This window comes from Flavobacterium salilacus subsp. salilacus (assembly GCF_004634195.1).
GTDB lineage: Bacteria > Bacteroidota > Bacteroidia > Flavobacteriales > Flavobacteriaceae > Flavobacterium > Flavobacterium salilacus.
This window is the reverse complement of sequence record NZ_SKBP01000005.1, coordinates 1-57,671: the sequence shown is the minus strand read 5'-3', so window position 1 is coordinate 57,671 and position 57,671 is coordinate 1. Positions and strand designations below refer to the sequence as shown.

The window sequence follows — 57,671 nt, the reverse complement described above, 5'->3', positions numbered from 1 at the left end:
CATGGACGGGTGGCGACGGCTCTTCACTTAAAGTATATGACACCGAGATTGGCCCGATTGGTACGTTGGCCTGTGGCGAAAATACTAACACACTGGCACGTTATACATTGCTTACACAAGGCGAACTGATACACGTAGCAAACTATATTTCGTTACCTGTTGCCCCGCCTGATTATAACATGGCGGAAGCGATAAAAATACGTGCTGCTGCACACTCTTTTGAAGGTAAACTATTCACAATAGTGTCGTGCTCTACCATCTCAAAAGAGATTATTGATATCATGAAAGAAGATGTACCGAATGCAGAGGAACTTCTTACCCGAAAAGACAGTGCCTTTACAGGTTTTATAGGTCCTAACGGAGCTGTTATTGGCGAACCGCTTATTGATGATGAAGGTATTGTATATGCTGATATCGACCTATCGAAGTGCATACAGCCCAAGCAGATGCACGACATACTTGGGCATTATAATCGCTTTGATATCTTCGACTTACGTGTAAATACCGCCCCAAAGAAAAATATTACCTTTACGGATGGTGATACATCTGAAAATGAAAAATAAATTTTGCTAACTACTAAAAACTACATTAGTATGGAAACAAAACATGACGATACTGTAATAGGTCGTGCCAGAGTGCAAAACACTCCGGAACTGGAAGCCTATTATAAAGAACTGGAAAGTCTTGGTGCAGGCGCACTATGGACGGTTGCTAACGATATTGAGCCTTGGGAACCGCGCCCATCATCTGTACCGATGTTATGGAAGTATGATGATTTACGCGACCTTGTAATTAAATCATCTGAACTCGTTACGCCTGAACAAGCAGGTCGCCGTGTGGTATATCTGGTAAACGATAAACGTAAAGACGTGAGTGCTGCTGTGGGTTGGTTATATACCGGCATACAAGTTACCAAACCGGGAGAAAGTACTCCGGCACATAAGCACAAAGCTGCTGCACTCCGTTTTATTATGGAGGGCGAAGGTGGTTATACTGTGGTGGATGGTAACAGAATAACGCTGGAAGTAAACGACTTTGTAATTACACCCAATAGCACCTGGCACGAACACGGTGTGGAAGAAGGGGGTAAAACCTGCATCTGGCAGGACGGGCTGGATATTCCACTTGTAAATGCGCTTGAAGCTAATGATTATGCGGTGTTGGATGGGAAACAGGAACTTACTGCTCCTGTTAACTTTTCTCCGTTAGCGTATGGCGGTGTAGGTCTTGTACCTGCCGACCACGTATGGGATAAGCCCTACTCTCCCCTGTTTAAATATTCTTGGAAAAAAGTATATCCTGCACTATTGGAAGCTGCCCAAGTACATGAAGGTTCTCCTTATGATGGTGTCTTAATGCATTATACTAACCCCGTTACAGGAGGTCATGTGATGCAAACTATGGGGGCATCTATGCAGTTACTACGCGCAGGCGAACATACCAAGGCGCACAAACATACAGGTTCATTTGTATATCAGTGTGCCAAAGGTAAAGGTTACTCTGTTATTGGTGGTAAGCGTTATGACTGGAAAGAACGTGATATTTTCTGTGTGCCATCATGGGTATATCATGAGCATGTAAACTTATCGAAAACAGAGGATGCTTGTTTGTTCTCGTTTAACGATTTACCCGTTATTACTTCATTAGGATTGTATCAGGAAAAAGCGCATCCCGATGGTCATCAAACTATCGAGTAAACTAGTTTACAATTATCAATTCAAATAAAACAAACAACATAATTACATATAATGAAATTAGTTACTTACAAAATAAACGATACTACGCATCAACTGGGCTTTATTAAAGATGAAACTATCATCAATGCCGAGCAATTAGGACAACTAAAAAACAGCGCATTGCCTAACAACATGCTCGATTTTATCGATATGGGTAAAGAGGGGATTGAAAAAGCTACACAACTTATTAATGAAGCTACCAAAGAGGAGTTAGAAAAATGTTCTGTTTTGCTCGCAAATGCTAAACTTATGGCTCCCATACCAAAACCCCGAAAAAATATTATAGGTATAGGATTGAATTATACAGAACATGTAGCCGAATCGGCACGTACGTTAGATACTTCTAAAGATTTACCGCAACAACCTGTTATTTTCTCAAAACCGCCTACGGCTGTTACAGGCACCAATGAAAATATTATACACAACCAAAAAATAACCCAACAACTGGATTATGAGGTAGAGCTTGCCGTAATTATTGGTAAAAGAGGTAAAAATGTACCTAAAGAACAGGCTATGGAGTATGTGTATGGCTATACAGTTATTAATGACATTAGTGCCAGAGATTGCCGCCGTTCAGGGCAATGGATTGTATCTAAAGGGCAGGATACGTTTGCCCCTATGGGACCTGTGCTTGTTACGGCTGATGAAATAGCCGATCCTCATAATTTAAATCTTTCATTAAAATTAAATGGTGAAGAACGACAAAACTCGAATACTAAATTTATGTTATTCAATATCAACGACTTGATTAACGATATCAGTACAGTGTTTACTATAGAATCGGGTGATATTATAGCTACAGGCACTCCTGCCGGTGTAGGTGCGGGTATGACGCCTCAGTCATTCATGTGGCCGGGCGATGTGGTAGAAGCTACTGTAGAAGGCATTGGTACAATAACAAACACTATAGTAGATTCTGAGAGTTTATAGTTGTCAGTCGCAGTATCAGTAACAAAATTTACAAAAAACAAATTATCAAATAAGCATTATAATGTCAATTAAAAAATACCGTATCGGTCAGATAGTACCCAGTTCTAATATAACAATGGAAACCGAAATTCCTGCTTTGTTTCGCTCACGCGAAACGATTGCACCGGAGCGTTTTACATTCCATTCGAGCCGTATGCGCATGAAAAAAGTTACTAAGGAAGAACTGGAAGCTATGGACGCCCAAAGCCTAAAATGTGCGCAGGAATTGAGCGATGCCCGTGTAGATGTTATGGGCTACGCCTGCCTTGTAGCAATTATGAGTATGGGGCATGGTTATCATTGCGTGTCTGAAACCAATCTGTATGAAGAAACAGTAAAAAATGATGCGCCTGCCCCTATTGTAACCAGTGCCGGAGCTTTGATTAACGGACTGAAAGTGTTGGGTGCAAAAAAGGTAGCTGTAATTACACCTTACATGAAACCGCTTACTAAAATGGTGGTAGATTATATAGAACATCAGGGATTTGAAGTAGTAGATTCTATTGCGCTTGAAATACCTGATAACTTAGAGGTTGCTGCACAAAACCCTATGAATCTTTTAGAAATATATAAAAGATTGAATCTTGAAGGTGTGGATGTACTGGTGGTTTCGGCTTGTGTGCAAATGCCTTCGCTTGAAGCTATTGATGCTATTGAGAAAGAAATCGGCATCCCCGTAACCTCTGCTGCTGTATGCACTACCTATGAAATGCTTAAAAAATTAGGGCTTGATACCAAAGTTCCTATGGGCGGTGCTTTGTTAAGCGGTAGGTATTAGGGAAGTAAATATCTTTTAAAAAAATAAAAAAGGTTACAAGGCATTAAATGTTTTGTAACCTTTCTGGCTTTTATTTACTGTGAAAGCAAATAATCATTTTTACTAAAACAATAGTACACTGCTTATATCATTCAGTTTAAGTAGTCTTAAATTTGTTTTTAAAAGGTTTTTAATCAGTTGATTGCAGGAAAGCACTTCTTCCTTCTTGGTTTCCTTTTCTAATTCAGTCGCAGCTTTCTCAAAAGATACTGCATCTCTTGCATTAATACCTGTTTCATAGTGCGTTAAACGTTCCATGGCAATATTATTTAATTGTTGTTTATGTTAGGCTAAATCTACAAACAAAAAATGGTTTATTATGCTAATTATTCTATAACAGATTATTAAATAATCAACAAATTTAAATAACCATTCCTACTTACTGTTTATTAAAAATAGTAATGATTATAACCTACAAATAGTTGTGATTTTAGCTTTACTAAATTTACGACAATATGTTATAAGAAACAATATAGTTATGTTAAAGAATATTAGTTTAACATTTATAAATTTACTTGCCAGGCCAACCCCGAATTATAATGCAATGTACCGTTGACAACTTCAAGAGGTGCTTCAAAATTATTAGTATATAAGCCTCCGGTACCTAAACCTTGAGGCATTGGATTGTTTTGTAAAAATGTCCATTGAGCGATAGCATTTAACCCCACGTTGCTTTCTAATGCCGAGGTTACCCACCAGCCAATTCCTAATGCTTCGGCTATGGTTATCCACTCTTGTGTACCTCGAAAACCGCCCACTAAACTGGGCTTTAAAATGATGTATTGCGGCTTTATTTTTTGCAATAATGCTTTCTTTTTTTCACTACCAAATACCCCTATCAACTCTTCATCCAAAGCAATGGGTATTGGAGTGTTTAAACATAGCTCTGCCATACTGTCATGTTGTTTTTTTTTAATAGGCTGTTCAATGCTATGTATTTTAAATTCAGATAATTGTATAATATTATATAAAGCTTTATTTGTACTGAATGCACCATTCGCATCAACACGAATTTCGATGGTATCAGCTCTGATATAAGCTCTGATATAAGCTAATAAGTCGAGTTCTTTTTGAAAATCAATGGCACCAATTTTCAATTTTATACAGTTAAAACCCTGTTGTAACTTCTCCTCTATTTGTTGCTTCATAAACTGCTCATCGCCCATCCACACCAAACCATTTATCGGAATATTTTTGTCTCCTTTTGTAAATGCTGATGGAAATAAAAGGTAGGGTGACTCGCCCTCCAACGAACGAAAAGCCATCTCAACTCCAAACTGTATTGAGGGAAATTCTATTAATTCCTGCCATAATTTTTCTTCTCCCAAATGGATGTTATCGCAAACCCATTTTAGTTTCTCTTCATAATCAGGTCGGTCATCAACACTAAGGGTTCGTAAAATACCACACTCCCCTATCCCGCGTTTACCATTTTCTTGGAGAATAATGAACCAGGTTTCTTTTTCAGTTAAAACGCCCCGCGATGTTCCGCTGGGGCGTTTAAAATTGAGTATGTATTTTTTATAATCAGCCTTCATAGAATTATGAATTAGAAATTAGAAATTACGAATTATGAATTGTCTTTTGGATACTGCCCATTATTTTAAGTAGTTCTTCGGCATTAGCAATAAGACTATTGAATTGACTCTCGTTTAAATAACCTGTATGCAACAGTCGCAACCAATAATGTGTTTCTCTTCCCTCTTTATATGCTATTGCCAATTTCGAAGCAAAATCTTTCCTGCTTTGCCCACCAATAGCCTCTTCTACATTTGCTCCTATAGAAGTACCGCTTCTTAAAAGCTGTTTTGATAAGACGAATTCTTTATGGTCTTCAACTAAGTATTTATATAATTTTACAATACGAATAGCAAACACATAACTTTTTTGTTGAATAACGTTATCTGTCTTCATTTACAAATCGTAATTTGTAATTGATAATTTCTAATTGTTAGAGTTCTATAGATTCTCCTATTTCTAAAAGCATTAAATCTTTATCCTTATCATAAAACTTCCTTTTGGCTTCTTCATGGTTTATTTTGATATAACCGAAAGTATCATAATGGTAGCCCAATATTTTATCGCATTCCAAAAAGTCTGAAGCTATAATGGCATCATCCACATCCATAGTAAAATTACTACCTATAGGCAGTATAGCAAGGTCGAGTTTGGTGCGTAATGGTATCAGTTTCATATCATAGGTAAGTGCCGTATCGCCGGCGATATAAATATTTTTATGCTCTCCTTCTATTACAAAACCTCCCTGATTACCACCATAAGTACCGTCAGGAAAAGAACTGGAGTGTATCGCATTTACATATTTTACTTTGCCAAAGTCAAATTGCCAGCTACCGCCATGATTCATCGGGTGTACCTTAAAGCCTTTATTTTCATAATATCCTGCTATTTCAGCATTAGATACTATAACAGCACCTGTATTTTTAGCTATTGCCTCTACATCCAGTATATGGTCGCCATGCGCATGAGTTACTAAAATATAATCAGCTTCAAGCTCGTTAATATCAATATGTTTAGCTAACTCATTAGCCGTAATATAAGGATCTACTATAATTTTCTTTCCGCCCACTGTTATTCCGAGGCTGGCGTGTCCGTAAAATGTAATTTTCATAATCTAGATATTTTTTGGTTTTTGTTATTTCTAAAACTGAAGCACCACACATAGCAGTACCGAGAGTAAAAACGTACCCAATGCCACTTTTTTCAGTTCAGGGTCTAATGCTTTTGGTTCTTTATTTTTAGCTACTGTTTTAATATGTATCAAAAATGGTACATAAGCTATTAAAAACAAGTATTGCAATGGCTTAAAGCCATACAAGATAGCAAATAAGAGCGTTAAAAACAACGCCATACTAATGATACAATAATGGTATAATTTTGCCTTTTCAGCTCCCAGTTTTACTACCAACGTGTTTTTGCCCGACATAGCATCGGATATTTGGTCGCGCATATTATTCAGGTTCAATACTGCCACACTAAGCAATCCTATACTTATAGCAGGTAATATAATTAGGGTATCTATTGCTTTAGCAAACAAAAAGTAGCACCCCAACACACTCACCAGTCCAAAGAAAATGAACACAAATAAATCCCCTAACCCTCTGTATCCGTAGGCTGAATTGCCTACCGTATATTTTATTGCTGCTGCTATGGCAGCCAAACCTAAAAAGAAAAAGAGTAACGAATACCCAAAATCATCTTTACCAAAAGCAAGATAAATTAATATAACAGCACTCGCCAAAGTGAGTAATGACGTTAGTATAATACCCTGTTTCATTGCCGAAACGGTTATTGCTCCGCTTTGTATAGCGCGTTGCGGACCTATCCTGTTTTCGTCATCAGTGCCTTTTATCCCATCGCCATAATCATTAGCAAAGTTAGAAAGTACCTGTAATCCTAATGTTGTTAGTAAAGCAAATGATAGTATCCACCAGTTTACCATGCCTTGCGAAAAGGCATAAAAACTACCTATCAAAATACCGGAAACCGATAACGGCAATGTTCGTAATCGTGCAGCACTTAACCATGCTTTTATATTTGCCATACTGTTATTTTAATATATCACTACATCCAGTTTTTATCGGTAGTTTCTACCTGATATAACCAATAGTTTACTAATTGTTTAAGTCGTGTGTAATCGGCAAGTCCAAAAGTAAGCGTACCGCCCGCAGTATATAGTGTTACTTTCCCGATATCGGCTTTTTTGTGCCAAAAATACTGTTTCAGGCTTACTGCCTGTATTTTGTGCGGGGCAAGAAAATCGTTATCAATATCCCAAGCTCCGCTTTGCTTTATGATAAATTCGCTGTTTACAAAAAGACGGCTGTTTCTGTAAGCAAAGTAAATCATTGTAGCGACAAACACAAAATATAGGGGCAGGAACACCGCATAATCATACAACTCAGTAAATCTGACAGATGCAAACAAAAAGAAAATAACGAAAGGCACTATCAAAAATTTAACAACCTGTACAATTACTTTTCTTATACTGGGTTTAAGCATTACGCCACGTTCGGGCATTTTTTCTAACAGAAATTTAATCAATACATCTTTTTCCTTTTCATTACAGCCTGGAATTTCTATTGCCTGTTTTCGATGTTCTTTATTGTTTGTATCTAAATTAGATGCCTGTCGGATTTTTATATCCTGAATATCCATTTTTTTTTGGAAGTAATTCCTACCCACAGTAACCATTTGTACTCTTTCGGGGCGAATTATCGTATTACGGGTAGTCAGTAATCCGTACGAAAGCAATAACGAATTTTGCTGCTGTGTTATCCTGTAATTAAAATACTTGAGTATCGTACGCAAAAGATTAACCAAAAGTGTAAGCACTATAATAGCAAGAATAATAAAACCAACGAATTGAAGCAGTACGGTAGGATTTATATATTCTTGAAGAGGGTCACTCTCATAACCTGTGGCATCAATATAATCTTCTATATTTTGATATACTGTTATTACAAAAGCAAACAGCAGGGCAAAACTCCTTGCATAGTTAGAGGTTATCCCTGTTTTCAGTAAGCTTAGTAAACTTATTTGTATAAAAGGATATTCTTTTTTTGTAGTAGTACCTTCTTCATTAAAACTATTTGTCTCAGTATTTTTTCCCGATTCCAGTAATCGCTCTTTAAGTGCTGTGGCAAGGTCGTGTGTAATGGCTTTTATAGTAACCTCTTTTTTACTGCTCCCTGCGGTATCTACTTCCAGGGCATGAACGCCTATCAGTTTTTGAATAACCGACTGGTTAATATTTACCTGTTGTATTTTATCCAGAGGGATAGCAATACGGCTTTTATTTAATATGCCCTTACGGATAACAAACTCTTCATTTTCCTCATCCAGAAAAAAGGTAAAATTATAGTATTTAAGATAAGCAATAACCCCCAAGAGCAGTATAACGCCTGCGGTGCCTAAACCCAAATAGAGTTTATTGACTTCGTCAATACGAAAAACCCAAACTAACAATATAGGCCAAAGGGAACGCACCGTACCCTGAAGCGTGTCGGTAAACATTACCACGACACCTACAAGCGATTGCCGTTGCGGTTGGCTAAAATCAATCTTCATTGGTTTCCTTGTCTTGATTTAATACTTTACCTACAAGCAATTTTTTTATTTTCTCGGCGTGTTCTTTTTCCAATCCCGGAATTTTAACATCGCTGCTGTCGCCTCCTGCTGTAAATATCTCTATGGTGGCAAGCCCCAGTTTTCGCGAAAGAAAGCCCTCATGCAGTGCTACGTGTTGCACTCTGTTATAGGGTATAATAATAGTGGTAATGGCAATAGCACCACTGCGGTACATTACATCGTGTGTGCGAAAAGCAAAGCCTTTATTTTTAAAACTTATTCTCGATATAAAAAGCGAAATACACAATGTAAATACAATAAAGGCAACAGGCACATACCAATACGATTGTATCTCGCTTATAAAGTAAATACCACAACCTGCACCTATAGCCAATAATAAATAGACAATACCTATATTAAAGAGTACTATTTTATAGTATGCCGGTTGTAATGGCGAAAGCTGTACCTCCTCAAACTGAGGTAGAGCAAGGGTATCAATAGGGTTGTTAATATAATTATTGCGCTCTGAATTATTAGATTCGTCTTTTACGGTATCCATTTGATATCTTTAAAGTTAGGCTTCCTCTTTTCAAGAAAAGCATCACGTCCTTCTTTTGCCTCATCAGTCATATAAGTCAATCGGGTAGCCTCTCCTGCAAATACCTGTTGCCCTACCATACCATCGTCCGTAAGGTTAAAAGCAAACTTGAGCATTTTTATAGAGGTAGGCGATTTTGCTAATATTTCCTGCGCCCATTCATAAGCAGTATCTTCAAGCTCGGCATGAGGAATAACAGCATTTACCATGCCCATTTCATAAGCATCCTGTGCTGAATAATTTCTGCCTAAAAAGAATATTTCACGAGCACGCTTCTGCCCTACCATCTTGGCAAGATAAGCCGAACCGTAACCACCGTCAAAACTGGTTACATCAGCATCGGTTTGTTTAAATATGGCGTGCTCTTTACTGGCAAGGGTAAGGTCGCACACTACGTGCAGGCTATGCCCGCCACCTACTGCCCAACCCGGCACTACGGCAATAACTACCTTCGGCATAAAACGAATGAGGCGTTGTACTTCCAGTATATTGAGCCTGTGCATACCGTCATCGCCCACATAACCCTGCTGCCCGCGTGCTTTTTGGTCGCCACCGCTACAAAATGAATAAATACCGTCTTTAGACGATGGCCCTTCGGCAGACAGTAGTACCACGCCTATCGAGGTATCTTCTCTCGCATCAAGAAATGCCTCAAAAAGTTCGCCGGTCGTTTTAGGGCGAAAAGCGTTGCGTACATCAGGGCGGTTAAAGGCGATACGGGCTACGCCATCACATTTTTTATAGGTTATATCTTCAAATTCTTTTACGGTTTTCCAGTCAATATTGCTCATACGTATTATTTATTTACCGTAAAAATAAGCCATTTTTTGCATACCCCAATAAAAATAAATACAATGAAAACAAGGCATTGATAACCTTCTTTTATTCAAAACATTACTTTACTGTAACACAATAATCAGTGTTTATAAATGTAAAAAACCAAAAAAAAATCATTGTAAAAAGATTGTGTTAGTTATATTTGCGTTTTCACGTGCTATATTATAATGAAGTTTTTAAAGATATCCCCCTACATATTTATACTAACGCTACTGCTATCTTGTAAAGAGGAAACACCACTTCTTGCCGAGCATATACCGACAACAAAAGTTGAAGACAGCTTACTAAAAGTAAATCCGTTTTTTCCGAAACTGAATAAGTTAAGCCCCATTTATAAAGATTTGAAAGCCAATGAAATTGACAATTTTTATAAAAAGATATGGAAAAAGGATGACCTGAGCGGAGGGTTTTTGGTTGCAAAAAACGGAGAAGTTTTATACGAAAACTACGGTGGACTTGCTAATCGAACGACTAAAGAGGAGATAAGCTCACATACTGCATTGCATATAGCATCGGTAAGTAAAGTGCTTACTGCTACCGTAATACTCAAACTTATTGATGCCGGAAAACTGGAACTCGACCAGAAAATAAATACCATACTTCCTGAATTTCCATACGAAAAATTAACTGTAAAAATGCTGCTTACGCACCGAAGCGGATTGCCTAAGTATGAATATTTTTGTTCTGATACTAAAATATGGAATCGTGGTGTAGTTACCAATCAGGATGTTTTAGACGTGATGGTTAAGCACAAACTAAAATTGTACTTTACCCCTGACAGGAAATTTAGTTATTGTAATACCAATTACGCTATGTTGGCTCTTGTTATAGAGAAGTTGACGAACATGAACTATAGGGATGCCATGAAAGAGTTGGTTTTTGATCCGCTGGGTATGAACGATACCTATGTGTTTGATTACGATAAGCATAAAGATAGTGCCAGCCTGTCCTATAAAGGAAACAATGTGTTGTGTGACTTTGAATTTCTGGATAATGTATATGGTGATAAAAACATCTACTCTACCCCTCGCGATTTGCTGAAATTTGATATTGCTACCTACTCTGATAACTTTTTAAGTTCTGAAATAAAAGAGCTGATTTATAAAGGATATAGTAACGAAACCAAAGGTGTTAAAAATTACGGATTGGGTATTCGGCTTAATGAATGGAAAACAGGCGAAAAAATGGCGTACCATAACGGTTGGTGGCATGGCAGTACCTCATCCTACGTAACATTGAAAAAGGATACGGTTACCATTATAGCGCTGTCTAACAAATTTTCTTACAACCCGTATCGAGTATATAAACTGGCTACTGAATTTGGTTCTTATCCGATAAAGAAAATCAAGTAAAATTTGATTTTACTTTACTAAATAAATCCCATCCTCTTTAATTTCAATGAGTTTTTGTTTATACAGGCTTCCAATAGCTTTTTTAAACGTTTTCTTACTCATTTTCAATACCGTCTTGATATCTTCGGGATGGCTGGCATCATTCAGACGCAGAAAGCCACGACTGGCGCGTAACTCGTCCAATATTTTCTCTGCATTGGGTTCTACTCCTTCATAGCCTTGTTTTTGCAGGCTCACATCTATTTTATTATCAGGACGAATAAGTTTTATATAACCTTTCATTCGGTCGCCCGTACGCAGGTCTTCATATACTTCGTCTTTGTACATCAAGCCCTTATGCTGCTCGTTAATAATCACATTAATACCCATATCGGTAATGTGCGAAATAATAAGATCAACCTCTTCGCCTTCTTCTACCGTCAATTCCTCATTATTGAGAAATCTGTTTATTTTGCTTGTACCTACTAATCTGTTGGTTTTCTCATCAAGATACATATACACAAGATATCGCTTGCCTTCTTCCATAGGGCGTGCCTGCTCGCGGAAGGGTACAAACAAATCTTTTTCCAAGCCAATATTAAGGAATGCACCAAAATTATTGACGAAGCTTACACGCAACAGTGCAAACTCATTCAGGTAAATATACGGTTCTAATGTGGTGGCAACAGGGCGTTCTTCCTGATCGAGATAGACAAAAACAATAAGCTCATCGCCTATTTCAAATTCTTTGGGTACGTATTTATTAGGTAACAGTATGTCTTCGTTACCATCCGTAAGGTAAAGTCCTACTTGGGTATCGCGCGCTATTTTTAGTGTGTTGTATTTTCCTATTTCAATCATGGGTATCGTTTGTGGTGGTAAAGGTACGAAGAATGCTTTGCATAATTAAAATTATACCAACTCCTTAAAATACTGCAATAATATCCTGTCGTTTTCCAGCATTGGGGTAAACACTTCCAGTAGTTGCGGCTTATTGTTAGTTTGCATTATATGTGGCAATGCGTTTTTTAATGTAGCTTCATCCGTTGCGGTATGATACTCAAACCCATACATTTTAGCCAGATGCTGTGCGGTAAGGTTATGGCTGGTCTCAAAATAGGTATTGAATACCGGCGTTTCGTCATGTCCGGGTAATATCCTGAAAATACCGCCGCCACCATTATTAATCAATATAATTTTAAAGTTTTGAGGGATGTAATTATTCCACAATGCATTACTATCGTATAAAAAGCTGATATCGCCGGTAAGCATTATGGTTTGTTTACCACTTGCTACGGCTGCACCTATGGCTGTTGAGGTACTGCCATCGATACCGCTTGTACCGCGATTGCAAAACACCTCTATACTTGGGTTGATATCAAAAAGCTGTGCATAGCGTATTGCTGAACTGTTACTTACCTGCAACTGCGAATTATCGGGTAAAGCGGATAGTGTTATTTCAAATGCCTTAAAGTCAGAGAAAGGAATTTTTGCCAGGTAATCATCATGCTTCTGTTTCCTAAAAGCTTTTAAGTCCTGTGCTATTGCATTATAATTGCTTTCTACCGTAACTGTTTGTGATAATAACCTATCCAGCAATTCGTTAGGATTCGCCCTCAAATGTTTTGTCAATGCCCCAAAAGTATCATACGCCCGTAGCTTGTCGATATGCCAATGTTCTTGCGGTTTATATTTACGCAGCCATGCTTTTACCCTTTTCGACACTACCATTCCGCCAAAAGTAATCAGTATTTCGGGGCGGTATGCCTCAAAATCTGCTTCCGTAAACGGGGTAATAATCGTATCAATAGTATTCAAGAAACTATCGTGGTGCAGGTTTGATGTTGTTTCGGTCATTACCACTACTGAGGGGTCGGCAGCAAGTTGTTGTATAATTGCTTCGTCAATGGTATCAGGGTCATTTACGCCTACCAGTAGTAATTTCTTTTTGGCTCTGTTCCATAAAAAAACAGAGGTTGCCAAATCTTCTTTAAATTGTCTTTTCGGAGTTATTGCATCAGTTATAACAGGCTGTACCGTTAACTGTCCAACTGTTTCATATAATGGTTCTTCAAAAGGTGCATTAATATGTACGGGGCCTTTATGGCGAATAGAGGCTATAATAGCCTCGCTTATTTTTTTGTCATTCTCAGACGAAGTTTCTTCGGTAAGATTGGCACTATACAGTATATGGTTGGCATATACATTTTCCTGACGGATGGTTTGCCCATCGCCAATATCTATTTTATCATGCGGTCGGTCAGCAGAAATTACAATAAGTGGTATCTGGCTGTAAAAAGCCTCCGCTACAGCAGGATAATAGTTAAGTAATGCCGAACCTGATGTACAGACTACTGCAACAGGCTTTTTGAGCTGCTGCGCCATACCCAAGGCAAAAAAGGCGGCACAACGCTCGTCAGCTATACTGTAGCACGTAAAAGCGGGATTGTTGGCAAAGCCAATAGTGAGGGGCGCATTGCGCGAACCCGGCGATATTACTATGGTAGTGACTCCTTTAGCTAAGCAAATTTCGATAATGCTTTGCGCCAAAGGTATTTTAGGGTAAATCATACTAAGTGTCCCAAAAACCCGGAAGGGTTAACTATTTATTCATTAATCCAGCTTACAATTTCAGGGTCAGTAGGTAATGTTTTAGGGCTTATCACTTTTGTCAATTCACCGTTCTCATTTATCAGGTATTTCTGAAAATTCCACTCTACCTCGCTATCCTGCAAACCGTTTTTATCTTTTTGTGTCAAAAACTGGTATATCGGTGCCATATCATCTCCTTTTACCGATATTTTGTCCATCATTGGGAAAGTTACACCATAATTTTTCTCGCAAAAAGCAGCTATTTCCTCATTAGTACCCGGCTCCTGCTCTGCAAAGTTGTTGGCAGGGAAACCTACAATTACAAAACCATTATCTTTATATTGTTTGTATATCGCTTCTAAGCCTTCGTACTGTGGCGTAAGCCCGCATTTTGAAGCAGTATTTACAATCATTATTTTTTTACCTTTCAGGGCAGCAAAGTCAAAATCTTTACCGGAAAGGTCTTTTACTTTAAATTGATATACAGTTGGTTTTGCCATAGGTTGGGTAGTTTCGGTTTCGGTAACAGTATTGTTAGCCTCTTCATTTTTTTGCTTGTCCTGGCAGCTTGCTAAAAGTGCCAAACCTGATATAAGAAACAGTATTTTTTTCATCTTGTTATTTTGTGATAAATTTACATATTATTTCCGAAAGCCTTTATATTTAGCTTATATTTAACCTTTATCAATATCACGTTTTTACTATGTTATTTTTTAAAACTATACTTACTTTCTTGAGAAATAAAGAGTATCGTGACTTGCTCTACACTACTGCTATTGTATTGTTTATAGGTACCATAGCCTACCATTTTATAGAGGGTTGGGGCTTTATTGATTCGCTTTACTTTTCGGTGGTTACACTTACCACCATAGGCTTTGGCGATTTTGCTCCTCAAACTGATGCCGGTAAGCTTTTTACCGTTTTATATATTGTGATGGGTATAGGCGTTATACTTACCTTTATTAATACATTAAAAAATCATTATAACGAATCGAGAGAATCGAAAAAGAAAAAATAAGCCTCACAAAATGCAAGGCTATAGTATTATTTTTTCAAATGTTTCCTGTATTGTATAAACGAGAATAGCCCCAGTATAAACACAACCAGTGCCATCCAGAAAAAGTACATGGGTGTTCTTACCTCTCCACTGGCATACGAGTGCAACCCCGTAAGGTAAAAGTTTACTCCAAAATAAGTCATCAATATAGAAGCAAATGCCAACACACTAAAAAAGTTATATACCCATGTACCGCGCAATTTGGGTACAAAACGCATGTGTATTACAAAAGCATATACCATGATGCTCACTAATGCCCAGGTTTCTTTCGGATCCCAACCCCAGTAACGACCCCAACTCTCGTTAGCCCATTGCCCGCCAAGAAAGTTACCTATGGTAAGCATTACAAGCCCTACCGTTAGTGCCATTTCGTTGATATAGGTAAGCTCTTTTATATTTAAGTCCATTATTTGCTTGTTCTTTTCGTTGGTAAACAACATCAGTATTAAAGCTACTAAACCGAGTATCATACCTAAGGTAAACGGACCGTAACTGCCTACAATTACGGCAACGTGTATCATTAACCAATACGAATTCAATACCGGAACAAGGTTCCCAATCTCAGGATCAGTCCAGTTCCAGTGTGCTACCATGAGTACCATCGCAGCAACAAATGCCGTAGCAGCTACGGTAAGCTCTGATTTTCGACCAAAGGCAAGACCGAAAAACATAGTTGCCCAACCTACATAAATAACTGATTCATAAGCATTACTCCAGGGCGCATGACCTGAAATATACCAGCGTGCAGCAAGCCCTAATGTATGGAGCACAAATAAAATTCCGATTATAATATGGAAGGTTTTTACGCCTGTATTTACCCATTTTTTGGTATTAAATATTTTTACTATCACAAAAAAGAACATCAACAGCCCTGCATACATATACCACGAAAACAGCTTTTTGAAGATATCGTATTTGTTATATAATATCTCTGCTTCAACTATATTATCAAATTTAAATCTAATTTCATATTCCCATGAAAATATTTTTATCAAGTATATCCTATCTTTTAATACATCTGCCCCGTATTTATGCTGATAATTCTTAAGTCCTTCCAACAAACTGTCAGAAAATTTATAGTCATTATCCGCTGTTGCTTTTGTAAGCGATTGTAAATAAACAGGCAGAACATTTTTGATCGTATCGAGTGCTGTTCCGGTAGGCTCGTTTATTTCAAGATATGAAACCCATTTATTATTTTTATCATTTGGCACAGGGAAAATTTTTAATATTTGTCCCGTTATTGCTGAATATAAAAGGTTTACTTTTCTGTCGATATCCATAAAATCTTTTTGGAACTGGTTAGGAACCGGCTCACGGTATGCCTTATCCAGAATTGCTGATAGTTTGTAATTGCCCTGAGCATCAAAAAAATCAGCTAATGCGGCATATTTAGCAGCTTTATCTACACCTGCAACAGCACGAAGACTGTCGTTACCACGCTTCAGGTAAATAATAGGCACATTGTACCATGCTTGGTCAAACATAGCCATAGAAAGGAATACCTGGTCGGCATTCATATCTTTATACGTATCACTTTTACTTACTTTACGCAACAATTCTGACGAAAAGGTATTAACAGGCTTCATTCTACCGCCTGCATCCTGAATAATAACACGACCAAATTTAGCAGCATGTTTCTCACTCACTTTATACTTTTGTATAAGCGAATCCAGTTGTTTTATTGATGGTTGCGTGTGAATATGATCTTGTGAATAACCTGTAAACCCCAAGAAAAATAATATCGCTGTAAGCGTAGCTTTTTTAGCTGTAAGTGCATTTTTTTTCTCTTTAACCTTGTCTAATTTCTTTTTCAGGTCATTAAAGCGGGTGTTTTTATCAAATAATATTGCCATTAAACCAAAGTATAAAAGGAAATAACCGATATAGGTAATCCATGTACCCCAAAAATCGTGATTTACAGAAAGTACAGTACCTAACTCATCAGGATCAAAAGAGGATTGAAAAAAACGATAGCCTTTATAGTCCAATACATGGTTCATATAAATATGAGCATCAAAAGTCTTATTATCTGCATTGTCTATAACGGTAGTTTTACTCTCGAAAGAAGCATAACTCGACTCTGTACCCGGATATTTTTTAGCAATAAAATCATTCAGTTTTATAGCAAAAGGCAGTTCGTGTATTTTGCTGCCATACATAAGGGTATATTCCAAATTCCCCATTTTAAAGGATTGTGGCACGCCCATTTTTCCTTTATTCCCCAATAGGGTAACTTCTTTTTCCTGACCTTCTGCTTTTACTGTAACAGTTAAAGCCCCGTCTTCCTTAGTTTTATAATCGTTGTTAGACTCATATACTATTTTACCTTTTATAGCCGGTTCCGGAAATACAAAGCGTGAACCTCCCAAATTATACAACGAACGCATCATTAACGGTTGTACGGAATCTTTTACAACCTGTCCTGTAAATTGGTCTGCCATTCGCATAAAGTCACCTTCAAAAGGAGCACTTATGGTATATTGTTCGCCATCGGTAGTAATATTTATAGCGCCTTCTGTAGGTTTATTAAGCGCATATAGCAAGTTGTGTATGTTTTGTACCTCTCCTTCTTTAAGGTAATGTTCGTGCCTGCCGCCATCGCCTGCCTCTACCAATTTTAAGTAAAATTTCCCTGTGGCATCTTCTTTAACTACTTCTTTTGCTCCCAGTTTAAAGTCTTTATATTCTATTTCAAACGGGGTACCGCTAAACTCATCAGCTACAGTAAAATCGTTATCAGCAACAGGAGAAAGTAATAATCGCTTTTCAAAAGTCTTACGGCGCATTTCGCCCTCATACTCCCCATCTACAAATACAGTAAGGTAGGTTCTGTCAGAGTAAAAAACATTCTCGGTAGCTCCTTCCCTAATGGGCATCATACCTTCAAAACTAATATAGCGGGTTATAAATGCTCCTGTAATAATAAGTATAAACGAAAGGTGCAGTAACAACGTAGCCCACTTTTCTCTTTTATGGAGTTGGTAACGCTTCATATTACCGATAAAGTTAATGACAAATAGCAGCATAATAGCCTCGAACCACCAGGCATTATAAATAAATATTCGGGCTGTATCAGTATTATAAGCATCTTCTATAAACGTACCTATACCCATTGCCACTGCAAAAACAATAAAAAGGGTAGCCATTAAACGTGTAGAAGAAAAGAAAGATATTATTTTATCCATGAGTAATTAGGATCGATAGTTATAAATTCCTGCAAAAGTACTCAAAACTTCATTTTTATGGACTATCAAGCGACTTAAAAATTGACTATTACAGTTGTTAAAGTATGTTTGTACAACTGTAAAGGAAATTGTACCGAAAAAACAGTTGATAATTTTTCTTTTTTATGAATATCCGATATTGTAACATATATTTGAATTTTAATTTTCAGGAAATGAGATTTTTCATTTATTTACTTATATCCTTATTCACCACAGCAACGGCAAATTGCCAGATAGAAGCCAAAACCAAAGACGGCAGAGAGGTTATACTCAACAAAAACGGAACCTGGATTTATGCTGACAGTCTTTGTAACTTTTTTACCCACACTAAGACATATACCAACGGTAAGAGCGTTATATATGCCAATAACACCATTAAGGTTACAGGCGAAGAAGGTAAAACCGGACTGGAAATTATGTTGCTGAAAACATCACAATCCATAGTCATGAATATTACCATACTGGATAAAGATATATGGTGTGTAAACAAAGAAACAAAAGCTAATATAACCTTTACCGACGGCAGGAAAATAGAATTACAAAACATGGGCGAAGATAATTGCAGTGGCAACTTTTCCTGTTTTTTAAGCGATGTAATGGGAAACAAAAAGGAACTGGAAAAACTAGGTGAAAAAATGATAAAAAGTATTTCCATATCCTATGCAATAAACAGTAGCGAAACATCCGTTACCAATACAGTAGAAACCATTTTTAATACAGGAGAGGCATACAGGGTAAAAACGATTACCGAATGCCTTTCGGACAAATAATAATGACCAATGAGATTACAAAAATTAAAAGTAGTATTCCTTTTTAGCCTTTTAGGCTATATAAGCTTTGCCCAGGAGGTTGTACCCAATAATCAATCTAAATTTGACGATATAGGCTACAGGCGGGGCAATGTATATCGTTCGGCATCAGGAGTACCCGGACCGCAATATTGGCAAAATAATGCCGATTATGCTATTGAAGCGGAGCTTGACGATAAAAACAATACCTTGAAAGGTAAGCTGACTATGACGTACTACAACAACAGCCCCGAAGACCTTAACTTCATTTGGATGTATGTAGAGCAAAACCGCTTTACCGAAGATTCGCGCGGAACGCTTACCACCCCTATGGGAGGCAACCGCTACGATGGCGATACCAACGGTGGTATAACCATTACTAACCTTTCGGCTAAAACAAGTGGCGATGCTTCATCAAAACATTTAATATCCGATACCCGTATGCAGGTTTTCTTTAATGAGCCATTAAAATCGAAAAAGAAAGCTACAGTTTCTATGAATTTTGAATTTAAAATACCTGCCGAAGGTATGGACAGGATGGGTCAGCTTGATACTAAAAAAGGTACTATATATTCTATGGCACAATGGTATCCGCGTGTAGCTGTTTTTGATGATGTGGTAGGCTGGAATACTGAACCGTATTTGGGCGCGGGCGAATTTTACCTTGAATATGGTAATTTTGACTACAAAATAACGGTGCCTTATGACCATATTGTAGTAGGTTCAGGCGAATTGGTGAATGCTAAAGAAGTACTCTCTAAAGAATTACAAAAACGCTGGGATAAAGTAGCCCAAAGCGATAAAACGGTTTACCTGATAGCACCCGAAGAAGTAGGCAACACTAAACTTACCCGACCGGCGCAAAGCGGAAAAGTAACATGGCATTTTAAAATGAATAATACCCGTGATGTGGCATTTGCATCATCAAAAGCCTTTATTTGGGATGCAGCACGCATTAACCTGCCCAACGGTAAAAAAGCAATGGCACAATCGGTTTACCCTATAGAAGCTGACGGAAACGAGGCTTGGGGTCGCTCTACTGAATATACTAAAGCCTCTATAGAACATTACTCCAACATGTGGTTTGAATATCCTTACCCTGCTGCGGTTAATGTAGCGTCAAATGTTGGCGGTATGGAATATCCCGGAGTTTCTTTTTGTGGTTCGCGCAGCGTGGGTGCTGACCTTTGGGATGTTACCGATCATGAGTTTGGGCACAACTGGTTTCCAATGATAGTAGGCTCTAACGAACGCCGTTATGCCTGGATGGACGAAGGTTTTAATACATTTATTAATTACTACAGCACCGTTGCTTTTAATAATGGCGAATATACATCGGATGTAGCAAAAAGCCTTAACCGTGTTATGTGGTTTAAATGGCGCAACAGAGAGAGCATAGATACTTATCCTGATGTTGCTAAGAGTATGAACCTTGCTTTTACAGCATATTACAAACCTGCAACAGGAATGATACTACTCCGCGAATATATACTGGGACATGATCGTTTTGATAATGCTTTTAGAGCCTACATAAAAGCATGGGCATACAAACACCCGCAACCATCGGACTTTTTTAACTGTATGGAAAATGTAGCAGGCGAAAACCTGAACTGGTTTTGGAGAGGCTGGTTTACAGGTACGGGCAACATAAATATTGGTATAAATAAAGTAACTGATAACTCAGGTTATACCACAGTTAACTTTGTCAACAAAGGTGATATCCCCATGCCCGTAACCTTCAAAATAGTATATGAAGATAATTCGTCAGAAACAAAAACTTTGCCTGTAGAAGTATGGCAACGCCAAAACTACTGGGATTATATTATAGATTCTCCTAAAAAAGTACAATCGATAGATATAGACCCACAACGTTTTCTGCCGGATATTGATATGACTGATAACTCCTGGATAAGAGAGAAATAAAAACCAAAGTATTACAACCCGGCATTATTTTATAAGCCGGGTTTATTTTATAAATTAGCATCCATGTTAAAAGTAGTGGTTATCGGCTCCGGCAATGTAGCACAACACCTGATTACCGTTCTTGGTAAATCAGGCAGTATAAACCTTGTGCAAGCCTATGCCCGCAATGCGGCAGCATTAACCCATTTACTCCCCGACGAAAAAATAACTGACAATTTTGCAACTCTTGCAGCAGCCGATATCTATATCATATCAGTAACCGATGATGCCATTGCTGAGGTATCCTCACTCCTGCCCTTTTCTGACAGACTGGTAGTACATACATCGGGAAGTGTGGCTTTACAACAAATTGATGCGAAAAACAGGCGTGGTGTGTTTTACCCGTTACAAACATTTTCTAAAAATAAAGCAGTCGATTTTAAACAAGTACCGCTTTGCCTGGAGAGTGAAAACGAAACTGATTACCACACACTGCAAACATTAGCAAAATCTGTTTCTGACAGTGTGTATAATATAAACTCCGTACAACGTCAATCGCTGCACGTTGCTGCTGTTTTTGTGAGTAATTTTACCAATCACATGTACAATATCGGTCATGATATTTGTGAAGAGAACAATGTACCTTTTGATATACTGAAACCTCTTATAAAAGAAACAGCCGACAAAGTACAGATATTGTCACCCAAGCAGGCACAAACAGGACCTGCAAAACGTAATGATGTTACTACTATGGAGAAGCATTTGGCATTTTTGAAAGACGAAAAAATAAAAACAATATACACCCTATTATCACAATCGATACAAAACAACAATGAGTAAATCCTATAAAGAAATAATGAACGACATTACCACATTTATTTTTGATGTGGATGGTGTGCTTACCGATGGCAGCATACACATAACCCCTACGGGCGAAATGCTGCGTAATATGAATATACGCGATGGCTATGCCATGAAAGCCGCGGTAGAAAACGGCTATACCGTATGCATTATTTCGGGCGGTTCTAATGAGGGAGTTCGTGTGCGATTAAGAAACTTAGGCATTACCGATATTTATCTTGGGGTAGCTGATAAAGTAGCCACTTTTGAGGAATTTACGGATATTTACAATATTAAATCGGAGCAGGTATTATATATGGGCGACGATTTGCCGGATTACTGGGTTATGCAACGTGTAGGGTTGCCTACCTGCCCGCAGGATTCCGCTCCCGAAATTAAAGCCATAAGCAAGTATGTTTCGCATAAAAACGGCGGTACGGGCTGCGTGCGCGATGTTATAGAACAGGTAATGAAAGTACAGGGAAAATGGATGGAACATTTTAATGCCAAATATGATTAATTTAATACTTAAAAAAATACATTCTTTATACATATGGAATTTTTAAAACGCATCAGCTTCAATAATTTATTATTACTTGCCTTTGGGCTACTGGTATTTCGTTACGGTTTTTTAGATCTGCAACCGGGACTGCCACTGGCACTCAACCATTGGCAATATGCGCTTATGGTGCTGGCTACGCTTCTGGTAGCTGCAGGAGGTTTTTTAGTTTATAATTATCATGCTCGCGACGAACAGACGAGTGAGGGAAAAACATATAACATCTACGCAATATTAACGCTGGCAGGCATTGGCATAGGTTACTACCTTAGCGACTATATAGGAAAACCTCTTGTGGTAACAATATTAATTATTGCAGCCGCTATAATTTACCTGTATGCTACCAGCCTGAAACAAATGCTGATTGTAAGTAACTTTATAGTAGCTACGGCAGTAGCTATGAGTATTATTGTTATCGGGGTGTATAATCTGTATCCGCTTATAATGCCCGGCAACAAAACCTATCTTGCTACTATATTTGAAGTAATGCTCGATTATACATTGTTTATATTCATCATTACCTTTATACTTACATTGGTTTACAACCTGCGTGATACTGACAGGGATTATAATTCGGGCAATACTACATTACCTATTGTTATAGGTAAAGACCGTGCCGTTAAGGTTGTATTTTTTGCTGCATTTATACCGCTTGCGTTCTTGTTTTACTATGTTAATAAATATTTACTAAATCTTACTTTAGCATTAGGCTACGGCTTGCTTTTTGTGATAACTCCTATGATTTACTTTTTAGTAAAGCTATGGACTGCAAAAACAACAAAAGATTTTAATCATCTGGTATTTATTCTAAAAATGGTATTATTTTTTACCATTCTGTCTATTGCGGTTATAACCTATAACATTCAGAACAATGCTTAAAGAGAAACTAAAAGGATATACTATTATACTGGCTTCGGGTTCACCCCGCAGGCAGCAGTTTATGAAGGATTTGGATATTGATTTTGAAATCCGCCTGAAAGACGTTGAAGAAGTTTATCCCGAAAGCTTGAAAGGAACTGAAATTACAGATTATTTAGCTGTTTTAAAAGCTGACTCTTTAAAAGATTCGCTTGCAGACGATGAAATCGTTATTACCAGCGACACTATTGTGTGGCATGAAGATAAAGCACTGGGCAAACCAAAAGATTATGACGATGCTGTAACGATGCTGCAATCATTATCGGGCAAAACACATCAGGTAATCACATCGGTATGCGTTATGGATAATAAACATACCGAAACGTTTAATGATACTACCCACGTTACATTTCATTCTTTAACAGACGAAGAAATAAAGTATTATATTGACAATTACAGTCCTTTTGATAAAGCAGGAGCTTATGGCATACAGGAATGGATAGGACTTGTGGCCATTGCCAAAATAGAAGGCTCTTACGCTAATGTTGTAGGTATGCCTGTGGATAAAGTATATCGACACCTGATTAATTTTATTTAAAAAAAACAGTTAATGTTAAATAGCGAATATTTACAGCAAGGAATATTTACGGCTATAGCCTTATTGATTTTTATTGCATTGCGAATAATAATCCGTAAGGTTACTAATAAATATGCCTCCCAGTCACACTTGAGTGAATACCGCGCACATTTGGTAGGCAAAAGCATTGATATTTTTTTATTCATTTTTTTGTTACTTGCTGTGTTTACCATTTGGGGTGTAAACTCTAAAGACTTTTTTGTAGTCCTGTCGTCGGTATTTGCCATTATTGGTATAGGGCTTTTTGCCCAGTGGTCTATACTTAGTAATATAACAGCAGGAGTAATACTGTTTTTTTCCTTTCCGTTTAAAATTGGCGATTTTATAAAAATACACGATAAAGATTTTCCTATAGAAGCACAGATTGAAGATATAAAGGCTTTCCATACCCTGTTGCGCACCAGAGATGGCGAATTACTTACCTATCCTAACAATATGCTTTTACAAAAAGGAATATCAATAGTAACAGTTGAAAAAGAACAAGAAAAAGAATTTCACGATTAAAACATAGATAGATTTAAATATAAGCCATGCAAAAAAATATATTCCTCCTCCTACTACTTTCAATCTACTCTGTAGGCATAGCGCAACCTGAGTTACCTGAAAAACCTACTTCGGCAGAAATTTATGCTAAAATAGAAAAGCTGAACTTTCTCGGCTCCGCACTATATATCGCCGCACACCCTGATGACGAAAACACAAGGCTTATATCGTTTTTGTCAAATAATGTAAAGGCAAGAACAGGCTACCTGTCTCTTACACGAGGCGATGGCGGGCAAAACCTTATAGGGCTTGAGCTTAGGGAACTGCTGGGCGTAATAAGAACACAGGAACTTATAGAAGCCCGAAAAGTTGATGGCGGAGAGCAATTTTTTAGCCGAGCCAATGATTTTGGCTACTCAAAAGTGCCGAACGAAACACTGGAAATATGGGATAAAGAGAAGGTGCTGCACGATATGGTATGGATAATCCGTAAGTTTCAACCGGATATTATTATTAACCGTTTCGACCACCGCTCGCCCGGCACCACACACGGGCATCACACCTCATCAGCAATATTAACGCAGGATGCTTACACATTGGCTAACGACCCAAAGTATGAACCCAATCAACTGAAATATGTAAACACCTGGCAGCCTAAACGCATACTTTTCAATACATCGTGGTGGTTTTTTGGAGGAAGAGAAAATTTTGAAAAAGCTGATAAATCAAAATATGTAAACCTTTCTACAGGAGTATATTATCCGTTATTGGGGAAATCCAATCAGGAAATAGCAGCAATTAGCCGTAGCAAGCACAAATCGCAGGGTTTTGGCTCTACAGGAGCGCGTGGTGAGGATATGGAGTATATGGAACTGATAAAAGGCAGTGATATGGAAGACAAACAAAACCTTTTTGAAGGGATTGATACTTCCTGGAATCGTGTACAAGGTGGCAAACCCATAGGCGAAGCTATAACGGCTATTATAAAAAACTATGATTTTAAAAAGCCTTCAAAATCAGTACCCGCGCTTATAGAAGTCTATAATCAAATAAGTCAACTTAAAGACAACCACTGGAAAACAATAAAATTACAGGAAATAAAAGAAATTATAGCTTGCAGTAGCGGATTGTATCTTGAGGCTTACTCCGAAAGCCAATCGGTAACACCAGGTGATGCTGTAACCCTGCACTGGGAAGCCATCAACAGGTGTAGTGTGCCTATGACGTTAAAAAACATTACACTACTTCCAGAAAATAAGAGTATCCCGCAAAACATACAACTATTAAACAATATAGATCAAAGCAATAGTATAACGGTACAGATTCCGGAAGATGCCAATTATACCTCGCCTTACTGGCTTACCGAAAAAGGTACATCAGGAATGTATAAGGTAGATGATTTGCAAAAAATTGGTAAACCGGATATTATACGCGAAATGAAAGTTATTTTTGAAGTAGAAATTAACGGTGTGCCTATTACTTTTGAAAAGAATATAGTACATAAGTTTAATGATCCTGTTAAAGGCGAAGTGTGCCAACCACTGGATATTGTGCCTGCGGTTACGACACAAATACTGAATAAAGTACAGTTGTTTAAAGATAATAAGCAACAAACGGTAACAGTTAAAATAAAAGCAGGTAAAGATAACTGCAAAGGAATAGCAAAGTTAGAACTACCTAAAGACTGGAAAGTATCGCCTGCTGCAATTCCTTTTGATATAAAAACAAAAAGCAGCGAGGTGTTTGTTAATTTTGAAGTTACACCGCCTTCCTACCCTACCGAAGCTACCGCCAAGAGCATCGCTGTTATTGACAATACAGCGTATGACCGAGAGCAGATTATAATAGACTATCCGCATATTGCCACACAACAGGTCCTCCTGCCTTCTACTGCTAAATTCACGAAAGCTGACTTGAAAATTAAAGGTGAAAAAATAGCCTATATCATGGGAGCGGGCGACAATGTGCCCGAAAGCCTTAAACAAATGGGATATGAGTTAGCATTGCTAACGCCACAGGCTATTTCTGCCGAAACTTTAAAAGACTTTGATGCCGTTATTATGGGCATACGTGCTTATAATGTGCTGGAAGAACTGGAATTGAAACAAAATATATTATTTGACTTTGTAGCAAACGGCGGCAATATGATAGTACAGTACAACACCACAGGTCATTTAACTATAAAAGATATAGCCCCTTACCCACTTCGTCTATCGCGTGACAGGGTAACAGAGGAAGACGCAAAAGTTACTTTTCTTGACGCAACCCATCCGGTTTTAAATCATCCTAATAAAATAACGGATAATGACTTTAAAGGCTGGGTACAGGAACAAGGTTTATACTACCCTGATGAGTGGGCGAAAGAATTTGTCCCCGTGCTGTCCGCACATGATACAGGCGAAAGTCCAAAAAAAGGAGCTTTGCTGGTAGCCCAATATGGTAAAGGTTACTATATTTATACCGGACTAAGTTTTTTCAGAGAATTACCCGAAGGTGTTTCGGGAGCATACAGGCTGCTGGCAAACATAATTGCTATAGGCAAATAAAGTAACAAAATAACCGTAAAGCAGTCTTATTATATAACAAACCCTCCATAACAAAAAGGTATGAAAAACAGCCCCGCATCCTGGAAAAAGAGCTACTCACTGGTACTACTGCTCAATATAATCTATATAATAGTGTTTTATTTTTTAATGCAAATATATTCCTGATATGCATTTAATTGACTGGATAATTCTTTGTGTTACGCTGCTGTTTATTGTTGCCTATGGTTCGTTAAAAACACTTGGAAGTAAAAACGTAGAAGAATACATATTGGGTGGTAACAATACTCCCTGGTGGACGGTAGGGCTTTCGGTTATGGCTACTCAAGCCAGTGCCATTACATTTTTATCTACACCCGGACAGGCATATCATGATGGTATGGGATTCGTGCAGTTCTATTTCGGGTTGCCATTGGCTATGGTGGTCATCTGCATCACCTTCATTCCTATTTATCACAGGTTAAAAGTGTTTACTGCCTACGAATTTTTAGAGCAACGTTTTGATATAAAAACCCGCACACTGGCCTCACTCCTTTTCCTTATACAGCGTGGGTTGGGTACAGGGCTTACCATATATGCACCGGCAATTATTATGTCGTCATTATTAGGTTGGAATCTTAACCTGATGAATTTCCTAATAGGAATTATGGTAATTATTTATACCGTATCCGGCGGAACAAGGGCGGTAAATGTAACCCAGAAACAACAGATGTTTGTGATAATAAGCGGGCTGTTTATTACTTTTTTTATTATTCTGAGTTATTTGCCCGATGAACTTAGCTTTAATAATATTTTGCACATAGCCGGAGCTAATGACAAAATGGATATTGTCGATTTCTCGTTCGATCCTGAAAAGCGTTACACAATATGGAGCGGGATAGCGGGTGGTTTTTTCCTTATGCTTTCCTATTTCGGTACCGACCAGTCTCAGGTACAGCGTTACCTTTCGGGAAAATCAGTACGCGAAAGCCAGATGGGATTGATTATGAATGGTTTGCTGAAAGTACCCATGCAGTTTTTTATATTGCTTATAGGGGTTATGGTATTTATATTTTTCCAATTTCACTCTGCACCACTGCACTTTAATCCTAACAACGTAGAAATTGTTAATAACTCAATATATAAAGCTGATTATAAAGCGTTAGAGAATCAGCTTGAAAAAGTAGCTGATGAGAAAAAAGAAATCAGTATGCTGTATGTAAATCAGTTACATCAGGACTACGACAATAAGGAACTGCATAACCGCATGATAGCGCTAAACAGCAGGGAAAAAGACCTTCGGGATAAAGCAAAAACACTTATAAACAATGTAAACAAAACCGCAGAAACTAATGATAAAGATTATGTTTTTCTGTACTTTATTCTCAACTTTCTGCCTAAAGGTTTGGTAGGGTTATTACTCGCTGTAATATTCTCTGCAGCTATGTCATCGTCAGCATCAGGACTTAATGCTTTGGCTTCCACTACTACTATCGACTTGTATAAGCGTAATGTATCTGCCGACAAATCAGAAAAACATTTTGTAAATGCTACTAAGCTATTCACGCTCTTATGGGGAGTTATTGCTATATTATTTGCCTGTATAGGTACTTTATTTGAAAACCTGATACAGCTTGTTAATATAATAGGCTCTATATTTTATGGTACTGTATTAGGAATATTCCTCGTGGCATTCTATATCAAATACATTAAAGCAGAAGCTATATTTTTTGGCGCGGTAATAAGCCAGCTTGCCATATTTTATATTTATTATATTGATGTGGTTAGCTTTCTTTGGCTTAACATAATCGGGGCTGTACTCACAATTATTACATCGGCAATCATTCAGGTATTTATAAACAATGCCGGAGGAAGTAGCATTGTAGAGACAGAATAGAAAGTGAAAATTCATATAACAAAAAAGCGGACTAAAATTTAGTCCGCTTTTTTAGTACTATATATAATAATACCATTATTTTTTACTCCACTCCTGTATAGAATCTTTATTCATCTTTACATAATCGGCATTATTAGCTTTTTCAGCAGCGGCAAGCGACTGTTTTGCTGTTTCTACAGCTCCTTTTTTATCGCCAAGTTTAGCTTGTATAAGAGCCTTTTGTCTTAAATAGTAAAAAGGCACATCTTTTCCTTCAGGCGTTTTCTCTATGGCTTGGTTCATCCAAGATAAAGCTTTGTCAAGCTCTGTGTTAGATTGGTAATAGTATTGCGCAGCAGAAAACATATCACCGGCTGATGGTCCTGCCATAGCAGTTTCTATACTTTTCATTGCTGTTTTTTGCGTAGGAACTTCAATCTTAACCGAAACCATTGTTTTTTCCCAGGCAATTTCAAGGAAACCATAGTTATTATCAAGATTATTCATACCGATAGTAAGCGTTTCAATGTTTCTTGTTAAAAACTCAGGTTTAACAGTAACACGCAAAGCCTCTTTTTTAGAATCCCACTCCTCAGGAAGTCCCCAGTTATTAGTATCTGTATAAAATATAATATCCCAGTTATCCGCCTTTGGCTGTGTAAACAATGCATACTTTCCTGCTGCAAGTGTTTTACCGCCTATAACAACATCATCTGTAAATGAAATTGTAGTATTAGCATTTGCACCCGTTCTCCACATACGGCCAAAGGGCACTAACTCTCCATATACCGACCTGCCTTTTGCGCTTGGACGCGAATATTCAATTTTAACATCTGTTAATCCTACTGTTTGTTCAACAACAGTTTTAGGACTCGCCTGTGGCGTTTTTACTTGCGCCGAACCTATTGTAAACGCCAATAATAATGCACTCGTAATAAATAATTTTTTCATATCTGACTTTGTTTGTTGTTATATAAATTTACTTCGCGAAATTAATAATTAAAGGTTTTACAAGTGTTAAATGTATCAAAAAATCTTACATTTAAAGTTATTGTTATGTTCTTGTTGTATAACTTCACAACTTATAACTACCATATATGAAACTCTATTCTGTACATAAAAAACAACATCTGCCCATAACGCTGCAAGAGGCTTGGGACTTTATATCTGACCCCAAAAACCTTGCCGTTATAACTCCTGATTCGATGGGATTTAAAACATTATCAGGTGACGACCGTAAAATGTTTGCAGGGCAAATAATACATTATACTATATCGCCCCTGCTCGGGCTCAGGATGCAATGGGTAACCGAAATTACGCATGTGAAAGACCTTGAATTTTTTGTAGATGAGCAACGCTACGGTCCTTATAAGTTTTGGCACCATAAACATTTCATCAAAGAAATTCCGGGAGGTGTAGAAATGGAAGATATTGTCCATTATAAATTACCTATGGGAGTATTAGGCGATATGATGCACCCCGTTATGGTGAAACCCAAGCTGAAAGAAATTTTTGATTACAGAGAAAAGAAGCTCATAGATTTATTTGGTGAAATGAAATAGAAAGTTTATGACGATATTTTGGTTTAGGCGCGATTTGCGTTTGGAAGATAATGCAGGCTTATATAACGCTCTGACATCAGGGGATGATGTACTGCCCATCTTTATTTTTGATAAAAATATACTTAGCGAGCTACCCGAAGATGACGCACGGATAAGTTTTATACACAGCTTGTTACAGGAGCTACAAGAAAAACTTGCAAAGCACAACAGTTCATTAGCAGTGTTTTATGACACGCCCAAAAATGTATTTACAAAACTTGCTAAAGAACATGATATTAAAGCAGTATATACTAACCACGATTATGAACCCTATGCAATACAGCGCGATAAAGCTATAGCGGAACAACTGCAAAAGCAGAATATTACCTTCCGTACCTTTAAAGATCAGGTTACTTTTGAAAAAAATGAAGTGGTTAAAGATGATGGAAGCCCCTATGTGGTATATACTCCTTACATGAAAAAATGGAGAGAACATTTTAGTAAAACTGCCTTACCACACTATAATGTTGAAAGTAAAGCGACAACTTTGGCAAAGCACTCCCACCCTTTTTTGAGCCTGAAAGATATCGGATTTAAAGAAGCTGATATAAAGCCTGTTCCTTATACTATTTCTGATAAGCTAATTACTAATTATGAAGATACCCGCAATTTCCCTGCGATAGAAGGCACATCAAACATAAGTCCCTACCTGCGCTTTGGTGCCGTCAGTATTAGGGAAGTTATTAAAAAAGCGCTGCAAAGTGATAATCCTGTATTTATGAATGAGCTGATATGGCGCGAATTTTTTATGCAAATACTGTGGCATTATCCCGAAACCATAACCAAGAGCTTCCGCCCGAAATATGATACTATAAAATGGCGTAATAACGAAGAGGAATTTAAGGCATGGTGCATGGGCAAAACAGGCTACCCAATGGTAGATGCCGGCATGCGCGAGCTTAACGCAACAGGGCATATGCACAACAGGGTACGTATGGTAGTTGCCAGTTTTTTGTGTAAACACCTGCTTATAGACTGGCGATGGGGCGAAGCGTATTTTGCCAAGAAACTATTTGATTATGAGCAGTCCAGTAATGTGGGCAACTGGCAGTGGGCGGCAGGCAGCGGCGTAGATGCCGCACCTTATTTCAGGGTTTTTAATCCTACAGAACAGGCTAAAAAATTTGATAAGGACTTAAAGTATATCAAAAAATGGGTGCCTGAGTTTGAAGAACTCAGCTACCGCCCTATGGTTGACCATAAAGAAGCACGCGAACGCGCCCTTAAAGTATATAAAGAAGCTGTAGGATAAATTATAAAGCCGTTACCGATAATGATTTGATTTTGCTACTATTTAGCTGGGAAAAATCAGTAATTATATAATCTGCTTCACAGGTATCTTGTTGTATCGATAGCCCACTTGCATAACCTATACAGTATATCCCTGCTGCTTTGGCTGCCTTAATACCATTCGTACTATCCTCAATTACAATACATTCTTCTTTTGCAAAACCCGATTGCGCCACTGCTTCAATATAAATAGCGGGATGCGGTTTGGAAAACTCAAAATCTTCTCCGCTTAGTTTCCCATCAAAATAAGGGTGTAGCCCAAAACGGGTAAATACTTTTTCTATCTTTATATTAGATGCTGATGATGCCAATATGAGTTTAACACCATTGGCATGCAAATCGATAATCAGGTCTTTTACGCCCGGTAATAATGCAACATCATAACCGGTATCAAAGGCTTTAAAGTAATACTCATATTGCTTTTCCAGTAATTCTTCGTGTGTTAATGGTATATCATATAAGTCTTTTAGCTTAGCAACTATATTTTTATCCGAATTGCCTATAAAAGTATTATATACACTATCAGGCACAGTAATACCTAATGCCTTATACATTTCCTGATTGGCTTTATACCCCACAGGCTCTGTATTCACAATAACCCCGTCCATATCAAAAAGCACACACTTTATCATACAACAAGGTTTTTTACTTTTTCAAAATCCAGTTCATTAAAGTCGCTTATAACGATATCAGCCTCGGCAAGTTCCTGCATTTTTGAGTGTACACTGTTGTAACCAATACAGTAAAGCCCTGCTGCTTTAGCTGCCCTGATACCATTTGTACTGTCTTCTATCACTATACATTCCTGTTTAGGCATACCCGATAGTTCGGCAGCTTTCTCAAAAATGGCAGGATCCGGTTTCGATTTCGGAAAATCTTCACCACTCACTATATGCGAAAAATATTGGTGCAGGTTAAAACGGTTAAAAACCCGGTTTATAGTAACCTTAGAGGCAGAGGATGCCAGTATTAACTGCGCTCCATTTGCATGAAGATTCTCTATTAACTGTCGTACTCCGGGTAAAAGGTCTAAATCTTCTTTAGTATCAAAAGCATTATTAAACAGTTCTCGCTTGTGGTTTACAAGGTCTTCTATTTCATGCTCTAATCGAAAGGCTTCTTTCAGCTTTTGATATACATTTTTGGTAGAGTTTCCTGTAAAAGAGGCATATACGATATCGGAAACTTCTATTTCTAAATATTCAAAATGTTGCTGGTAAGCATAATAATGAACGGGCTCTGTATCTACAATTACCCCGTCCATATCAAATATAACGGTCTTTATCATAATAGGATTTAAAGTCGCAAATGTACAATTTACCTACATAACTCAAAAAGACTACTATATTAAGTTAATCTTAATAAGCCATACAAATTTCAGCACATTTACGACAGGTTTCGGCACACTCTCGGCAATGGTCATGATCATCACTAAATTTTTCGCACTCATCAGCACAGGCATTGCATATATCAGCGCATAACTTCATCAATTGTTGCTTAAATTCAGAATTTCGTTGTTCAAATTTTACACACAAGGCGCAAATCTCCGCACAATCCCTGCAAAGGGAAATACAGCGTAAGTGGTTTTCATCTAACATATTTATACACTCTGTTGCGCAATTTTCGCATGCCGAAAAACAGTCAAGGCAGGCATCTATCATCGATTGATTTTTCATGATATATTTTATTTAATGATTAGTATATTGTAAATATAAAACACTAATTATCAATAAATTACAATAACACGTTAAACATTTCTAAATACAATTATAAAATAACGGCTATTAAACCTTTTAGTGTAACTTTAGTCATAGTTATATACCGTATCAAAAACTTGGAGGACGAAAAGGCTTTTATATCAGAATTACTAAACCCGGCAACACAGAATGCTGCGTTTCGGCAACTTATGGCGCAATATGGCAGACCATTGTACAGTCATATTCGTAATATAGTAATAGATCACGACGATACTGATGATGTGTTACAGAATACTTTTATTAAAGTTTTTAAAAATCTGCCTGATTTTAAAGGTGAAAGCAAACTTTTTTCGTGGATGTACCGAATAGCGACTAATGAGGCAATAACGTTTATAAACCAACGGGCAAAAAAATCAGGTATTACTAATGAGGAAGTCCGGCAAAAGGCTGTACAAAACCTGCAAGCCGATACATATTTTGAAGGGGATGCATTGCAAATACAGCTACAACAAGCCGTAGCAACATTACCCGAAAAGCAGCAACTTGTTTTTAAGATGAAATATTTTGAAGATTTAAAGTATGAAGAAATATCGGAAATAGTGGGTACATCGGTAGGAGCATTAAAAGCATCGTACCATCATGCAGTAAAAAAAATAGAAGAATATATTAACGCGCTTTAAACCATTTATGTAGCATTAAGTCATACTATTATGAAAAATTTTAAATTGGATAATGAGCCTAAAATAAATTCGGGATTTAAAGCCCCCGACGATTATTTTAGTACCCTTACCGATATCGTATTGCAAAAATTACCACAACAGGAAACAAAAGTAATACCGTTATACAGAAAAAAACCGGTGTGGCTATCGGCTGCTGCAATATTTATGATACTCATAGGGGGTAGCCTCTTTTTCAAATTAAACACAACAACTGCGCAGCCGGATTCTACCGCTATAGAAAACTATCTGGTATATCAATCCAGTATTAGCGAATATGACTTATACCAAAAACTTGATGCCGATGATATAGCGGAACTTGAACAATCTATAGGTGTAAGTAATGAGGCTATTGAAGATTACATCAGCACTCAAAATAATTATGATATTTATTTAACAGAATAACATTATGAAAACAAAGTTTTTACTCGCCTTACTGCTACTCTTTTCTTATAACATGCAAAGCCAGGGTTATAAAGAGAGAAGAGAGCAAATAAAAGCGTTAAAAGTATCATTCATTACCACAGAGTTAAGCCTTACCAGTGATGAAGCCGCTAAGTTTTGGCCTGTTTATAATACTTTTGAAGAAAAAGAGTTTGAAATAAAACATAACAAAATACGAAAACTGGTAAAGCAGCTTGATGAGAAGGGTATTGATAAAATGTCGGATAAAGAAGCAATGACTTGTTTAAACCAACTTGAAACTGCTGACGAAGAACTGTTTTTGCTGAAACAAAAATTAGTTAATGACCTTAAAACAATAATAAGCCCTGTGAAAATTTTGAAGCTGAAAAAAGCTGAAAAAGATTTTGACAGGAAACTACTTGAAAAATACAGGCAACGGAAAAGAAATTAATAAAAAAGAGGCGGTATAACCGCCTCTTTTTTATTTATATTTTACCGTAATACATTGCTTTCACGATACCGTCTGCCAGTCCTATTTTAGGCACATATATATTGCGGGCGCCACTCCACTTCATAGCGTTAAGGTATATTCTGGTGGCATAAATAATAACATCTGCACGGTCAGGATTAAGCTCCAGCTCCGATATGCGCTGCTCATAAGTCAAACTGTTAAGAAACTGATATTGCGAGTTTATATAGAAATAGGATAAGGGTAAGTCCTGCTTTTTACCCGACATTTTAAATAACTTATTAATATTACCGCCCGAACCTACCAAAATAACATTATCATACGGCTCAGTAACGGCTTTAATCCATTTTTCTATCTCCTGCCACACAACCTCATTTACCATATTGTTAAGCAAGCGCACTGTACCATTTTTAAACGATCGTGAGGCTACTATCTTACCATTGGAAAATAACGAAAACTCGGTACTGCCACCACCCACATCTACAAAAAGATAGATTTGGTCGGGCTTTATAAACTGTTTCAGGTCTGTCGATGCTATTATGGCAGCTTCCCTTTTACCATCTATAATCTCTATATTTATGTCTGTTTCACGCGCTATCAGGTCAGCCACTTCTTTACCGTTATAAGCCTCGCGCATAGCCGATGTTGCACATGCCATATAGCGTTCCACCCTGTGTACTTTCATCAACAATTTATAGGCCTTCATAGCATCTATCATACGCTCGATGCTTTCTTCAGCTATCTCACCTACGGTAAAAGCGTCCTGACCTAAACGTATGGGTACACGAACCAATGAACTTTTATTAAACTGGGTTTCTTTTCCTTCCTGCTCTACAATATTGGTTACCAAAAGCCGCATGGCGTTAGAACCTATATCAATAGCAGCATATTTTTTTATATTAATCATGTTTGTAAATATGAGGAAAATTTCGGTTATCTACAATCAAAGTAAAATAACCCAATTATTTACCTCAGTTATAATTGTTCATAAATAACTTCCAGCTTGTTGCGGTAGTAATTGTAGGTTTCAAGCTGTGCCCTGAATACTTTGGCATTGTTTCTCCTACGGTACTCGTTATCTAATGATTCCGAATGCAATCTGGCTTTAACATTCCCCTTCCATCCTATCTCAAAGGTATCTATCAGCTCCTGCTTAATTTCCTCGTCATAGATAGGGCAGGTTACCTCTACCCTCGCATCAAGATTTCGCGTCATAAAATCGGCTGACGAAATATATACTTCAGGATCTCCTGAATTAGCAAAAATGTATATTCTGGAATGCTCCAAATAATTATCTACAATACTTATAGCCTCTATATTTTCACTCATACCCTCAATACCGGGTATCAGGCAACATATACCTCTGATGATAAGTTGTATCCTTACCCCTTCTCTACTGGCTTCATATAGCTTATCTATCATTCTAAAATCAGTAAGGCTATTCATTTTCAGCTTAATATAAGCTTCTTTACCTGCAATGGCATTGAGTATCTCCTTATCTATCAGTTTATAAAACTTTGTTCGGGCATACTGTGGCGATACCAAAAGGTGTTTGTAACGGTTAATGCGGTAATTAACATCAAAGAAATCGAATATTTTACTTACCTCTTTCATTATCTGCTGATGGCTTGTAAGCAAAGTAACATCAGTATATATCTTGGCGGTAGATTCGTTAAAATTACCTGTAGATATAAAACCGTAGCGTTTTACTTTTTTCTCCTCAACCCGTTCTACTACGCATACTTTACTGTGTACTTTTAATCCTTTTACTCCAAATATAAGGTTGATGCCTTCGGATTGCATTACCTCGGCATACGATATGTTACTTGCCTCGTCAAAACGCGCCTGTAGTTCTATCTGTACTGTAACTTTTTTACCATTTTTAGCGGCATTAATGAGCGAGCTTATTATCTGCGAATTTTTTGCCAGCCTGTACAATGTTATTTTTATAGAAATAACCTTCGGGTCTAATGCTGCCTCGCGCAAAAACTTAATAACGTAGGCAAAGGACTGGTATGGCGCATAGATAAGGTAGTCTTTCTTTTTCATCTTCTGTACAATGCTTCCTTCAAGACTTAATCCGTTAACCGGTAAAGGATAGTTTTGTTTGTATGTCAAATTATCCATACCCAGTGTAGGAAAGCTCATATAATCCCTACGATTATGATACCTGCCTCCGGGAATAATACTATCCGTAGAGTCAATACCCATGCGCTTCAGGAAAAAAGCCAATGTATCATCTTCTATAGACTGGTCGTAAACAAAACGAACCGGCTCGCCCACGCGGCGGTCTAAAATTCCTTTGGATATTTTTTCCATAAGGCTTTTACTCTGGTCGCTGTCTATCTCCAATTCTGCATCACGTGTTATTTTAATCATGTGTGCAGAGACTGTTTCATATTTAAAAATATTAAATATATTATGCAGATTATAGCGTATAACATCATCCAAAAGGATAATGTACTTGTTTTCGTTATCCGAAGGTAATACCAAAAAACGGTTTATTGTTTTTGGCATTTCGATTACAGCATAGCGTACTTCTTTTTTACTGTCAGGTTTATCTGTAAGTGCATTGGGTTTCATTACCAGCTTTACAGCCAGATAACCCGAAGCATCTTTGAGCAACGGAAATTCATCAAGGTCGTTAAGTATAATAGTAACCAGTTCGGGGCTTACTTTTTGTATAAAAAAATCTTTTATAAAAGCTCCCTGCTCTTTAGATACCTCTGATTCGTTGAGGATATAAACATTCTCTTTTTGGAGTTCTTTTTCTATAATACTAAGTATGCGAAGGCTTTCCGATTGTTGCTCGATAACAATTTCGGTAATTTCTTTCAATAATTTATCTGCCGTAATACCTCCTAAAATCTTCTCTCCTGTGTTTCCTTCCAGGCTCAGTCTTCGGATAGCGGCATAACGCACTCTGAAAAATTCATCTAAATTATTAGAAAATATACCCAAAAAACGAAGTCTGTCTAAAAGCGGTACATTTTCATCGGCAGCCTCTTGTAATACTCTGGCGTTAAATGCCAGCCAGCTTTTCTCTCTGTCAATATACCTGTTTACCGGTGAATGGTGAATCATATTTCTTTAAATCTCGTGGAAATAATAGCTTTTCTGTTTTTCCTTTTTTTAAGTCTTTCCATTCGGTTTCGTTGAATGTAAGATATACAAAGCCGGATGTAGGAACATTCGCTACATCTTGGCTTCCAAAGGTATTAACAAAATTAGTAATTGCATCATTATGTCCAAAAAGAATTAAGTTATCATATTGGTTATCGCAACTTTTTATTATCCTTTCAAGTACCTTTTCATCAAATGTATAAAGCTCATCTTTAAAAATAATAGTGTCCTGAGGTATCGAAAGGGTTTCGGCAAATATATAGGCTGTATTTTTAGCACGCTGTGCGGTGCTGCTCCATACTATATAAGACTCCGGGAGATAATGTTCTATGTTGGCAGCCATAAGGTGCGCATCGTTAATCCCTCGTGTAGATAGTGGTCTGTCCTTATCGATTAAAGGAGCATCCCAACTGGACTTTGCATGGCGTATTAGGATTAATTTTTTCATTATCTTACTTTATTTACATTAATAATCAAAAACTTAAATATCCTAAAAAAACTAATACAAATAACATTATCAGCCGTTAATTTGGTATTAAAATTTTAAGGAGCGAGCCTTTTTATCTTCCAAATAAAATCTTCCTGTGCTGCATAGAGTATTCTGTCGTGCAGTCTGTTTGCCCTGCCTTGCCAAAACTCTACCGAAACAGGCTTTACAATATAACCGCCCCAATATTCCGGTCGGGGTACATCTTTGCCTTCATATTCTTTTTCCAGTAATGTAAGTTTTTCCTCCAGATAAGCGCGCGAGGGTATTATTTCGCTTTGTGGCGATACTACTGCGCCAAGCCTGCTGCCCAAAGGTCTGCTCTCAAAATAACCGTCAGAAAGATTAGGGGCTATCTTCTCTGCTATGCCTTTTATGATTACCTGGCGTTCCTGCTCATGCCAAAAAAATGACAGACAAACATTGGGGTTTTGGGCTATTGCCTTTCCTTTTTCTGAGGTGTAGTTAGTATAAAAAATAAAACCTTCGTATGTAAATTGTTTCAACAGTACTATTCTCGACTTTGGAAACCCATCCAGCCCTATAGTGGATAGTGTCATAGCATTTACTTCAACAGAGCCTTCAAATGCCTCAGCTTCTACAAACCAGTTTCTGAAGAGTGTTATAGGGTCTTCCGGCAAGCCCTGCTCAGCAAGCTCGCTTTTTTCATAAGATTTTCTATAATTACTAAGGTCTTTCATAAGAATACTTACGTATTTGTATTGTTATATCGTTGGATTGTCAGATTATCGGATATTCGGATTGCCGTACTTGCTAAGTTACGCATTATTTTAGCTGTAATATAGAACTACAATTTAAATACTTTTCCGTCGTCAGCAAGCTCTGTATTTTCAAAAACAGTAGCTGCTTCTTCTTTAAAGAGTTCTATATTACCGTATCGTGTAGAGAAATGTCCTAATATCAACTTCCCGGCATTAGCTTGTTTTGCTATAGCTGCTGCCTGCCTTGCCGTAGCGTGCATAGTACGTTCGCACAAATGGGCTTCTGATTCTAAGAATGTACTTTCGTGATACAACACATCAACATTATTAATAATGGGTACTATTGCTTCATTATACACAGTATCTGAACAAAAAGCATAGCTTTTTGGCGCAGGTGGGTCAAAAGTCAGTTCCTTATTAGGTATTGTTCTACCATCATCCAATGTAATATCGCTACCGGACTTAATTTTTTGGTAATAGCAGGTTTCAATTTTATACTTCTGCACTGCTTCTATATTCAGTTTTCTATCATCCGGTTTTTCAGTAAATAGATAACCATTGGTATAAACACGATGTATGAGTGGTATAGTGGTAACCACCACTTTATCATCTTCAAAAACAACTTGTGATTCTTTGGATTCTAACTCATGGAAATACAGGTTATAGCCTGTATAAGAATTAGATAATTTTAACTGTAACAGCGTAACCTCTTTTATACCTTTTGGTCCATATACATGCAGGTCGTTTTGTCTGTTTAGCAGTGCGAAGGTAGATACTAAACCTATAAGCCCATAAAAATGGTCGCCGTGAAGGTGTGATATGAATATGTGGTTTATTTTAGAAAATCGCAGTTTGTTTTTTCGTAATTGTACTTGTGTGCCTTCGCCACAATCAATAAGAAACATTCTGTTTTTCATTTCCAATACCTGCGCAGTAGGATTGGTTAAAGACCGCGGGGTTGCCGCATAGCAACCTAATATAGTTAAATTCATTAGCTTTCTTTATGCCATGCAACAAAAACAGTAAACAGGCAAATTATTAAAATCCTAGATCGCGCTCTATTTCCTCCATTTCTATTATATCCTGCGCTTCAAGCACTGTAGGTACAATAGTCATTTCATCGGGAGCTTCATTAAAGTCAAAATCGTTTACTACAATAACAAATGATTTTTTGGCTTTGCGATGCTGATTGGATAGTGTAAGAAAAGATAACACCTGCTGCAACGCCAAAGTATCATATTGGGTAAGGTCGATAATAATATTAAAATTATTGAAGCTGTTATAACCAGAAGTTACTTTTTCCAGAAAAGCAGGAATATCTCCCTGTGTATCTTTAATGCTTACAGTATGTCCTTTTTCTTCTACTTTCATTATGATGTAATTGTTATTACTAAAATAGTGTTTTATTACTTTTTAATGTTAAACTATTTTTAAGAAAATTACTTATTTTATTTTAGATGCCAACAGATAGGTAACCGCCATACGTACAGCCACACCGTTTTCTACCTGCTCTAATATTACTGATTGCTGCGAATCGGCCACATCGCTGGTAATCTCTACCCCTCTGTTTATAGGGCCGGGATGCATAACAATAATTTCTTTATCCAGCGAATCGAGCAATGCTTTATCTACACCATACTGTTGAGCATACTCTCTTGTTGACGGAAAATAGTTTACATCCAGCCTTTCATTTTGTACCCTTAGCATGTTGGCAACATCGCACCATTCTAACGCTTTGCGAAGGTTAGGTTCTACCGTTACCCCCAACGATTCTATATACTTTGGCATTAATGTTTTAGGACCGCATACTTTTACCTCTGCTCCTTGCATTTGCAAAGCAAAAATATTAGATAATGCTACACGCGAGTGCAGTATATCGCCTACTATTACTACTTTCTTCCCTCCTACATCGCCCAAGCGTTCACGAATGGTGTATGAATCTAATAACGCCTGTGTAGGATGCTCGTGCGCGCCGTCGCCTGCATTGATTATACTTGCACTTACATTTTTAGAAAGAAAATGGGCTGCGCCGGGACGTTCATGGCGCATTACTACCATATCTACTTTCATAGACAGGATGTTGTTTACCGTATCAATGAGGGTTTCCCCTTTTTTAACAGAGGATTGTGCTGCCGAGAAACTGATAACATCGGCAGAGAGCCTTTTTTGTGCCAGCTCAAACGAAAGTTTGGTGCGGGTGCTGTTTTCAAAAAATATATTGGCTATGGTAATGTCCCTCAGCGAGGGTACTTTTTTTATGGGGCGGTTAATTACTTCTTTAAACTGGTCGGCTGTCTCAAAAATAAGGTCTATATCATTTTTTGTGATATACTTTATGCCAAGCAGGTGATTAACGCTTAATTCTTTCATTTGTTGTAGTTGTGTTGCTGATCTGAATACCTTAAATTAAATAAACACTATCCTCTCCGTCATTTTCTTTCCAGGTTACTTTTACCTTTTCATTGTTAATGGCATCTACCTGCCTTCCTCTGTAGTCTGGCTGTATGGGCAGGTGGCGACTAAAACGACGATCGATGAGCACGAGCAGCTCTATTACCGATGGTCGCCCGAATGATTGTATTGCTGTAAGTGCCGATCGTATGCTGCGCCCTGTATAAAGCACATCGTCTATAAATACTACCTTTTTATTTTCTACCAAAAAGTCTATTTGGGTTTTGTTGGCTTCCAATGGTTTCTCTGAACGGCGGAAATCGTCCCTGAAAAAAGTTATATCCAAAAAACCAAGCGATACATCTTTCACATTGTACTCCTGTTCTAGTACCTGTTTTATACGTTCGGCTAAAAAACGACCTCGGGGTTGCAACCCTATTAAGATAGTATCTTTAAAATCGAGATGATTTTCTATTAACTGGCACGCCAAACGATGTAAGATGATATTGACTTCACGTGAAGTAAGCAATATTTTCTGGCTCATAATGCGGTATTGTGTTTGATTTGTAAAAGTAGCAAAATTTTAAATGCCGTAAAACTTCACCAAGTAATAAATTGAGTATAGATTATATTAATTCCAAAAAAAAATCCCGGGAAGTTATCCCGGGATTTTGTATGTAATTTAGACTGTATACATTTTCTTCCTCAATTCCTTTACCTTTTCATCATCAAGATAATCGTCAAATGTCATATAGCGGTCTATAGCGCCGTTTGGTGTAATTTCTAATACTCTGTTGGCAACTGTTTGTGCAAACTCGTGGTCATGGGTTGTAAACAGTACCGAACCCTTAAAGTTTTTTAATGAGTTATTAAAGGCTGTGATACTCTCCAGGTCAAGGTGATTGGTTGGTTCATCAAGCATTAATACATTGGCACGCATCATCATCATGCGCGACAGCATACAACGTACTTTTTCTCCTCCTGACAGCACCCTGCCTGTTTTAAGCGCTTCTTCTCCGCTAAATATCATTTTACCCAAAAAACCGCGTACATAAACTTCGTCACGCTCTTCTTCAGTTGTTGCCCATTGGCGTAGCCAATCTACCAAAGTAAGGTCATTTTCAAAAAACGAATGATTATCGGACGGCAGGTAGGATTGTGTTGTGGTAATACCCCATTCAAACTTACCTGTATCGGGCTTCATATTATTGTTTAATATTTCATAAAAGGCGGTTGTAGCACGCGAGTCTTTAGAAAAGATAACGACTTTATCGCCCTTTGCCATGTTAAGGTCAACATTTTTAAAAAGCAACTCCCCGTCTATAGAAGCGCTAAGGTCGGTTACATTAAGTATCTGGTCGCCCGCTTCACGATCCTGATCGAATATAATGGCAGGATATCTTCTGCTCGATGGTTTAATATCATCTACCTTTAGCTTTTCAAGCATTTTTTTACGGCTGGTAGCTTGCTTGGATTTTGCAACATTCGCGCTAAAACGCATAATAAATTCCTGAAGCTCTTTTTTCTTCTCTTCCGCTTTTTTATTCTGCTGTGCTCTTTGTCTTGCCGCAAGCTGGCTGGACTCGTACCAAAAGGTGTAGTTACCTGAATATTGATTCATTTTTCCAAAATCAATATCTGATATGTGTGTGCAAACCGCATCCAGAAAGTGACGGTCGTGCGATACTACTATAACGGTATTATCATAATTTGCAAGAAAGTTTTCCAACCACGCTATGGTTTCAAAATCCAGGTCGTTGGTAGGCTCATCCATTATCAATACATCAGGATTTCCAAAAAGTGCTTGCGCCAAAAGTACACGCACCTTTAGTTTACTATCCATATCTTCCATTGGGGTGTAGTGATATTCTTCGCCAATGCCAAGGCTGGACAGTAGTGTGGCAGCGTCAGAGTCGGCATTCCAACCGTTCATCTCTTCAAAAACTACCTGAAGTTCGCCCACTCTTTCAGCATCTTTATCTGAAAAATCAGGTTTCAGGTATATCTCATCCATCTCTTTTTTTACTGCATATAGGGTTTTATTACCCATCATTACCGTTTCTAACACGGTGTACTCGTCAAACATATTATGGTTCTGGCTAAGGACTGACATCCTTTTGCCCGGTTCTAAATGTACGTGCCCTGATGTCGGGTCTATATCTCCGGCAAGTATTTTGAGAAAAGTAGATTTTCCTGCGCCATTAGCCCCGATAATTCCGTAACAGTTACCTTGTGTAAAGGATGTGTTTACTTCGTCGAATAATATTCGCTTACCGAATTGTACAGATAAATTTGAAACTGAAAGCATGCTTTGTTATTTTTTTGCAAAAGTATAAAAAATAGGACACTATTGTGGTGCGTAAAATATATAATGCCAAATAAACTTATTTTAACTCTACTTTAACAAACCTTAAGGGATTTAAAAAATATTTTTGTCATTGCAGAATAACCACTCATGTCATATACAATAAAAACCTTACTTTCATTATCATTATTGTTTGTTTTAACCTCTTGTAACAATGAGGATGATAATTATACTGCTTATTTTGGCGGGGAGATTCTTAGTCCCAGAAGCCCCTATATTATATTCAGTAAGGATGATATGGTGATAGATACTATTCCTTTAGATAAAAATAATCGTTTTTTTATTAAATACGATTCACTTGCTCCCGGACTGTACAGTTTTAGGCATGAACCGGAATATCAGTATATCTATTTTGATAAGAACGACAGTCTTATGATATCAGTAAATGCGGATAACTTTGATCAATCTGTAGTATTTAGCGGTCGTGGCGACAAAAAGAATAATTTTTTAATGGAGTTATATTTGATAAATGAGGAAGACAGAAATAAAAGCTACAGGGTATATGAAGAAAAGTATGATGACTTTATAAGCAATATAGATTCATCATACGCAAAGCGTGAAGCATTTTATAATAAGAATAAGGAGGAAATTAACTGGAGTAATGATTTTGACTTGTATGCCAAAGCCCGTTTGCAATTTAGTCAATATACCAAAAAAGAATATTATCCATACCTCTATAATTACAGAACGGGTAAAGAAATAAACTCAGATTTACCCAAAGATTACTACAATTACAGAAAAGAAATTGATTTTAATAACGAAAAACTGACCACTTTTTCGCCGTTTTTAAGGTACTTTAATGCTATGCTTACCAATATGGCTGTTAAAAGAGCCGGCAAAAGCATTAGTACTGAAGAAAGGACGTTGAATGAAAATATTATTAAATTAACGCTTGTCGATTCTATATTTACCAACAAGAGGATAAAAAATAATATGCTCAACAATATTGCCTTTTCGTATTTACTTGAGGATCAAAATATACATAATAATCAAACCTTTTTAGAGCATTATATGAAGCTATCTACAGATGATAGCAATGGTAATGAAATAATGAAGATAGCTAAGGCTATAGAAGACCTTGAGGAGGGTAAAAAGCTACCCCCTGTTGCTTTGGTTGATACGAATAATAATGCATTTGATATTAACCATGATATAAACAGTAAAACCGTAATATATTTTTGGACTACGTGTGCAAAAGCACATCTGAAAATGGTAAATAAAAAAATAGCGGAGCTAAAGAAACAATATCCCGAGGTCAGCTTTATAGCTATTAATCTGGATGAAGACCCGGAGTGGAAAAAACTGATTGCTAATAACAATTTCGGCAAAGCGTTACAGCTTCGTGCAGAGAATTTTCAATCCATTAAAGATAAATGGGTTATCAATAAACTAAACCGTACTATTATTCTTAATGCTGACGGAACGATAAAAAATGGCTTTACCAACCTGATGGATTCTGAATTTGCCAAACTCTTAGAAACTGAACATATAAAAACTGAACCGTCAGGAACGAAACACTTAGATGTCGAATATATAGAAATAGAAGACACAAAATAAGTAATTATTTGAATTTTGCAAGTTTACGTTTGAATAATGCAAACATCTTTCCTTTGTTTATATTTAATTTTGTTGCTAACAAAATAAATATACAACTATGAAATACAACTTTTTAGGAAATACAGGATTACTGGTTTCAGAACTATGTTTTGGTACAATGACCTTTGGTAATAAAGAAGGGCTTTGGCAAGCAATAGCAGGTACAGAACAAACAGAAGTAGATGAACTGATGAAAACAGTTGTCGATTCGGGTATAAACTTTATTGATACAGCCAATATTTATTCTTTTGGGGAATCTGAAAAATTGTTAGGGCAATCATTAAAAAACACAGGGCTTAATCGTAACGAACTGGTTATAGCGACCAAAGTGCGTGGTGCAATGAATGAATCCCCTAACGGTCAGGGACTTTCCCGTTATCACATTTTCAATTCGATAGATGAAAGCCTTCAACGTCTTCAAATGAACCACGTTGATATACTATATGTACATGGTGTGGATTATAAAACACCTGTTGAAGAAACAATGCGAGCTCTTAATGATGTTGTACTTACAGGTAAGGTACGCTATGTTGCCGTATGCAACTGGCCTGCATGGATGGTAATGAAGGCACAGGGAATAGCCGAAAAGAATGGCTGGAACAAATTTATTGGGCTTCAATACTTTTATTCACTGGCAGGAAGGGATATAGAACGCGAAATTGTTCCGCTTGCCGAAGACCAACGTTTAGGAATAATGCCCTGGAGTCCGCTTGCAGGAGGTTTCCTTTCGGGCAAATATGCCCGTAATGACGAAGCTACAGAAGGACGTCGCGCCAATTTTGACTTCCCTCCTATTAATAAGGAGAAAACTTTTGACATTATTGATGTTATTACCGAAATAGGAAAAGAACATAAAGCAACACCTGCCCAAATAGCATTGGCATGGGTTAGGCAGCAACCGGGTATAACCAGCACTATAATAGGTGCAAAAAACAGTAATCAGCTTATTGATAATATAAAATCGACAGAAATAACGCTTAGCCCGCAGCAATTAGAAAAAATTGATGCTGTAAGCGCATTGCAAAAAGAATATCCGGAATGGATGTTAGAGCGTCAGGCAGGCGGTAGAGATAAAAATTAATTTGTAAACGTATTCTCACTATAAAAAAGCAATCCACAAGGATTGCTTTTTTTAATGATACCCATTTATAAAATACTGCAAACATACCTTATATATATAATAAGGCATAAGCCTAATGCTATTTCATTAATAAATTATCCTGCTCTAAATTTAGATTTAAAGCAGGTATTTTACATTTATATAGCTACAGATAATCAACATATTATACGATATAAAAGAATTAAAAAATGGTAACCATAAAATATAACCGAGAAAAAACCTCTTAGTTAATAAAAAACAAAAACACGATATAATTATATAAAGTGTTTGAAATTTTGATGCCATTTTTATAATTATTAACATTTTTTACTATATGTTAACATATACATGCATTTTGTTTCTCAATATTTAAAAAACAATATTAAATAGTTAATAATAAGATGATTAGTAACATTAAGATAATAAATACTTAGCCAAAAAAACGTTTTCGGGAACGGTAATAAATTTAAATTTGAAGTCTAAAGCACTAAACCCTGCAGGTACAAAATGCTTTAATTCAACGATTTATCCAACTTAAATTTTCATTATCATGTTTAAAAAACGATTTTTATTAGCTCTTGCCGTTGCCGGTATAACGGGGCTATCTTTCGGAAACCTGAACAGCATCAAAGGCTTGGTTTCTGCTGAAACAACAACAGCTACCATAGTAGAATGTACTGGTGGCGGATCTGAAAGCTTTACTAACATGCCAGCTAACTCAAGTACTTATGCTACTCAGTCTTGGACTGGCGATAATGGTGTTGCATGGCAAGCTACTGATGCCAGAACTGACCAAACTTTAACCGGAAGAGCTATTGCTATCAGAACCGGTAGTCTTACTAACACTTCTACTGTTGCTGGTGGTATCGGTACACTTACCTTCAACTATGCCAGAGTATTTACAGGAAACTCTACACTTAAAGTTTTTGTTAACGATGTACAAATAGGTACTGATATTACTGTATCTTCTGATACTTCTACTCCTTACTCTATGGCTGTAGATGTATCTGGTAATGTAACTATCAGAATAGAAAACAGTGGTAACAGAACTATAATAGACAACCTTGCTTGGGATTGTTCTGATGCTCCTGCTCCTACTCCTGCTCCTGAATTACAAATAGCTGATGCTTGTAATACAGACCAAGCTTGTGGAGAGTATGCTATTGACTTCGGTACAATATCTGTAGATAACTATAAAGATGCTGTATTCACTATCAAAAACACAGGAAACGAAGATTTAGAAGTTACTGCTTTAACATTGAGCGATGCTAACTTTACTGTAGTTTCTCCCGTAAGCGGCGACCTGCCTCTTACTATAGCTCCTGCTGACTCTGCCATCGTATTAGTACGTTTCGAGGCAAGTACAGGTGGTGCTAAATCAGGTACTTTAACAATAGCCAGCAACGACTCTGATGAGGCTTCATGCGTTATCAACCTGGAGGGTACGGCTCTTGCTGCTTGTGTGACTCCTGCTGCTGCTGATGAGTTCGCTGCTACTAACGCTACTTCATCAACTGTTGATGTAGTTATTACTAACTCTGATGCTGATAGCTTCCTTGCTATAATAACTACCGGTACTTTCTCTGGTGCTCCTGTAGATGGTGTTAGCTATGAAGTAGGTGAATCTTTAGCAGGTGGTGTAGTTGCTTATGTGGGTACATCTCCTGAGTTCACAATAACTGATCTTGAAGAAGATACTACTTACCTTATTACTATTTATGCATTTAATGGTGCTGCTTGTATTGGTGGACCTCTATATGCTGAAGACGCAGCTGAAGACGAATTCGAAACTGAGGTTGCTCCATGTATCGGTGGGTCTGAAAGCTTTACTGACATGCCGGCTAACTCTAGTGCTTACGCTACAAGAACTTGGACTGGTGACAATGGTGTTGCTTGGGAAGCTACTGACGCCAGAACTGACCAAACTTTATCAAGCAGCAGAGCTATCGGTATCAGAGTTGGTTCTTTAACAAACACTTCTACTATTTCTGGTGGTATTGGTACTCTTTCATTTGACTATGCTCGCATATTTACAGGGAACTCTGTACTTAAAGTTTATGTAAACAGTGTACAAGTTGGTGCTGACATCAACGTTACTTCTGACGTTGCTTCTACTTACTCTGTAGCTGTAGATGTAACCGGTGATGTAGTTATCGAGATAGAAAACAGCGGAAACAGAACTCTTATAGATAACCTTGCTTGGGATTGTTATTCAGTTCCTAACGCTCCTGAATTACAATTACTTGACAGCAACCTTGCTAACCAGCCTTGTGGTTATGATATCAACTTTGGTAATGTAGAAACTGATACTGATAATGAGAGAACTTTCACTATCCAAAACAGAGGATTACAAACGCTAAACATCACTGATCTTGTAATTACTGACGCTTCTTCTTCATACACTATACTATCTCCTGTAACAACTTCGTTTACTCTTGCTCCAAATGCGACTCAAGATGTAACGATTCAATTTAACAACGGTACAGCAGGTGCTTATAACGATGCTTTCCTTACAATAAGCAGCAACGATTCTGACGAAGCTTCATGTGTAGTTAACTTTAGCGCTAACGCTCAAGACCCATGTGTTGCTCCTGATGCTGACGGTTCTTACGATGCTACTGAAGTTACTGATACTACTGCTGATATAGAAATAACTGGTAATTCAACTGCTTCCGGTTTTATAGCTCTTGTAATCAAAGATTATACAGGAACTCAAACTGCTGGTGTTCCTGCAGACGGTACTGCTTACACTGTAGGTCAAATGATAGGCGATGCTACTGTGGTTTATGTTGGTGCTAGCGGTTCATTTACTGTATCTGATCTTACACCTTCTTCTCAAAACCCAATCTATGTATATACATACAATAGTGGTGACTGTTTTGGTGGTCCGGTTTACTCTGAAACCAACATAGAAGATGAAATCAACACAATAGCTACACCTTGTGTAGGTGTTTCTGAAAGCTTCAGTAACTTAGGAAGCAACCAAAGTAACTACACTGTTAGAACTTGGACTGGAGATGGTGGTATAGTATGGACTGCTAGTGACGCAAGAACTGACCAAGACCTTAACGGTGATGCTATATGCTTCAGAAATGGTACTCTTGAAAACGTAGCTCCTGTATCTGGCGGTATTGGTACACTTTCTTTTGACTATGCTCGTGTATTCACCAACAACTCTACACTTAAAGTTTATGTAAATGGCGTACAAGTAGGTTCAGACATTACTGTATCTAGTACTACTCCTACTACATTCTCTCAAGTAGTTAACGTTACCGGAAACATTACTGTAGAATTAGTAAACAGCGGTAACAGAATTCTAGTTGACGATTTAGCTTGGGATTGCTACGCTGGTATGGGTTCTAGACCAGGTGTTGCTACAGAAGAAGCTAACGATGATAACAGCTTTTTCCAAACAACTACAACTAAAAATGAAGTAGTACTTTATCCTAATCCAAATGACGGTGAGTTCCAAATAGAACTTCCTTCAGTTGATGAGGCTGCTCAAGTTGAAGTTTTTGATACTCTTGGAAAACAAGTAATATCTAAAAAAGTTGTTGGCAAAGAAACAATAAACCTTGAAAATGCCGGTAAAGGTATCTATATGGTTGTTATTACTTCTGGTGACAATGTGACTACTAAAAAAGTAGTTATAAAATAATAAAACCTATTTTTTAGGAACAATTAGAGTTCCGGTGGGATAATCCCACCGGAACTTGTTTTTTATACACATAATAAGCATTTTACAAAATTGATATTTTCTTAATGCTAAATCTGCAACATAAATGACCTTTTATGTTTTAATTTCGCATAAAATATTAATACGTCGTTCGGTAACATTTTATTAAAAATATGGTAATCAAGCCTATAAAATATAAATGTAACTTGCGCGGCGTTTTAGCAAATAGTAACAAAAAAAATTAGGTATGAAAAAAAGTATTATTCGTTTAACCCCCCTAAGATTACTCTCTGTGCTTTGTATGTTATTGTATTTCAATACAGGAAGCGCACAGATTTATCTGCATGATTTTGGGACAACTCCCATTTCAAGTTATCCCTATACAGTAGCACCGGCGGTAGCTGATGCTGATATTAGCAACAGCAGCTGGACAAACAACATAGGCATTTGGGTGAGCTTTATCGGTCAGTCAGGTGTAGGATTAGGTCATGCCAATGCTGTAGCAGGATCTACCATGACACTTACATTTGATGTAGCACCCGGAAAACAATTAGATATAACATCTTTCAACTTTTGGCGTGCACGTACTAACTCAGCAGCACAAAACTGGACAATGACTATCAATGGTATTTCAGTGGGTAGTGGTGGCATACCGGTAACAGGTGCTGCAATAGGAAATACACCTGTAGCAAACCCGGTAACAGAGCTGACAGGAACGGTAACGGTTGTTATATCGTTAAGTAATCCATTTGGCGCAGGATCTTTTGTACTGGATAACTTCGAGTTAAACGGTTTTATAAGCGAACCATGTGTTCCGCCTGCAATAACTGAAATAGTACCCGCATCCGGACCGGCAGGAACCACGGTTACCATAACCGGTAGCGGTTTTGAGGCAGGCACTACGGCAGTACAATTTAACGGAGTGGACGCAGAGAGTTTTACCGTAATATCTGATACCGAAATAGAAGCAGTAGTACCCGCTAACACCTCAACAGGAGCTATTACAGTTACTACAAATGATTGCGAGGCACCTACTTCAATATATACTTTCTTAGAATCAGACTGTCCTCCTACAGGATCATCCTCGGAAGTTTATATTTCAGAGCTTTATGACCACGTTCCGGGTAGCTGGGGTATGATAGAGTTATATAACCCAACTGCAAATACTATTACTTTCGGAGGTCAGTATGTATTAACCAGAGCGGGTGATATAGGAGGAGGCGAAAGCTATTCATTAACACTCCCAGGCAGCATACCGGCGTTTTCAACCTACCAGGTTCGTAGTTATGGTTCAGGAGTAGTTGCTTGTGGTAGTGTTCCTGTTAATGCAAATATGGGACAAGGTATTAATGGTAATGACGAGTTTAAACTTTATAAAAACGGAACTGTTATTGACCGTGCATACGCTCCCAGTAATGCAGGATATACTGTAATAAGAAATGAAGATGCAGTAGCACCAAAAACTACTCATAGTTGGGCAGACTGGACAACAACGTCTCAAAACTGTGCTGATTTAGGTATGCATACTGCCTTGATTGCTTCTACTATCTCAACGCAACCAACAGATCAGGAAATTGCATGCGGAGGTGGCAACGTTCAGTTCAGCGTATCAGTAAGTAATTCTACAGGATTCAGCTATCAATGGAAAACCATTGATGAATCAGGAAACTGGGTAAATATTACTAATGGAGCACAATATTCGGGTGCTACCACAAATACACTAACTGTTATAAATCCAACAGCAGCTTTGCTTGGAAGTCAATATTATTGCGAGATAGTATCAATAACATGTACTTTAATTTCTAATGCCGTAACGATAACAGGTGCTGCAGGAGATGTTGGAAATATAACAACATCGGTAACACATCCAACTTGTATCAACTCTAACGGTACGATTGAGGTGACTGCACCCACAGGAGAGGAGTATGAGTATAGTATTAACGGTGTAGATTTTCAGGACTCTCCTGTATTTACAGTGGCTTCAGGCATTTATGTTATTACAGTGACCAACACACAAGGTTGTACTTCTGACAGTAATAATATTACAGTAAACGATACACCTGATACACCTGCGGTAGCTACTGTTGATGTAACCCAACCAACTTGTACTAACCCGAACGGTACGATTGAAGTGACTGCTCCGACAGGAGGAGAATATGAGTACAGTATTAACGGCGTAGATTTTCAGGATTCTCCTGTATTTACAGTAGCTGCGGGTATTTATAATATTACTGTAAGAAATAATGACTTGTGTACATCCGTTACTGATGATATTACAATTAATGATGCGCCTGATGCGCCTGCGGTGGCTACTGTTGATGTAACACAGCCAACTTGTACTAACCCGAACGGTACGATTGAAGTGACTGCTCCTACAGGAGCGGAGTATGAGTACAGTATTAACGGTGTAGATTTTCAGGATTCTCCTGTATTTACAGTAGCTGCGGGTATTTACATTATTACTGTCAGAAATAATGACTTATGTACATCCGTTACTGATGATATTACTATAAATGATGCGCCGGATGCGCCTGCGGTGGCTACTGTTGATGTAACACAGCCAACTTGTACTAACTCTAACGGTACGATTGAAGTGACTGCTCCTACAGGAGCGGAGTATGAGTACAGTATTAACGGGGTAGATTTTCAGGATTCTCCTGTATTTACAGTAGCTACGGGTATTTACAATATTACTGTAAGAAATAATGACTTATGTACATCGATTACTGATGATATTACAATAAACGATGCGCCGGATACACCTGCGGTGGCTACTGTTGATGTAACACAGCCAACTTGTACTAATCCTGACGGTACGATTGAAGTGACTGCTCCCACAGGAGCGGAGTATGAGTACAGTATTAACGGGGTAGATTTTCAGGATTCTCCTGTATTTACAGTAGCTGCGGGTATTTACAATATTACTGTAAGAAATAATGACTTGTGTACATCCGTTACTGATGATATTACAATAAACGATGCGCCTGATACACCTGCGGTGGCTACTATTGATGTAACACAGCCAACTTGTACTAATCCTGACGGATTAATTGAAGTAATCGAACCAATAGGTGGAGATCTTGAATACAGTATTGATGGAATTAACTTCCAAGCTTCAACGCTATTTACGGTTACGTCGGGTACTTATAATGTTACTGTAAGAAATAATGACTTGTGTACATCCATTACTGATGATATTACAATAAATGATGCGCCGGATACACCTGCGGTGGCTACTATTGATGTAACACAGCCAACTTGTACTAATCCTGACGGTACGATTGAAGTGACTGCTCCCACAGGAGCGGAGTATGAGTACAGTATTAACGGGGTAGATTTTCAGGATTCTCCTGTATTTACAGTAGCTGCGGGTATTTACAATATTACTGTAAGAAATAATGACTTGTGTACATCCGTTACTGATGATATTACAATAAACGATGCGCCTGATACACCTGCGGTGGCTACTATTGATGTAACACAGCCAACTTGTACTAATCCTGACGGATTAATTGAAGTAATCGAACCAATAGGTGGAGATCTTGAATACAGTATTGATGGAATTAACTTCCAAGCTTCAACGCTATTTACGGTTACGCCGGGTACTTATAATGTTACTGTAATAAATGCTGAAGGATGTACTTCGGTTACCAATGATATTATAATAAATAATGCTCCTGATGCCCCTGCAGTGGCTACTATTGATGTAACACAGCCAACTTGTAATGATTCTAATGGAATTATAGAAGTAACTGATCCAACAGGTGCAGGACTTGAATATAGTATTGATGGAGTTAACTTTCAAACCACTGCTACGTTTACAGTTACAGCGGGTACTTATAATATCACTGTAATGAATGCGGCAGGATGTATTTCGGTTACTGATGACATCATTATAAATAATGCTCCTGCTACTCCTGCTGTTACAGGTATTCAAGGATGTACAGATACTGCTTTCGGACAAAGATATATGTTAGAGGCACAACCTATAGATAATTCATTCAACATCAGTACCGCATCATATACATGGATGATTAATAACAGCGTAATAGGAAATAATGAAAATACGTTTGATGTTACCCAATATGTAAATGATAACAGCATAAATGGTGATGACTATCCGCTTAACATTATACTTACGGTTACCAGTACAACAGGCTGTACAGCTACCTATACCTTTACAATAGTTGGCATACTTTGCGACATACCAAGAGGTATATCGCCAAATGGTGACGGGCTTAATGATAATTTTGACCTTAGTGGTCTTAATGCCAAAAAAGTAGCTATTTTTAACCGTTATGGTAAAGAAGTATATACCCGAAACAACTACATAAATGAATGGGAAGGACAAACTGATAACGGTGACGAATTACCCACAGGAACATATTTTTATGTAATAGAAACAACTGATGATTCAAAAACAGGTTGGGTTTATATAAATAGACAAGAAAACTAAACCTATATTTAAGTTTAAAGTAAAAAGCCACTTTTATAGTGGCTTTACTTTTTCTGTACATTATCATAATGTTATATTTACATTTAAGCTGTTGTTAAATAATGTTTTAATAATAGTTCGCATTAAATTATCTTATAATTTTGACCTGCTAAAAACATCCTAAATAAAAAAAGAAAATGCTATTGAATAACAATACTTTAAGTAGTAAAAAAAATGCTATTCTGTTTTTTTTTGCTTTAATGTTATCTGTAAGCGCAACAGCACAGATATACCAACATAATTTTGGTACTACCCCTATCACAGCAAACCCATACAACGGAACACCCTCTACCCTACACCCCGACCTTTCCGGCTCATCATGGACAAATAATACCGGTGCCTGGCTCAATGTAAGTGGCTCTTCGGGTACCGCACTGGGTGCTACCTCTCCAACAGCTACTGTAACAACTTATACTGATGTAACACTTACCTTTAATGTTGCTTCAGGTAAAGAGCTCCAAATAACATCTTTTAATTTTTGGAGACAAAGATCCCCGTCAGCAGCTCAAACATGGAGTTTGCTTATTAACGGCATTACTGTGGGTACAGGTACTGTGCCTACAACAGGTGCAGCAATAGGCAATACTGCTGTAAGCACACCTGTAACAGGGCTTACAGGAACTATAACAGTAGTTGTAAGATTTAATAACTCTCCGTCAGGAAGCGGGAGTTTAAGACTGGATGATTTTACACTTAATGGTACTATAACTACATCATCATCGCCCCCCCCATGTCCCATTGATGTTACCTCTTTCTTTCCTGCAACAGGTCCTGAAAACACATTGGTAACCCTTACAGGCAGCGGATTTAACAGTGCTACAGGAGTTACATTTGACGGAGTTAGTGCCACATTTGCGCCACTATCAGATACCGAAATGGTAGTATTAGTACCGGCAGGTGTTACTACAGGAAACATAGTAGTAATCGGACCGGGATGCAGTGAAAACGTTACCGGCAACTTTGATATAATAAATTCAGAATGCCAAGGCGAAATATACATATCAGAGTTATATGATAATAACGGAGGTAGTTATGGAGTTATCGAACTTTACAACCCCACTTCTAATACTGTTACTTTTGGTGGACAATATGTGTTGGAGCGATATGGAACTATAGGAGATCTCAATCCATCAGGTGGTTATATACTAACATTACCCGGCTCAATACCTCCATACTCTACTTATCTTGTGAGCAGTTCATCTTCAGGACCTTCAGGATGCCCTTCATCTTTTGAAAGTAACATTGGTAATGGTATAAATGCCAGCGATGAATTTAAACTTAAAAAAAACGGGGTTGTCATTGATCGTGCCTATGCGCCCGGAAATATTGGTTATACAGTAAAACGAAAGCCGGATGCTATCGCTCCCGCTCCCATTCAAAACTGGTCAGATTGGACCACAACCTCTAATACCTGTGCCGATTTAGGTTCGCACACTACAACTGTAGGAGGTGGCGGTACCGTACCGGAGATAACCCATCCTGTCACACAATATGTTTGTGAAAATGCCTCGGCAACATTTTCTGTTTCATTATCAGGCACAGGATATACCTATCAATGGAAAGTCCTTAACGAATCAGGAGTTTGGGTAAATGTAACTAACGATGCAAACTATTCAGGAGCAACAACTAACACGCTGGATATACAAGATATACCATTTTCCTTTAACGGAAACCAATATTATTGCGAAATTACATCATCAAACTGCGATTTGGTAAGTAATGCCGCACAGCTTAATATAACCGAAGCTCCGGTAATTGATACAGCAATAGCCACTGCTACGGACTGTACGTCAGACACAGGAACGATTACAATAACAGCAACAACTGCTGAATTTGGTTTACAATACAGTATAGATGGTGTAAATTATCCGTTTACTAATGTATTTACAGATCTCCCCGCAGGAGATTATACCGTTACAATCAGAAACCTTTCAGGATGTGTGTCAGAACAGGTCATAGTAACGGTAGGAGGATCCACAGATCCTGATGTGGCAACCACAACAATTATACAGCCAACATGTGAAGAGCCTATGGGTACTATTCTGATAGATGCCCCTATAGGAGTAGATTATACATACAGTATTGGTGGAGCTTTCCAGACTTCCACCACATTTTCAGTCACTCCCGGCATTTATACTGTTACCGTTATAAATGCTTTAGGATGTACTTCAGAAACAGAAGAAATAGTAATTAATGAATTAACTACACTTCCTGATCCAACCACAACTGTAACACAACCTACCTGTGATGAGCCTACAGGCACTATTGTAGTTACGGGGCCAACAGGTACAGGATATACTTACAGTATCGGAGGAGCTTATCAGGCATCGAATATATTTGAAGATCTTCCACCGGACAGCTATACAATAACTGTACAAGATACAGGCGGATGTACTTCAAATTCTGTTACTGTAATTATTAATCCTGCATCAAATGCCCCTGCTGATGCAACGGTAACTTATATACAGCCTACATGTACAGTAGCTACAGGAACGATTACGGTTACTGCGCAAACGGGTAACGGGATTGAGTACAGTATTGATAACGGGGCTACATATCAGGCTTCGAATGTGTTTGCAGGATATGACCCGGGTGACTATACGGTAGTGGTGAGAAATGGTGATGGGTGTGTGTCAACTCCGGTTACGGCGACTATTGACCCTGCTCCCTCTACGCCTGCTGATGCAACGGTGGCTTATATACAGCCTACCTGTACAGTAGCTACAGGAACGATTACGGTTACCACGCAAACGGGTAACGGTATTGAGTACAGTATTGATAACGGGGTTACGTATCAGGCTTCGAATGTGTTTGCAGGATAT

Annotated in this window: 49 protein-coding genes and 1 pseudogene (1 of these 50 running past the window's edge); 25 read left to right on the top strand and 25 right to left on the bottom strand. The window is 37.8% G+C overall.

The genetic code is table 11. From position 1 onward, the window contains the following. From E0W68_RS07565 to E0W68_RS07550, 4 genes are all read left to right on the top strand, one after another. A protein-coding gene (locus E0W68_RS07565; RefSeq protein WP_135218823.1) for a carbon-nitrogen hydrolase family protein crosses the window boundary here: on the top strand, nt 1–563 show its 3' portion. The gene continues 421 nt to the left of window position 1, outside the view; only the last 563 of its 984 coding nucleotides appear in the window; the start codon falls outside the window, past its left edge; the stop codon is at nt 561–563. A 30-nt stretch (nt 564–593) separates the two neighbouring features. After that, nucleotides 594–1,697, top strand: a complete 1,104-nt coding sequence (locus E0W68_RS07560; RefSeq protein WP_135218822.1) for a cupin domain-containing protein — start codon at nt 594–596, stop codon at nt 1,695–1,697. Nucleotides 1,698–1,748: 51 nt separating this feature from the next. Beyond that, nucleotides 1,749–2,666: a fumarylacetoacetate hydrolase family protein gene (locus E0W68_RS07555; protein WP_135218821.1), complete on the top strand. Its 918-nt coding sequence runs from the start codon at nt 1,749–1,751 to the stop codon at nt 2,664–2,666. 61 nt (nt 2,667–2,727) lie between these two features. Beyond that, entirely contained in the window at nt 2,728–3,483 is a 756-nt protein-coding gene (locus tag E0W68_RS07550; protein ID WP_135218820.1) for a maleate cis-trans isomerase family protein, read from the top strand. Nucleotides 3,484–3,585: 102 nt separating this feature from the next. Here E0W68_RS07550 and E0W68_RS07545 read toward each other — a convergent pair whose 3' ends face one another. From E0W68_RS07545 to E0W68_RS07510, 8 genes are all read right to left on the bottom strand, one after another. Beyond that, complete coding sequence (locus tag E0W68_RS07545) at nt 3,586–3,780, bottom strand: hypothetical protein (protein ID WP_135218819.1); 195 nt, start codon at nt 3,778–3,780, stop codon at nt 3,586–3,588. 245 nt (nt 3,781–4,025) lie between these two features. Continuing rightward, the gene (locus E0W68_RS07540) at nt 4,026–5,060 is read right to left on the bottom strand and encodes an o-succinylbenzoate synthase (RefSeq protein ID WP_135218818.1); all 1,035 of its coding nucleotides are present in this window, start codon (nt 5,058–5,060) and stop codon (nt 4,026–4,028) included. Nucleotides 5,061–5,085: 25 nt separating this feature from the next. Continuing rightward, nucleotides 5,086–5,436, bottom strand: coding sequence for a four helix bundle protein (locus E0W68_RS07535; RefSeq protein WP_135218817.1), 351 nt, complete (start codon nt 5,434–5,436; stop codon nt 5,086–5,088). A 37-nt stretch (nt 5,437–5,473) separates the two neighbouring features. Further along, the gene (locus E0W68_RS07530; protein WP_135218816.1) at nt 5,474–6,151 is read right to left on the bottom strand and encodes a metal-dependent hydrolase; all 678 of its coding nucleotides are present in this window, start codon (nt 6,149–6,151) and stop codon (nt 5,474–5,476) included. A 30-nt stretch (nt 6,152–6,181) separates the two neighbouring features. Continuing rightward, the gene (gene menA, locus E0W68_RS07525; RefSeq protein ID WP_135218815.1) at nt 6,182–7,084 is read right to left on the bottom strand and encodes a 1,4-dihydroxy-2-naphthoate octaprenyltransferase; all 903 of its coding nucleotides are present in this window, start codon (nt 7,082–7,084) and stop codon (nt 6,182–6,184) included. 20 nt (nt 7,085–7,104) lie between these two features. Then, on the bottom strand, nt 7,105–8,610 hold the full coding sequence (locus tag E0W68_RS07520; protein ID WP_135218814.1) for a PH domain-containing protein: 1,506 nt from the start codon (nt 8,608–8,610) through the stop codon (nt 7,105–7,107). Next, on the bottom strand, nt 8,600–9,169 hold the full coding sequence (locus tag E0W68_RS07515; RefSeq protein ID WP_135218813.1) for a PH domain-containing protein: 570 nt from the start codon (nt 9,167–9,169) through the stop codon (nt 8,600–8,602). The genes E0W68_RS07520 and E0W68_RS07515 overlap by 11 nt, the downstream gene beginning before the upstream one ends. Beyond that, on the bottom strand, nt 9,157–9,999 hold the full coding sequence (locus E0W68_RS07510) for a 1,4-dihydroxy-2-naphthoyl-CoA synthase (RefSeq protein WP_135218812.1): 843 nt from the start codon (nt 9,997–9,999) through the stop codon (nt 9,157–9,159). The genes E0W68_RS07515 and E0W68_RS07510 overlap by 13 nt, the downstream gene beginning before the upstream one ends. A gap of 213 nt (nt 10,000–10,212) precedes the next feature. Here E0W68_RS07510 and E0W68_RS07505 point away from each other — a divergent pair, with 213 nt between their 5' ends. Next, a complete protein-coding gene (locus tag E0W68_RS07505; RefSeq protein WP_135218811.1) occupies nt 10,213–11,397 on the top strand; it encodes a serine hydrolase domain-containing protein in 1,185 nt (394 codons plus the stop codon). Between the two features lie 9 nt (nt 11,398–11,406). On the opposite strand, the gene E0W68_RS07500 is transcribed toward E0W68_RS07505, so the two are convergent. The 3 genes from E0W68_RS07500 to E0W68_RS07490 are packed head-to-tail and all read right to left on the bottom strand — an operon-like array spanning nt 11,407 to nt 14,582. Beyond that, complete coding sequence (locus E0W68_RS07500) at nt 11,407–12,237, bottom strand: CvfB family protein (protein ID WP_135218810.1); 831 nt, start codon at nt 12,235–12,237, stop codon at nt 11,407–11,409. Between the two features lie 51 nt (nt 12,238–12,288). Continuing rightward, nucleotides 12,289–13,947, bottom strand: a complete 1,659-nt coding sequence (gene menD / locus E0W68_RS07495) for a 2-succinyl-5-enolpyruvyl-6-hydroxy-3-cyclohexene-1-carboxylic-acid synthase (RefSeq protein ID WP_135218809.1) — start codon at nt 13,945–13,947, stop codon at nt 12,289–12,291. A gap of 35 nt (nt 13,948–13,982) precedes the next feature. Beyond that, complete coding sequence (locus E0W68_RS07490; RefSeq protein WP_135218808.1) at nt 13,983–14,582, bottom strand: lipoprotein; 600 nt, start codon at nt 14,580–14,582, stop codon at nt 13,983–13,985. A gap of 89 nt (nt 14,583–14,671) precedes the next feature. On the opposite strand from E0W68_RS07490, the gene E0W68_RS07485 reads away from it, so the two are divergent. Then, nucleotides 14,672–14,986 carry a potassium channel family protein gene (locus E0W68_RS07485; protein ID WP_135218807.1) on the top strand — a complete coding sequence of 105 codons (315 nt, stop codon included), beginning with the start codon at nt 14,672–14,674 and terminating at the stop codon, nt 14,984–14,986. Between the two features lie 26 nt (nt 14,987–15,012). Here the strand turns inward: E0W68_RS07485 and ccsA are convergent, their stop codons facing one another. Next, entirely contained in the window at nt 15,013–18,213 is a 3,201-nt protein-coding gene (gene ccsA / locus E0W68_RS07480) for a cytochrome c biogenesis protein CcsA (protein WP_135218806.1), read from the bottom strand. A 212-nt stretch (nt 18,214–18,425) separates the two neighbouring features. Between ccsA and E0W68_RS07475 the strand changes: the two genes are divergently transcribed. The 9 genes from E0W68_RS07475 to E0W68_RS07435 all read left to right on the top strand — a co-directional run bounded on the left by E0W68_RS07475 (nt 18,426) and on the right by E0W68_RS07435 (nt 28,738). Continuing rightward, nucleotides 18,426–19,022 (top strand): hypothetical protein, encoded by a 597-nt coding sequence (locus E0W68_RS07475; RefSeq protein ID WP_135218805.1) that lies wholly within the window; start codon nt 18,426–18,428, stop codon nt 19,020–19,022. A 9-nt stretch (nt 19,023–19,031) separates the two neighbouring features. Then, nucleotides 19,032–20,963 (top strand): M1 family metallopeptidase, encoded by a 1,932-nt coding sequence (locus E0W68_RS07470; RefSeq protein WP_135218804.1) that lies wholly within the window; start codon nt 19,032–19,034, stop codon nt 20,961–20,963. 63 nt (nt 20,964–21,026) lie between these two features. Continuing rightward, nucleotides 21,027–21,782, top strand: coding sequence for a Rossmann-like and DUF2520 domain-containing protein (locus E0W68_RS07465; RefSeq protein ID WP_135218803.1), 756 nt, complete (start codon nt 21,027–21,029; stop codon nt 21,780–21,782). After that, nucleotides 21,775–22,302 (top strand): KdsC family phosphatase, encoded by a 528-nt coding sequence (locus tag E0W68_RS07460; RefSeq protein WP_135218802.1) that lies wholly within the window; start codon nt 21,775–21,777, stop codon nt 22,300–22,302. The genes E0W68_RS07465 and E0W68_RS07460 overlap by 8 nt, the downstream gene beginning before the upstream one ends. A gap of 33 nt (nt 22,303–22,335) precedes the next feature. Continuing rightward, the gene (locus E0W68_RS07455; RefSeq protein WP_135218801.1) at nt 22,336–23,220 is read left to right on the top strand and encodes a UbiA family prenyltransferase; all 885 of its coding nucleotides are present in this window, start codon (nt 22,336–22,338) and stop codon (nt 23,218–23,220) included. Then, nucleotides 23,213–23,797, top strand: a complete 585-nt coding sequence (locus E0W68_RS07450) for a Maf-like protein (protein ID WP_135218800.1) — start codon at nt 23,213–23,215, stop codon at nt 23,795–23,797. The genes E0W68_RS07455 and E0W68_RS07450 overlap by 8 nt, the downstream gene beginning before the upstream one ends. Nucleotides 23,798–23,809: 12 nt before the next feature. Beyond that, nucleotides 23,810–24,340 carry a mechanosensitive ion channel domain-containing protein gene (locus tag E0W68_RS07445; RefSeq protein WP_135218799.1) on the top strand — a complete coding sequence of 177 codons (531 nt, stop codon included), beginning with the start codon at nt 23,810–23,812 and terminating at the stop codon, nt 24,338–24,340. A 26-nt stretch (nt 24,341–24,366) separates the two neighbouring features. Further along, nucleotides 24,367–26,865, top strand: a complete 2,499-nt coding sequence (locus tag E0W68_RS07440) for a PIG-L family deacetylase (protein WP_135218798.1) — start codon at nt 24,367–24,369, stop codon at nt 26,863–26,865. 166 nt (nt 26,866–27,031) lie between these two features. Then, complete coding sequence (locus E0W68_RS07435; RefSeq protein ID WP_135218797.1) at nt 27,032–28,738, top strand: sodium:solute symporter; 1,707 nt, start codon at nt 27,032–27,034, stop codon at nt 28,736–28,738. A gap of 75 nt (nt 28,739–28,813) precedes the next feature. On the opposite strand, the gene E0W68_RS07430 is transcribed toward E0W68_RS07435, so the two are convergent. Further along, complete coding sequence (locus E0W68_RS07430; RefSeq protein ID WP_135218796.1) at nt 28,814–29,668, bottom strand: DUF2911 domain-containing protein; 855 nt, start codon at nt 29,666–29,668, stop codon at nt 28,814–28,816. Nucleotides 29,669–29,814: 146 nt separating this feature from the next. Here E0W68_RS07430 and E0W68_RS07425 point away from each other — a divergent pair, with 146 nt between their 5' ends. After that, complete coding sequence (locus E0W68_RS07425; protein WP_135218795.1) at nt 29,815–30,279, top strand: SRPBCC family protein; 465 nt, start codon at nt 29,815–29,817, stop codon at nt 30,277–30,279. A gap of 7 nt (nt 30,280–30,286) precedes the next feature. Then, nucleotides 30,287–31,570 carry a cryptochrome/photolyase family protein gene (locus tag E0W68_RS07420; RefSeq protein ID WP_135218794.1) on the top strand — a complete coding sequence of 428 codons (1,284 nt, stop codon included), beginning with the start codon at nt 30,287–30,289 and terminating at the stop codon, nt 31,568–31,570. A gap of 1 nt (nt 31,571) precedes the next feature. On the opposite strand, the gene E0W68_RS07415 is transcribed toward E0W68_RS07420, so the two are convergent. The 3 genes from E0W68_RS07415 to E0W68_RS07405 all read right to left on the bottom strand — a co-directional run bounded on the left by E0W68_RS07415 (nt 31,572) and on the right by E0W68_RS07405 (nt 33,284). Further along, nucleotides 31,572–32,240: an HAD family hydrolase gene (locus E0W68_RS07415; RefSeq protein WP_135218793.1), complete on the bottom strand. Its 669-nt coding sequence runs from the start codon at nt 32,238–32,240 to the stop codon at nt 31,572–31,574. Then, the gene (locus E0W68_RS07410; protein WP_135218792.1) at nt 32,237–32,896 is read right to left on the bottom strand and encodes an HAD family hydrolase; all 660 of its coding nucleotides are present in this window, start codon (nt 32,894–32,896) and stop codon (nt 32,237–32,239) included. Before E0W68_RS07410 ends, E0W68_RS07415 begins: the two co-directional genes overlap by 4 nt. A 70-nt stretch (nt 32,897–32,966) precedes the next feature. Further along, on the bottom strand, nt 32,967–33,284 hold the full coding sequence (locus E0W68_RS07405) for a four-helix bundle copper-binding protein (protein WP_135218791.1): 318 nt from the start codon (nt 33,282–33,284) through the stop codon (nt 32,967–32,969). Between the two features lie 158 nt (nt 33,285–33,442). Between E0W68_RS07405 and E0W68_RS07400 the strand changes: the two genes are divergently transcribed. Genes E0W68_RS07400 through E0W68_RS07390 form a run of 3 tightly spaced genes read left to right on the top strand, consistent with a single transcriptional unit; the run spans nt 33,443 to nt 34,877 of the window. Next, entirely contained in the window at nt 33,443–33,985 is a 543-nt protein-coding gene (locus E0W68_RS07400) for an RNA polymerase sigma factor (RefSeq protein WP_135218790.1), read from the top strand. 30 nt (nt 33,986–34,015) lie between these two features. Then, nucleotides 34,016–34,426, top strand: coding sequence for a hypothetical protein (locus E0W68_RS07395; RefSeq protein WP_135218789.1), 411 nt, complete (start codon nt 34,016–34,018; stop codon nt 34,424–34,426). A gap of 4 nt (nt 34,427–34,430) precedes the next feature. After that, the gene (locus E0W68_RS07390; RefSeq protein ID WP_135218788.1) at nt 34,431–34,877 is read left to right on the top strand and encodes a sensor of ECF-type sigma factor; all 447 of its coding nucleotides are present in this window, start codon (nt 34,431–34,433) and stop codon (nt 34,875–34,877) included. Nucleotides 34,878–34,911: 34 nt separating this feature from the next. On the opposite strand, the gene E0W68_RS07385 is transcribed toward E0W68_RS07390, so the two are convergent. The 9 genes from E0W68_RS07385 to E0W68_RS07345 all read right to left on the bottom strand — a co-directional run bounded on the left by E0W68_RS07385 (nt 34,912) and on the right by E0W68_RS07345 (nt 43,926). Beyond that, on the bottom strand, nt 34,912–35,802 hold the full coding sequence (locus tag E0W68_RS07385) for a Ppx/GppA phosphatase family protein (protein WP_135218787.1): 891 nt from the start codon (nt 35,800–35,802) through the stop codon (nt 34,912–34,914). 68 nt (nt 35,803–35,870) lie between these two features. Then, nucleotides 35,871–37,979: a polyphosphate kinase 1 gene (gene ppk1 / locus E0W68_RS07380; RefSeq protein ID WP_135218786.1), complete on the bottom strand. Its 2,109-nt coding sequence runs from the start codon at nt 37,977–37,979 to the stop codon at nt 35,871–35,873. After that, nucleotides 37,945–38,466 (bottom strand): SixA phosphatase family protein, encoded by a 522-nt coding sequence (locus tag E0W68_RS07375; protein ID WP_135218785.1) that lies wholly within the window; start codon nt 38,464–38,466, stop codon nt 37,945–37,947. The genes ppk1 and E0W68_RS07375 overlap by 35 nt, the downstream gene beginning before the upstream one ends. Before the next feature lie 95 nt (nt 38,467–38,561). Then, a complete protein-coding gene (gene pdxH / locus E0W68_RS07370; protein WP_135218784.1) occupies nt 38,562–39,206 on the bottom strand; it encodes a pyridoxamine 5'-phosphate oxidase in 645 nt (214 codons plus the stop codon). Between the two features lie 107 nt (nt 39,207–39,313). Then, nucleotides 39,314–40,219 carry a ribonuclease Z gene (locus tag E0W68_RS07365; protein ID WP_135218783.1) on the bottom strand — a complete coding sequence of 302 codons (906 nt, stop codon included), beginning with the start codon at nt 40,217–40,219 and terminating at the stop codon, nt 39,314–39,316. Nucleotides 40,220–40,265: 46 nt separating this feature from the next. After that, nucleotides 40,266–40,598 carry a ribonuclease Z gene (locus E0W68_RS07360; protein ID WP_135218782.1) on the bottom strand — a complete coding sequence of 111 codons (333 nt, stop codon included), beginning with the start codon at nt 40,596–40,598 and terminating at the stop codon, nt 40,266–40,268. Between the two features lie 72 nt (nt 40,599–40,670). Then, nucleotides 40,671–41,597, bottom strand: coding sequence for an aspartate carbamoyltransferase catalytic subunit (locus E0W68_RS07355; protein ID WP_135218781.1), 927 nt, complete (start codon nt 41,595–41,597; stop codon nt 40,671–40,673). 31 nt (nt 41,598–41,628) lie between these two features. Next, nucleotides 41,629–42,162 (bottom strand): bifunctional pyr operon transcriptional regulator/uracil phosphoribosyltransferase PyrR, encoded by a 534-nt coding sequence (gene pyrR, locus E0W68_RS07350; RefSeq protein ID WP_135218780.1) that lies wholly within the window; start codon nt 42,160–42,162, stop codon nt 41,629–41,631. A gap of 138 nt (nt 42,163–42,300) precedes the next feature. Continuing rightward, nucleotides 42,301–43,926: an ABC-F family ATP-binding cassette domain-containing protein gene (locus E0W68_RS07345; protein ID WP_135218779.1), complete on the bottom strand. Its 1,626-nt coding sequence runs from the start codon at nt 43,924–43,926 to the stop codon at nt 42,301–42,303. A gap of 147 nt (nt 43,927–44,073) precedes the next feature. On the opposite strand from E0W68_RS07345, the gene E0W68_RS07340 reads away from it, so the two are divergent. The 5 genes and pseudogenes from E0W68_RS07340 to E0W68_RS07320 form a co-directional block, all read left to right on the top strand. Beyond that, nucleotides 44,074–45,540, top strand: a complete 1,467-nt coding sequence (locus E0W68_RS07340; RefSeq protein ID WP_135218778.1) for a TlpA family protein disulfide reductase — start codon at nt 44,074–44,076, stop codon at nt 45,538–45,540. Nucleotides 45,541–45,637: 97 nt separating this feature from the next. Continuing rightward, nucleotides 45,638–46,660 (top strand): aldo/keto reductase, encoded by a 1,023-nt coding sequence (locus tag E0W68_RS07335; protein ID WP_135218777.1) that lies wholly within the window; start codon nt 45,638–45,640, stop codon nt 46,658–46,660. 568 nt (nt 46,661–47,228) lie between these two features. Beyond that, nucleotides 47,229–50,336 (top strand): choice-of-anchor D domain-containing protein, encoded by a 3,108-nt coding sequence (locus tag E0W68_RS07330; protein ID WP_135218776.1) that lies wholly within the window; start codon nt 47,229–47,231, stop codon nt 50,334–50,336. A gap of 265 nt (nt 50,337–50,601) precedes the next feature. Then, the gene (locus tag E0W68_RS07325; RefSeq protein ID WP_135218775.1) at nt 50,602–54,810 is read left to right on the top strand and encodes a T9SS type B sorting domain-containing protein; all 4,209 of its coding nucleotides are present in this window, start codon (nt 50,602–50,604) and stop codon (nt 54,808–54,810) included. Nucleotides 54,811–55,049: 239 nt separating this feature from the next. Continuing rightward, nucleotides 55,050–57,671 (top strand): annotated as a pseudogene (locus tag E0W68_RS07320) (hypothetical protein); the annotation flags it as partial.

Excerpts from the sequence above, each read along its gene's own strand:
- E0W68_RS07340 (WP_135218778.1), top strand. The coding sequence starts at position 44,074 with ATGTCATATACAATAAAAACCTTACTTTCATTATCATTATTGTTTGTT.
- E0W68_RS07390 (WP_135218788.1), top strand. The coding sequence starts at position 34,431 with ATGAAAACAAAGTTTTTACTCGCCTTACTGCTACTCTTTTCTTATAAC.
- E0W68_RS07450 (WP_135218800.1), top strand. The coding sequence starts at position 23,213 with ATGCTTAAAGAGAAACTAAAAGGATATACTATTATACTGGCTTCGGGT.
- E0W68_RS07355 (WP_135218781.1), bottom strand. The coding sequence starts at position 41,597 with ATGAAAGAATTAAGCGTTAATCACCTGCTTGGCATAAAGTATATCACA.
- E0W68_RS07485 (WP_135218807.1), top strand. The coding sequence starts at position 14,672 with ATGTTATTTTTTAAAACTATACTTACTTTCTTGAGAAATAAAGAGTAT.
- E0W68_RS07325 (WP_135218775.1), top strand. The coding sequence starts at position 50,602 with ATGAAAAAAAGTATTATTCGTTTAACCCCCCTAAGATTACTCTCTGTG.
- E0W68_RS07365 (WP_135218783.1), bottom strand. The coding sequence starts at position 40,219 with ATGAATTTAACTATATTAGGTTGCTATGCGGCAACCCCGCGGTCTTTA.
- E0W68_RS07395 (WP_135218789.1), top strand. The coding sequence starts at position 34,016 with ATGAAAAATTTTAAATTGGATAATGAGCCTAAAATAAATTCGGGATTT.
- E0W68_RS07360 (WP_135218782.1), bottom strand. The coding sequence starts at position 40,598 with ATGAAAGTAGAAGAAAAAGGACATACTGTAAGCATTAAAGATACACAG.
- E0W68_RS07425 (WP_135218795.1), top strand. The coding sequence starts at position 29,815 with ATGAAACTCTATTCTGTACATAAAAAACAACATCTGCCCATAACGCTG.
- E0W68_RS07430 (WP_135218796.1), bottom strand. The coding sequence starts at position 29,668 with ATGAAAAAATTATTTATTACGAGTGCATTATTATTGGCGTTTACAATA.
- menA (WP_135218815.1), bottom strand. The coding sequence starts at position 7,084 with ATGGCAAATATAAAAGCATGGTTAAGTGCTGCACGATTACGAACATTG.
- E0W68_RS07545 (WP_135218819.1), bottom strand. The coding sequence starts at position 3,780 with ATGGAACGTTTAACGCACTATGAAACAGGTATTAATGCAAGAGATGCA.
- E0W68_RS07420 (WP_135218794.1), top strand. The coding sequence starts at position 30,287 with ATGACGATATTTTGGTTTAGGCGCGATTTGCGTTTGGAAGATAATGCA.
- E0W68_RS07375 (WP_135218785.1), bottom strand. The coding sequence starts at position 38,466 with ATGAAAAAATTAATCCTAATACGCCATGCAAAGTCCAGTTGGGATGCT.
- E0W68_RS07490 (WP_135218808.1), bottom strand. The coding sequence starts at position 14,582 with ATGAAAAAAATACTGTTTCTTATATCAGGTTTGGCACTTTTAGCAAGC.
- E0W68_RS07335 (WP_135218777.1), top strand. The coding sequence starts at position 45,638 with ATGAAATACAACTTTTTAGGAAATACAGGATTACTGGTTTCAGAACTA.
- E0W68_RS07455 (WP_135218801.1), top strand. The coding sequence starts at position 22,336 with ATGGAATTTTTAAAACGCATCAGCTTCAATAATTTATTATTACTTGCC.
- E0W68_RS07560 (WP_135218822.1), top strand. The coding sequence starts at position 594 with ATGGAAACAAAACATGACGATACTGTAATAGGTCGTGCCAGAGTGCAA.
- E0W68_RS07465 (WP_135218803.1), top strand. The coding sequence starts at position 21,027 with ATGTTAAAAGTAGTGGTTATCGGCTCCGGCAATGTAGCACAACACCTG.
- ppk1 (WP_135218786.1), bottom strand. The coding sequence starts at position 37,979 with ATGATTCACCATTCACCGGTAAACAGGTATATTGACAGAGAGAAAAGC.
- E0W68_RS07470 (WP_135218804.1), top strand. The coding sequence starts at position 19,032 with ATGAGATTACAAAAATTAAAAGTAGTATTCCTTTTTAGCCTTTTAGGC.
- E0W68_RS07385 (WP_135218787.1), bottom strand. The coding sequence starts at position 35,802 with ATGATTAATATAAAAAAATATGCTGCTATTGATATAGGTTCTAACGCC.
- E0W68_RS07405 (WP_135218791.1), bottom strand. The coding sequence starts at position 33,284 with ATGAAAAATCAATCGATGATAGATGCCTGCCTTGACTGTTTTTCGGCA.
- E0W68_RS07445 (WP_135218799.1), top strand. The coding sequence starts at position 23,810 with ATGTTAAATAGCGAATATTTACAGCAAGGAATATTTACGGCTATAGCC.
- E0W68_RS07460 (WP_135218802.1), top strand. The coding sequence starts at position 21,775 with ATGAGTAAATCCTATAAAGAAATAATGAACGACATTACCACATTTATT.
- E0W68_RS07550 (WP_135218820.1), top strand. The coding sequence starts at position 2,728 with ATGTCAATTAAAAAATACCGTATCGGTCAGATAGTACCCAGTTCTAAT.
- pyrR (WP_135218780.1), bottom strand. The coding sequence starts at position 42,162 with ATGAGCCAGAAAATATTGCTTACTTCACGTGAAGTCAATATCATCTTA.
- E0W68_RS07435 (WP_135218797.1), top strand. The coding sequence starts at position 27,032 with ATGCATTTAATTGACTGGATAATTCTTTGTGTTACGCTGCTGTTTATT.
- E0W68_RS07540 (WP_135218818.1), bottom strand. The coding sequence starts at position 5,060 with ATGAAGGCTGATTATAAAAAATACATACTCAATTTTAAACGCCCCAGC.
- E0W68_RS07500 (WP_135218810.1), bottom strand. The coding sequence starts at position 12,237 with ATGATTGAAATAGGAAAATACAACACACTAAAAATAGCGCGCGATACC.
- ccsA (WP_135218806.1), bottom strand. The coding sequence starts at position 18,213 with ATGGATAAAATAATATCTTTCTTTTCTTCTACACGTTTAATGGCTACC.
- menD (WP_135218809.1), bottom strand. The coding sequence starts at position 13,947 with ATGATTTACCCTAAAATACCTTTGGCGCAAAGCATTATCGAAATTTGC.
- E0W68_RS07330 (WP_135218776.1), top strand. The coding sequence starts at position 47,229 with ATGTTTAAAAAACGATTTTTATTAGCTCTTGCCGTTGCCGGTATAACG.
- E0W68_RS07345 (WP_135218779.1), bottom strand. The coding sequence starts at position 43,926 with ATGCTTTCAGTTTCAAATTTATCTGTACAATTCGGTAAGCGAATATTA.
- E0W68_RS07440 (WP_135218798.1), top strand. The coding sequence starts at position 24,367 with ATGCAAAAAAATATATTCCTCCTCCTACTACTTTCAATCTACTCTGTA.
- E0W68_RS07475 (WP_135218805.1), top strand. The coding sequence starts at position 18,426 with ATGAGATTTTTCATTTATTTACTTATATCCTTATTCACCACAGCAACG.
- E0W68_RS07415 (WP_135218793.1), bottom strand. The coding sequence starts at position 32,240 with ATGATAAAGTGTGTGCTTTTTGATATGGACGGGGTTATTGTGAATACA.
- pdxH (WP_135218784.1), bottom strand. The coding sequence starts at position 39,206 with ATGAAAGACCTTAGTAATTATAGAAAATCTTATGAAAAAAGCGAGCTT.
- E0W68_RS07555 (WP_135218821.1), top strand. The coding sequence starts at position 1,749 with ATGAAATTAGTTACTTACAAAATAAACGATACTACGCATCAACTGGGC.
- E0W68_RS07505 (WP_135218811.1), top strand. The coding sequence starts at position 10,213 with ATGAAGTTTTTAAAGATATCCCCCTACATATTTATACTAACGCTACTG.
- E0W68_RS07510 (WP_135218812.1), bottom strand. The coding sequence starts at position 9,999 with ATGAGCAATATTGACTGGAAAACCGTAAAAGAATTTGAAGATATAACC.
- E0W68_RS07515 (WP_135218813.1), bottom strand. The coding sequence starts at position 9,169 with ATGGATACCGTAAAAGACGAATCTAATAATTCAGAGCGCAATAATTAT.
- E0W68_RS07410 (WP_135218792.1), bottom strand. The coding sequence starts at position 32,896 with ATGATAAAGACCGTTATATTTGATATGGACGGGGTAATTGTAGATACA.
- E0W68_RS07530 (WP_135218816.1), bottom strand. The coding sequence starts at position 6,151 with ATGAAAATTACATTTTACGGACACGCCAGCCTCGGAATAACAGTGGGC.
- E0W68_RS07520 (WP_135218814.1), bottom strand. The coding sequence starts at position 8,610 with ATGAAGATTGATTTTAGCCAACCGCAACGGCAATCGCTTGTAGGTGTC.
- E0W68_RS07535 (WP_135218817.1), bottom strand. The coding sequence starts at position 5,436 with ATGAAGACAGATAACGTTATTCAACAAAAAAGTTATGTGTTTGCTATT.